Raw genomic sequence first — 57,671 nt, forward strand, 5'->3', positions numbered from 1 at the left:
CGATCTCGGACTGCGCGGCCTGGCGGCGCTCCTCGACCTGCGCGGCGGCGTCCACATCGGCCTTGTGCAGGATCTCGGCGGCCTGGGACTGGACCTCCTTGCGCTTGGCGGCCGCGTACTCGTCGGCCTCCTCGCGCACGGTCTTGGCCTTGCTGATCAGCTCGTCGGCCTCCTTCTTGGCGGCGACGCGGCGTTCCTCGAGGTGATCGAGCAGCGCGTTGACCTTCTTCGTGGCGTCGTCCTGCTGGGCGGCGATGTCGGTGCGAATCTGCTCGACCTCAGCGTTGACCTGGCTCATGGTCTTGGTGCAGTGCACTTCGGCCTCGTCCAGGATGCCCTGCGCCTTCGCGTTGGCGGCGTCGGTGATCTCGGCGGCCTTGCGCTGCGCGTCGGAACGCATCTTGGAAACCTGCTCGCGCACATCGGCGAGCTTCTTGTTCGCCTCAGCCAGCGCGGCTTCGATCTGGTCGTTGTTCTCGGACTTGAGACGGGTGATCTCCTCGCTGGCGGCCTTGCGCTGCGCGGCGATCTGCGCGGTCGCGGTGGCCTTGAGCTCGCTCAGCTCACGCTCCTGCTTGGCCTTCTCGGCGGCCATGCGCTTGGTGTGCTCCTCGCGGGCGTTGTTGATCTCGAGTTCGGTGGTCTGGCGCTGTTCGGAAACGATCTTGGCGGTCTCGCCACGCAGCTGCGCGGCCTCCTCCTGCGCGGTGGTGGTCGTGGTCTGTGCCTGCGTTTCGGCGTCGTGCAGGATGGACTTCGCCTTCGCGTTCGCGTCGTCGACGATGTGCTGCGCGTCCAGGCGCGCGTTGTTGATAAGCGTCTCGGCCTGGGCCTGCGCCGCGTCCTTCGTGGACTGCGCGTCCTGCTTGGCGCGCGAGAGCAGCTCGGCGCTGGTCTGCTCGGCCGAGGCCAGCATCTGCTGCGCGTTCGCGCCGAGCGAGGCGAACGAGTTCTTCTGCGAGGACTTCTTGTTGCGTTCCTCCTGCAGCTGAGACTGCAGGCTCAGAATCTGGCGGTCGTACTGCTGGATCTGCTCACGCAGCGAGACGAGCGTGCTCTGCGCCGTATCGAACGCCTCGTCCACCTTGTCCTTGTCGTACCCGTGCCACACGATCGGGAACCGATCCACCATGCCAACATCCTTTCAACCATCTGTTCAGACACCCCAGCCCCGAACGGGACCATCCACGCCAGAACTTTAGCGCATTTGAGCTGAATACATGCTGGGAGACGCGTATCCTCACAGAAGTCTCATGCTCTGTTCGACCAAAAGTCAGTCAACGGCGTGATTCGCGGCGTTTCGCGACATGTGTATGCTCACCGATCACGCCGTCGGTACGCGAGAGTCACGCGTCTGACGAAGTCCCGCGCAACCGCGCATGCCCCCGTACAACCGCACGCAGCGCTCATGCGATCAGGATGTCGCCGGACGACGGCTCGAGCCGGTAGCGCATCGTCTCGCGGATCACGTCGCCGCAGGCCGCGACCAGACGGTCGATCGGCAGACCGTGACCGTCCGCGACCGCATGATCCTCGGCGGCGCGCGGCAGCGAGACGAATCCACTCAGCGCATGATCGCGTTTCGCCGTCCAGTCCATCAGCCGGTAGAACAGCGAGTTGCACACGAACGTGCCCGCGTCGGAGCTGAGCGACGCGGGGATGCCGTCGCGCGTGAAATCGCGCAGGATCGAGCGCAGCGGCAGACGCGTCCAATACGCGGCCGGACCGTCCGCACGGATCGGACCGGTGGGAGGAACCATGCCGTCCGCGTCCGGCCGACCGTTGCTGATTTGGTTCGTGGCGCATCGCTCGAGCAGTACGCCGCGGGCCGTGTGCTTGAGTCCGGTCGCGATGACGATGTCGGGACGCACCGATTCCAGCGTGTCGTGCAGGGACTCCCATGCGCGCGTATAGCTGACCGGCAGGCTGACCGCGTGCACGGCAAGTTCGATCCCGTCCGGCAGGTCGGCCACACCGCGTTCGGCGAGCGTGCGCGGTACGTCGACGCACGGGTTCACGGCCACGCCGTCGTAATGGTCGAATCCGGAAATCACCACGTTGATCTGCTGCATGATGCTGTCCTCACGGCTCGGTTCTGTTGGGTCTGGCTTGGATCTGCCTGTTCGCGCGGGCTATCGGCGCATGCCGCGCGCGGCCTCGGCGAAGATCGCGTGCATGCGGGCCTTGGCCTCCTCGCGGGTCATCGAGGTGTGTTCGGACGGGCCGAAGGAGGCGGCGTCACCGGACAGATATCCCGTCGAAGCCGGATGGTCGGCCGGCGTGCCAGGAATGTGCGCGGACGGTCCGCTCGCCACGCCGCCGAGTCGTTCGGCCGCGATCCGTTCCGCGGTCGGCATGTCGGCGAGCGTCGTGATCTTGAGGTTCGACTCGCTGCCGTCGACCACGGCGACCGCCGCGTCAGGCAGATAGTCGACGACGACGCGCGTGTCGTCGGTCGGGTGGAACGACGGATCGGCCGACGCGAGTTCGTACGCTCGGCGGATCGTGTCGAAGCGAAACGCCTGCGGGGTCTGCGCGCGGAACGTGTGCGGACGGTCGGGCACCTGACGCACGACCTTACGTCCGTCGCGGAATTCGGTGAGCAGCACGGTGTCGGTGCTGGCGAACGCGACCGTGGCCGCATCGAGTTCGTCGAGCGCGTCGATGCAGCCGTCGATTGAACGCTGTTCGACGAACGGACGCACCGCATCGTGGATGAGGATCTTCGCATCGGCCGGAATGCCGGCGTCGGCGAGCGCGCCCAGCGCGGCCTCGGTGCTGTCGACGCGTTCGGCACCGCCGTTGATGATCATGCGGACCTTCGGATAGCCGGCCTGTTCGATGAGCTCCTCGACAGTGGCGCGCACGGTCGGGTTGACCACGACGATGATGTCGGTGATGCGCGGGTTCGACTCGAACGCCTCGATGCTCCAGCACACGATCGGCTTGCCGCCGACCGAGACGAGCTGCTTGGGATTGGCCGGGTCGAAGCGCGTGCCGAAACCGGCCGCCAGCACGACCGCGACCACGGGTACGTTGGATGCTCTCTTGCTCTGACTCATACGCACCACCGTAACTGCTTGGCAGACAAGTGTGGCGTGTGCCACACCTTCTGCACGGAATATGCGCGGTTGACGAGCCTCCGCCGCGCGACGCTACTGCATCATGACGAGCGCAAGCAGACGGCCCTCACGCGTCTTGCCGGCGAGCGCGGCGCGGCGGTGCGAGTACCACAGCGGGTTTTCGAGCGTGCACATGCTGTGGCTCACGTTCGCGATGCGTTCGGCCAGAGACGTCGGGCCTTCGCCGTCCGACGTGCACAGCGCGGCGAGTTCGGGGTCGGCCTCGAGGTACTGCGTGGCCGCGTGGATGCGCGGCATGGAGTCGACGACCTGGTTCACGCCGGCGAAGGCGAGGTCGATCATCGCGGCTTCGGCGATGTCGATGCCCGTACCACCGAAGCGCGTGGTCGTCTTGGTGAGCGGGAAACGGTTCTGGAATTCGTCGGCGATCTCATCGCCGACCTCGTAGCAGTCGCCGCAGATGCGGGGGCCCAGCGTGGCGACGATGCGGCCGCGTTCGGCGCCCTTGGCGACCATCAGATCGACGGTCTCGCCGATCACGCCCTTGACCAGACCTCGGCGGCCGCAGTGCGCCGCGCCGATCACGCCGGCGACCGGATCGGCGAACAGCACCGGCAGACAATCGGCGGCGAACATGCCGAGCGCGACGCCCTTGCGGCTGGTCACTTGGCCGTCGGCCTCGACCACGGTCGGCTCGTCGGTACCGTCGGCGGCCAGGCCAGGCGTGCCGGACACGTCGAATCCGAACGGCGTGTTGAGATGCCACGATTCGTCCACGTCGACCGCCGTCGCGGAATGCACCTGGCTGACCAGCGACAGGCCGCAGCCGAGCTGCTTGGCGAGCGCCACGCGGTTCGCCTCGATCGCAGCCGGATCGTCGCCGGACTTGCCGCCGAGGTTGCAGTCGCCGAAGTCGCCGGCGCTCACGCCACCCAGTCGCGTCGTGTACACGACCGTCACGCCGGGCGCGAGCGCGATCGGGATCGTCACCGGAATCGGATTGCCGGTCTCATCGGTCGGGCTGATCGCATTGCTGTCAAGAATCTCGTCGTCATACTGCTGCTCATTGCTCATGGTTCCCATCCTAGCGGGGCCACGGGGCCAGCCCAACGGCACCCCGTCTCATAATCGTCCCGTTCATCCATCATCCGAACCGACGCCGCACCGGCATCGGCCGCTTTCCACCCAAGGTCATCCACGCCGAATGTGGATAACTCCGACCGTTCGACCACATACCCCGGTTTTCATTGCGTGCAGCGCAGACCTCACCTTACCTTCGTCGTATCGGATACCACGCGACGAAAGGATCACCATGCCTCGGATAACCGTCCACCCCTGCCCAACGACAACCAAGGTTGCGACATGAACTATACTGATGACCAACCGATCATTCTCAATAGTGCGCGCAAATCGCATCTGATCAGGGGAGTCATCGTTTCTCCTGTTCCGGATGACGTCATACTGCATGCGTACGCGCACGGTGAGGATGTGGGAGCGAACACCGATCGAGACCCGCCGACCTACCTGGTGGTCGACCCCGATCCGCAAGGCAACCGACTCTACGAGATCGGCTACTTCGAGGCTCCATACGGGGCCGATACCGGCAGAATCATGATCTGTCATGCCATGCCGGCCCGTTACAGTTACCAAATACGGTATTGGCACGCGACTCGGAGGTGACCATGGAGACACAGACGCACGCCGACGAACACCATAACGGAGTACGATTCGACCGGTCATATTATGAGCGGCTCGGCGAACGAATCAGCACGGATATGGAGACGACGGAGTATCCCGAACCAGCCGACATCTCCGACGATCCGAATCCCGGGGCGCGACTCAAGCGGCTCGTCTATCAGAAGAAGGTCTTCGAGCAGGAAAACAGGCGGCAGACCCGCATCATCGTGGATGAGCTGCGTCGTCGCGGCGCATCGTGGAACGTGATCGGCAAACTCATGAACATCAGCGGCGAGGCCGTACGCAAGCAATACAGCCGCTGATAGTCGGCAACAAAAAGGGTGTGATCGGGAAATACTATTTCCCGATCACACCCTTCATCAGATATCACAGCATAGGAGAACGATCAGTCCTCGAACGCTGAGCCGTTAAGCGGGAAGCCCAGTGGGCTTCCCGTAGGCGAGAAGTGAGCGGCGTGCCGCGAAGGATCCTTTTGAAGACGATCAGTCTTCAAAAGGATCAAAGTCGCGACGCACGCGGCGGCGCGGGCGCTCGGTGCGCTCCACGCGGTCGGCGCGGTACTCGCCGTAGTTCTCGTCGGTGGCGTAGCGCGGGTTGCGGTCGTCGCGACGCGAGGAACGGCGCGGACGATCATCGCGGTCATCACGGGACGAACGACGGTCGTCACGACGATCATCACGATCGTCGTAGTCGCGATCGGAACGACGAGAGCGACGCGGACGATCATCGTAATCGCGATCGTCGCGGTCATCGCGAGCCGCACGGCGGTCGTCACGACGATCATCACGATCGTAATCGTCGCGATCGGAACGACGACGACGCGGACGATCATCGTAATCGTCATCGTGATCGTCGCGGCGTGAGCGGCGCGGACGGTCGTCGTAGTCGCGATCGGAACGACGGTCGTCACGGTCGCGGCGCGGCGCACGACGACGGTCGTCACGATCACCGCCGCGGTCGCCGCGGCCACCACGGCCGGCGCCGGATTCCTGATCCTCGAAGCCCGGGATCGCAAGGCTGATCTTGCCACGGTCATCCACGCCCTGCACGACGACCTCGACGGTGTCGCCTTCCTTGAGCACGTCCTCGACCGCGTCGATGCGCTCGCCGTTGGCGAGGTTGCGGATCTGCGAGATGTGCAGCAGGCCGTCGGTGCCCGGGGTCAGGTTGACGAACGCGCCGAACGACGTGGTCTTGACGACCTTGCCGTTGTACGTCTCGCCGGCCTGCGGCACGTGCGGGTTGGCGATCTGGTCGATGATGGCCTTGGCCTTCTCGGCCGCCTCGCCGCCCTCAGAGGAGATGAACACGGTACCGTCATCCTCGATGGCGATCTCCGCGCCGGTGTCCTCCTGGATCTGGTTGATGTTCTTGCCCTTCGGACCGATGATCTCGCCGATCTTGTCGACCGGGACGGTGGTGGTGATGATGCGCGGGGCGAACTCGCTCATCTCAGCCGGGCCGTCGATGCACTCGTTGATGAGGTCGAGGATTGTGGCGCGGGCCTCGTGCGCCTGCTGGAGGGCGCCGGCGAGGATGTCGGCCGGGATGCCGTCGAGCTTGGTGTCGAGCTGCAGCGCGGTGATGAACTCGGAGGTGCCGGCGACCTTGAAGTCCATGTCGCCGAACGCGTCCTCGGCACCCAGGATGTCGGTCAGGGTCTTGTAGATGTGCTGGCCGTCCACGTCGCCGGAGACGAGGCCCATCGCGATGCCCGCGACCGGGGCCTTCAGCGGGACGCCCGCGGCGAGCAGCGACAGGGTGGAGGCGCACACGGAGCCCATCGAGGTGGAGCCGTTGGAACCGATGGCCTCAGAGACCTGACGGATCGCGTACGGGAACTCCTCGCGGCTCGGCAGCACCGGCACGAGGGCCTTCTCAGCGAGGGCGCCGTGGCCGATCTCGCGGCGCTTCGGGGAACCGACGCGGCCGGTCTCGCCGGTGGAGTACGGCGGCATCTCGTAGTTGTGCATGTAGCGCTTGGTCTGCGGGCCGGAGAGCGCGTCGATCTGCTGCTCCATCTTGAGCATGTTCAGCGTGGTGACGCCCAGGATCTGGGTCTCGCCGCGCTGGAACAGGGCGGAGCCGTGGACACGCGGCACGATGTCGACCTCGGCCGACAGGGTACGGATGTCCTTGAGGCCGCGGCCGTCGATGCGGTAGTCCTCAGTGAGGATGCGGCGACGCACGATCTGGCGCTGCAGCTCCTTGAACGCGTTGCCGAGTTCCTTCTCCTTCTCGGCGTCGTCCATGTCGGTGAACTCGTTGGCGAGGATCTCGCGCACGTGCTCCTTGATCTCGTGGATGCGGTCCTGGCGCGGCAGCTTCTCCGCGATGGACAGCGCCTCGTTGAGGTCCTCGTGCGCGATCTCGTCGATGCGCTTGTACAGTTCGTCGGTGTACTCCGGGAACAGCGGGAACTCGCGGGTCTCCTTCGCGGCCTTGGCCTTGAGCTCGTTCTGTGCCTCGCAGATGACCTTGATGAACGGCTTGGCGGCCTCGAGACCACCGGCCACGACGGTCTCGTCCGGCTTGGTCTGGCCCTCGTCGTAGATGAGGTGCCAAGCGTTCTTGCCGGCGCCGGCCTCGATCATGGCGATCGCGACGTCACCGTTCTCGATCACGCGGCCAGCGACCACGATCTCGAACACGGCGCGCTCGCGCTCGCTCCAGCGAGGGAACGCGACCCACTGGCCGTCAATGAGAGCCAGACGGACACCGGACACCGGGCCGGAGAACGGCAGACCGGAGATCATGGTGGACGCGGAGGCCGCGTTCAGCGCGATGACATCGTACGCATCGTCCGGGTTGATGGCGAGCACGGTCTCGACGACCTGCACCTCGTTGCGCAGCGTGTGCGGGAACAGCGGACGCAGCGGACGGTCGATGATGCGGCAGGCGAGAATCGCCTCGCTCGACGGACGGCCTTCGCGGCGGAAGAACGAGCCCGGGATCTTGCCCGCGGCGTACATCTTCTCTTCCACATCGACGGTCAGCGGGAAGAAGTCGTAGTTCTCCTTCGGGCTGGAACCGGCGGTGGTGGTGGACAGGATCATCGAATCGTCGTCGAGGTAGGCGGCCACCGCGCCGTCCGCCTGCTGCGCGAGACGACCGGTCTCGAAGCGCAGCGTGCGCTTGCCGAACGATCCATTGTCGATAACGGCCTCAACGGCCTTGATTTCGGGACCCTCCATAGGGTTCCTCCTTTTGTCTTCTGTTATTTTCCTACTGCTGTGCCGAACCTGCTGCCATGGCTGTCATGCCATCCGTTCGGCCAAGCCATTCCTCTGCCATGCGTGCGTACTTGCGTACGCTGTCTGCCGATCGTGGACGGTCCGTCGCGCGTCTCTTCCTCCCGACGTCTGCCGTCCGTCCTCATTCGTGTTCGGTGCGCGGGACTCCCCCGCGCCGTTCCTCTGTCAGATTCCAGACTTAGTTATATGTTGCGTTTCACCCTCGGACAACCGCACCCGGCCACTCGGCCGTATCGTGCCTTGCAATACCACGCAAAAGCGCCCGAGCACAAGTGCCCGGGCGCAAAAGTTGTTATCGGCGCAGACCCAGCTTCTCGATCAGGGCGCGGTAACGGTTGATGTCGACGCGCTTGAGGTAGTCAAGCAGACGACGACGGTCACCGACCATGAGCAGCAGACCACGACGGGAGTGGTGATCGTGCTTGTGCTCCTTGAGGTGCTCGGTCAGGTCGGCGATGCGCTTGCTCAGCAGCGCGACCTGAACCTCCGGCGAACCCGTGTCACCTTCGTGGGTAGCGAACTTGGCGATGATTTCCTGCTTTTCTTCCGTCGTAAGTGCCACGGAATCCTCCTTATGTTGCTGCGCGGTGCACCCGGCCTTCTGCCGGTGCGCTCTCAATCCGCGGGCGAAACACGCCAAGGGGATAGTGTACGTGGCGGTGCGGACTTGGCGAAAGACCCCGCGGCCCGAGCCGTCACACCGCGGTGAGCAGTCCGCCGAACATCACGACGAGCAGCGATGCCGCCTCGATCACGAAGAACAGGATGAACGACGCCCAGCTGCGCGTGAGCACGTTGAGCGGAGACTCCTTGCGGATCGCGATCAGCAGGCCGACCCACACCACCGCGTAGGCGGCCATGCCGAACCCGGCCGCGATGATGCCGAGGTTCGTTGCGTTCGCCAACGGCGCCGCCTCGCCGTACACCACGTACGTCGAATACCAGAAGTTGATCTTGAGCAAACTCAGTCCGGCGACGAACTGCTCGGCGGCCAGTCCGATCACGAACACGATGCGCCACAGCCACGTACGCGACTCGACGATCGCCATGCCAAGACCGGTCAGCGCAACCAGCGTGACCGTCCACGAGAGGAACGCGAGTCCGCGCGGGTCGAACGCGCTCATGTGCGCAACCAGCCAGTCGGTATGCCGGGCAGCGAGCATGCGACCCAGCCAGTACGGCGCGATGATCGCGGCCATGACGGCCACGACGTACGCGGCCCACTGCGCGGGATGCGAGCGGCGGCGTTCGATGTCGGCCAGCGACAGGTCGGACTCGGGAATGGACGGCGTGGGATGGCGCGAGACGCTGACCTCCTCGACCTTGCCGTCGACGATTTCGGTCGCCTCGTTCGACTCGTTCGGCTCGGTTGCGGAGGCCGGCGCAGCTGACTTGGCCGTGGCGATCTCACTCTGTTCGGCATCCGTCACGTTCGTCGATCTCGTCAACCCTGCCATGCGACCGCCTTTGCCTTGAATGTCCTGCTGCGTCCTGCGTGACCACTGTACGCGGCACGCGCAACAAAAAGGTCGGGAATCCTTGCCACGCTTGGATTCCCGACCTTCTCGACCGGAGCGGATGACGGGAATCGAACCCGCGTAATCAGTTTGGAAGACTGAGGCTCTACCATTGAGCTACATCCGCGTGCCGCTTTCGGCGACTTGTGCCATTATACACACATCGGCGAAAGCGGCAACTCGACCCGACGAAATCGTCTATCGCACGACGATCTTCGCCTCGTACGGCTCGAGATCGGCGTCCATCGCATTCATGATGCCCTGCGAACCGTTGAGGTGCACATGCTGCGGATATCCGGAGAAGTTGAACAAGCCGACGATCACGCGCTCACCCTCACCGGTCTTCTCGTCACCGTCCACCTTGCGCACGACTGCGAGCACCGCGTCGTTAAACGTATCCCAAGTCGACACCCACGCATCCGGCGCGAAGCACGGATCGTCGCGCATCTCGCGCAGGCTCTCCATGCCCTCCCACAGCTCGTTCTGGAGCGTGCCGGGCGTGTTGCGCAGCGCGGCCTTGTCCCAATCGAACTTGCTGCGGTGCAGGTTGCGGCTGTCCTCGATGCGGTCCGGATCGTCCTTGTAATCCCAACCGTTGAGCTGCGCGATCTCGTCGCCGCAGTTGAGCATCGGGAAGCCGCGCAGGAACGCCATCGCGCGGTGCATGAGCAGGTCGCGCTCCACGCCGCGCTCCAGCGACGGCTTGTCGTGCGTGATGATCGCCTTCTCGATGCCGGTGAGGCTCGCGGTGGTGCCGCAGCTGCGGGCGTCGCGGGTCGCCTCGTCGTAGTTGTACAGTTCGCCCATCGACCAGCTGCCCGGCACCGCGCCCTCGTAGAAGTGGTACAGGAACTCCTTGTGCTTAAGCGGGTCGATGCCGAGCTCCTTCTCCACGTCCTCGTCGAGGCCCCAGCCGATGTCGTCGTGGCAGCGCAGGTAGTTGACGAACCAGCAGTTCTCCGGCAGGGCGTTGAGCTTGTCGATCTGCGCCTTGAGCAGACGCGTGTCCTGGCTGGCGAGCGCGCTCCACAGGTTCACCATGATCGACACGTTGTACAGCATGTGGCACTCGGGGGCCTCGGGCGTGCCGAAGTACGCGGCGAGCTCCTTCGGGGCCATGACGACCTCGCCCTTGAGCACCACGGCCGGGCACACGCATTCGAGGATGATGCGCAGGATGCGCACGATGGTGTGCACGGTGGGGAGGTTCCGGCAGTTGGTGCCGAACTCCTTCCAGATGTAGGGCACCGCGTCGATGCGGAACACTTCGACGCCGAGGTTGGCGAGGTGCATCACGCTGCTCATCATCGCGACGAGCACCTTCGGGTTGCGGTAGTTGAGGTCCCACTGGAACGGATAGAACTGGGTCATGACCCACTTGTGCATCTGCTCGTTCCACGTGAAGTTGCCGGGCGCGGAGCCAGGAAAGACCTGTGGCACGACGGCGTCGTACTGGTCGGGGATGGTGCGGTCGTCGTAGCAGAAGTAGTAGTCCTGATACTCCGGGTCGCCGGCCTGCGCGGCCTTGGCCCAGCGGTGCGTGGACGCGGTGTGGTTCATCACGAAGTCGAGGCACAGGCTGATGCCGGCCTTGCGCAGCTTCTTGGTGAGGTTCGCGAGATCCTCGTTGGTGCCGAGGGCCGGGTCGACGTTGTCGAAGTCCTCGACCGCGTAACCGCCGTCGTTGTTCGGGTGTGGCATCTGCAGCAGCGGCATGAGATGCAGGTAGGTGAGCTTCTGTTCCTTGAGATAGTCGATCTTGTTCGCGAGCTTCTTGAGGTCGCCGGCGAACAGGTCGGTGTACATGGTCATGCCGAACATGTCGCCGCGCTTGTACCATTCGGGGTCTTCCTCGCGCCTGACGTCCAGCTCGCGCAGGTCCTTCGGGCGGGCGGCGGCCGCGTCGGTCATGGCGGTGACGAGTTCGTTGAAGGCGTCGGCGTCGTGGTACAGGCTCATGAAGAGGCGCTCGAGTTCGTCGCGGTGACGATCGAAACGGACCTGGAAGATGGCATCCGGGGTGGCGTGCTTCGCGGTTGCGGTCATGGTGAAACTCCCTCGTTCCTAACGGTGGACCGGCTTCGCGATCAGGTGCGCCAGTCCTGTGCTGTGCTCGCAGTCGATTATGTCAAACCGGTTCGACATCGAACCGATTCGACACGCGTCTTGCTCGAATCCTGTTCATCTTGATTCAGGCATTCCGCAAGACGGTCGCGGAATCAGTCAAGGATCGTGACGGCGGATGCGACGGGGCCATCGTGGGACAGGGAGATATGCCAGTGGGCGGCGGACTGATGATGCGTATCATCGGCGGGCAGCGATGTGAGGAACGCCGATGTGACCGTGCCGGAGAGCACCACGTGCGGGACGCCGCGCGAGTCGTCAAGGATCTCGATCTCGCGCCACGGGAGGTCGTCCAGCGTGAACGGGTAGGGGCGCTCCCCCAGCGCCTCGCACCACGCCTTGAGAACCGACTCCTTGCCGGCCCATTTGGCGGCCAGATGCACCGCCTCCCCGTCGTGCTTGGCTTGGGCACGGGCCGCGGCCTGGCGCAGCTCGCGGGCGGAGAACAGGCCGCGCATCCGCGAGCCCGGTTCGGCCAGCTGCGCCGCGAAAGCGGCTACATCCACCACGTCGTGCCCCAATCCCAGCATTCGGCAACCTCCCGCGTCTCGCACCGCATGGCACGGTGCACTCCTACTATCAAATAGATGGTATGCACCGTTGAGATGCACCTGAGCGGCGCATACCGTCTATGAAGAAGATATGCGCCGCTCAGCGAGCTAGGAGGTGCATATCGTCTAGTCACCGGATGGTGAGGACCACCAAGGTGCTCCTCAGCGGAGCATCTCAACTACCGACCAGCCGATAGGCACTTCCCAGAGACCCGTCACGCGGTGAGTCAGGCTTCGAAGAAGCCGGACTTGCCGAGGCGGGCGTCATTATCCAGCAGCATGGCCTTTTCGACCTCGTGGGCGTCGTAGCGCGTGCCGTCGGGCAGACGCGTGCCGTCCTTGCGGAAGCGACGCTCCTCGATCGGCTCATAGAGCGCGGCGTGGCCCATCATGCCTTCCTCGAGGCGACGCTGACCGGCGGCCAGTCGCGCGTTCGCGCGATCACGCCACGCATCCAGCGCGTCCTCGCCGTCCACATGCGCGACGGCAGCCTCGAACGCGCCCGGGTTCACGATCGCCACGAATCCGGACACATGCCCGAAGCCGAGCGATGTCGCCAGACCGGCCTTGATCGTACGTCCAACGGCAGCCGAACCAGTCGCGGCCGAACCAGCACCGGCACCGATCCGCAGCGGCGTGCGCAGCCATACCATGTGGTCGTCGCGCGCCAGCTTCGGATCCACGCAGTCGAGCGCCGCGTTCGCCGGAATCACGCCGGTGCGGAACAGCTGCGTGAGCCCGTTGATCTGGAACACGCACGCGCCGCCCTTCGCATGGCCGGTGAGCGACTTCTGCGAGATGACGAACAGCGGGTTGCCGTCGGTGCGGCCGATCGCGTGCGCCAGTGTGTTGTGCAGTTCGGATTCGTTCGGATCGTTCGCGTTGGTGGACGTGTCGTGCTTGGAGACCACGGCGATGTCGTCCGGCGTGACGCCGAGCGCCGCCAGGTCGCGCACGAGCTGCGAGTCGCGACCGCCGCGACCGGCCGCGAGCGCGCCGAGTCCGGGGGCCGGGATCGACGTGTGCGCGCCGTCCGCGAACGAGTGCACGTAGCCGACGACGCCCGCGACCGGCAGTCCGAGCCGCGCCGCGATGTCGCCGCGCGTGAGCAGGATCGTGCCGCCGCCCTGGGACTCGACGAAGCCGCCGCGGCGACGGTCGTTCGCGCGGGAGAAGAACCGCGCGTCGATGCCCTTGCCGTACATTTCGGCGGAGTTCGCGGTGGCGTTCATGTTGCCGAAGCCGATCACGGATTCCACGCCGATGTCGTCGATCGCACCGGTGACCACGAAGTCGGCCTTGCCGAGCTTGATCTTGTCGAAGCCCTCCTCAAGCGAGACCGCGGCGGTGGCGCAGGCGGAGACGGGCTGGACCATGCTGCCGTAGCCGCCGATGTACGACTGCATGACGTGCGCGGCGACGACGTTCGGCAGCGCCTCCTGCAGGATGTCGGTCGGGATCTCGTGGTTGAGGAAGCGGTCGAGGTACAGCTTGCGCATCGACATCATGCCACCAAAGCTGGTGCCCTGCGTGCTCGCCACCATCGACGGGTGGATGGCCTGCAGGATCTCGACCGGCGTGAATCCGGCGGACAGGTACGCGTCCACGGTGGTGACGATGTTCCATAGCGCGATCTTGTCGACGTCGCCGACCATCGAGGCGGGGATGCCCCACTTGACCGGGTCGAATCCGGTCGGGAACTGGCCGCCGACCGTGCGGGTCATGGTGGCGCGGCGCGGCACGCGGATCATCGAGCCGGCCGTACGGGTCACGTTCCACTCGCCGGATTCGCTGTCACGGGCGATGGTGGTGTGGTCCGGGTCGAGCGCGACGTATTCGCGGGCGGCATCCTCGGTCGGCACCGAGAAGGTGACGTCGTGGTCGAGGTAGACCTCGGCCTCCTCCTCGTCGTTACCGTGGCGGCCGCCGTCGGACGAACGGTAGTCGTCGCCCATGCCGTCCTCGAACGGGCGGATGCCGGAGCGCGCCACGACCTCGTCGTGATAGCGGTCGTGGATGTCCTCCTCGGGCACGAGGTTGCCGTCGGTGTCGTACCAGCCGGGCTTCGGGCTGTCCTGCCAGGTGAGCAGTCCCATGTTCCACGCGAGTTCGAGGACCGCGCCGGCGGACAGGTCGACGGTGCCGTCGGAGTGGATGCCGAGTTCGGCTTCGGCGCGGGTGCGGCCGGAGCCCCACGGGCCGAGTTCGCCGATGGAGACGATCACGACCTCGTCTTCCGGACGCGCGGTGACGGTCGACCAATCGGCCAGGTCGACGGCCGGCTGAGCGGGCACGTTCGGCGTAGGCAATGCTTTGAGCGTCATTCCGGCAGGATTCTCGGCTCCCTCGGCTGAGGGAGCTGTCTGCGCAGCAGACTGAGGGAGCGTAGAAACTGAAACGCTCGACGAAGCTGCGACAGCGGAAGAGGATCGACCTTCGGTCGCGTTGTTGTTGGCGGCTGCCGCCACAGACGCTCCCTCAGTCACGCTTCGCGTGCCAGCGTCCCGCAATTGCGGTCGGCCTACGGCCGCGTCCAGTCGGCTCGCTGTCGCTCGCACCTCGCCTACAAACGCCGCCGGCGTTTGCTTCACGGTTCGGCCCTCAGCCGAGGGAGCCAAGGCTACCGCCTGCCGCTGAACCGCATCCGCCTCCGCTTCCGCGCGCAACGCGCGGATGTCGAGCGGCTGATCACCGAGTCCGCCGGTCAGATCGACGTCGAGCGGCGCGACTGCCGCGGCCGCGCGCGATTCCGCGGTGCACAGATCGAGCAGTCTATCCGCGATTTCCGCGGTCGAGTACGTACGGATGCCGTGCTTTTCGACGACGGCGACGAGCGGATCGTTGCCGCCCATGAGTCCGGTGCCGCGCACCCAGCCGATCTTCGGATGGGCGAACGTCACGCGATCGGACCACACGCGTTCGGCATGTGCACGACGCACGATCGCGTCGAACGCGGACTTGACCTCGCCGTACGCGCCGTCGCCGCCGAACACGCCGCGGTTGGGCGAGCCGGGCAGCACGACGTGCATCCTGTGCTGCACGTCGGTGTCCGCGCCGATCTTCGCGAGTCCGGCGATCGCGCGTTCGACGCCCCACAGCATGAGGCGCGCCTGCGATTCGAACAGTTCGCCGGAGTCGGCCATCGTGCCGCGCACCGGCGGTGCGGCGAACGGGAAGAACAGGGTCGGCTCGTACGCGGGCTTCAAGACCGTGGTGGTCGCACCGCTCGTCTTCTTCTGTTCGTTGCCGATCCAGTCGACGAGAGCGTCGACGTCGCGGTAGCTGGACAGGTTCGCGGGGACGAGCCAGAGCTTCGCGTCACCAGTTGCATGAGTGCGGTACGTGAGCTTCGCCCACGCCTTGACGGACGGCTTGAAGCTGTGCGACGTGGCGATGACGGTCGCGCCGCCGGCGAGCAGACCTGCGACGACCTGCGCGGCGATCGAGTTGGGAGCGACGCCGGTGACCACGGCGATGTCGCCCGCGAAGCGGGATGCGGCCGGGTCGTCAGACGCGGGTTCGAGCGCTTCCGTCGCGATGCGCTCGAACGCGGTCTTCAAAGCGAAAGCGGTTTCTTGGACGGATCGAGTGTACGCTCCCTCAGTCAGCCTTCGGCTGCCAGCTCCCTCAGCCGAGGGAGCCGAGGCATCCTGGCTCCCTCGGCTGAGGGAGCTGGCAGCCCGCAGGGCTGACTGAGGGAGCGTAGAAGCCACCGCATCAACACGCTCTGCGAACCAGCGGGCTTCGTCGGCGACGGGCTTGCCGAGGCCGCGGAAGCTGCCGGCGAGCAGCGCCGGGTTGTTGTCGTAGAACGCGCGGGCGAGGTCCTCGCGGGCGGACGCCCAGCGGTCGTCGAACAGGATCGCCTTGTTCGCGTCGAAGCGCGGGCTCACCTGTTGCGGCCAGTCGGAGCCGAGTTCGGCGGTGACGGTCGCGACCACGGCCGCGTTGCGTGCGGCTTCGTCGGCATCGAAGTCGACGGCCGGTGCGCTGATACCGAGTTGGTTGAGCACTGTACGAGCGGCGGTGGCGAGCACGCCGTTCTCGCCGGTCACCTTCGCGGCGAACGCGTCGAGTGCGGCGGAATCGACCACCGCACCGCCCGCGGCACCGCCGGCGGACGGCTTGGAGACGGCCACGCCCTTGGTCTGGCCGACCAATGCGACCGCGTCATCGATGAGCTGATCGGCGGCGGCCGCGTTCGCGACGGCACCGGTCGGCAGCTTCGCGAGATCGCCGCCGCGCGAGCTGACGCCCTCGCGGGTGTCGAGCAGCAACGCCGCGGTGGTCGCGGCCACCCAGCCTTCACCGAGCTGCCACGCGCCGGTCACGCGGTCGCGGATATGCGACGGCTTGACGCCGGCCGCGCCGAACAGAGAGCGCAGACGGTCTCGGATGATGTCGGAGAGCACCGCGCCGAACGGCTTGTAGTTCGGGGCGGCCTTGTTGACGATCTGCGCAAGCTGCGTGAGCGTCGCCTCGGCCGCGCCGTCGACGCTGGCCACGCCGAGTTCGGAGCTGATGTCCATGAGCAGCTGGTTACGGCGGGAGGAGACGCCATTGGTGAGCGTGTCGGTGGTGTCGGATGCGCCGATCTGGTCGAGACGCACCTTGGCGGAGTACGCCATGAGCACGCCGATCGCGTCGGATGCCTTGAAGGGGAGGTCGCTGACAGGGCCGCTCGGTGCGGAGCCAAGCTCGCTCACGGCACTGGAGGATTCCTTGGCTCCCTCGGCTGAGGGAGCTGTCTGCGCAGCAGACTGAGGGAGCGTAGAAGCTGAAACGCTCGACGAAGCTGCGACGGCGGAAGAGGGACGGCCTTCGGTCGCGTTGTTGTTGGCGGCTTGCGCCGTGGACGCTCCCTCAGTCACGCTTCGCGTGCCAGCTCCCTCAGCCGAGGGAGCCGAGGCTACCGCCTGCTCTTGAACGTCATCAACCTCCGGCGCGAGCGAATCGGTGTCGGTCATGTACACGCGTCCCTCGTCGCGGCCGACGTTGTACACGGCCACGGCACGGTCGGCGAACTGCGGCAGGCGCAGCGTCTTCGTGCCGAGGTTGGCGAGCGTCGGCGCGTTGCCAAGGCCGACCTCGACGTACTCCTCCACGCCGAGTCCGCCGGCCGCACGGTCACCGAACATCAGCGCCTGCGTTTCGATCCAGCGTACCGGCGAGGCGAACTGCCAGCTGAGCAGCTCGGTGAGCAGCAGTCGGCCGAGCTTCTGGTCGTCAGCGGCATAGGAATCCCACACGGCCGGATCGTCGAGCGCGGCCTTGATGCGCTCGGACGGCACGACTTCGAGGATCGTCGCCGCGAATGCGCGGGTCATTTCGAACGGCACGGCCACGAGGTTCGGAATGTAGCGGCCGACCAGGCGTCCGCGGTAGTCGATGTAGGCGGGCAGCAGCGCGTCGAGCTTGTCGCGGAACTCCGGCACGCCCTTGCGAAGCAGCGTGGAGTGGAACGGCACGTCGATGCCGGGCACGAGCATGAACGGCGGCTTGCCGCCGTATTCCTTCGCGCGGCGGCTGGCGTCGGCCTGCAGCGCCTTGAGTCCGGCGATAGTGCCGGCGATCGCGTACTGCTGGCCGGCGAGGTTGTAGTTGACGATCTCGAGGAATTCGCCGCTCGCCTTGGCGACCGACTCGACGTACTCGCGCACGCCGTCGTCGCCCACGCCGAACTGGTTCGGACGCAGCGCGCCCATGCGGTAGTTCGAGCGGCCCTGCGCGTCGCGGTCGATCAGGTGGTGCATGGTCGAGCCGCGGTGGAACACGAGTTCAAGCACGGTCTCGAGCGGGATGACGCCGGCGAACGAGCTCAGCGCGTTGTATTCGCCGAGCGAGTGGCCGGCGAAGTACGACGGCCAGATGTCCGCGCCGGCCTCGCGCAGACGCGCGGTCTGGGCGAACGCGACGGTCGCGAGCGCGACCTGCGTGAACTGCGTGAGGTTGAGCAGCCCGTCGGGGTGACGGTAGGTGACGCCGTTGGCGGTGAGTTCCTTCGGGTTATCGCGCACGAGGCCCAGGATCGAGAAGCCGAGCTTGGACCGGGTAAGCCTGTCGGCACGCTCCCACACGTCGCGGGCGGCGGCGGACTTGGCACGCTCGTCGAGCACCATGCCCTGCTTCTGGATGCCCTGGCCGGGGTAGACGAACGCGCTGATCGGCGCACGGGTCACGGCTGTTCCACGTGAAACAAGCGCACCGTCGATCTTGCAGGTGACCTCGAGCGCGAGGCCGCCGTGACGCACTTTGCCGACGCGTTCGACGGCGATTTCGACGCGGTCACCCAGCTGGACCATGCCGTACATGTTGTACGTCCAGCCGGCGATCTCGTAGTGCGCGCCCTTGATATCGGTCGCCTGTGCGACGTGCTGGGCGACTGCGGACAGCCACATGCCGTGCACGAGCGGGGCCTTGAGACCGGAGATGCGCGCGCCGCGCACGGAGGTGTGGATCGGGTTGAAGTCGCCGGAGGTGCGGGCGAACGCCGTCATGTCGCTCGGCGCGGTGACGGTGACGCGGCGAAGCACCCTGCGAGACGTCGGCGCGATCTCGAAGCGATCCGCATCGGCAATGCCACCGTTGTCAGCCGTGCCAGCGTGTGCATTACTTGCAGTCGTACGAATCGCCGGCCAATCGCCGTTGTCGGGCGCCGGCGCCGGCAGCGCGTCGGAGTACGCACGGCCGCGGATCGCGAACCGCTCGGTCTCGTGCGCGAGCGCTGTGCCGTCGGCGGCGGTGTGGATGACGTGGATGGTCACGACGCGACCCGAGGCCGATTCGGCGTACGGTTCGGCCCACGACGTGAGGCTGATCGTTTCGCCGACGTGCCCCAGCAGTTCGGATTCGGTGACGTCGAGTTCGATGAGATGGTCGAGATGGACGGCGTTGAGCAGTCCCTCGATGATCGGGAAGCCGTCGACCATGACCGAGCCGAGCGCCGCGTAGATCGCTGGCCATGCCGGGCCGACGAGCGCGTCGGGCGCGATGCGGGAGGAGACGAGATCCTGCGGCAGCTGGCCCGCGGTCGCAGCCTCATGGTCGAAGCCGAGGTTGGCCGAAAGGGTGTAGTGCGCATGCGCTTCGCCGAATGGCGCTCGAGATGCGTCGTCAGGTGCGACGCTCCCCCAGTCAGCTTCGCCGACAGCCCCCTCAGCCGAGGGGGCCAAGGACACTTCAGCAGGCGCCTGGATGGAGGGCATCGCATCGAGCCGGTCGCCGGTGATGGCGGTGTTGCCGATGCCGGCGGTGGCGGCGAGCATCGCGTAGACGTGTTGGGGCAAACGTTCGCGGTCGACGACCGGCAGCAGACCGGATTCGGCCGGGCGCACGTTGAGCGGAATCACGATGTCGCGCACGGCGTGCTTGGACAGACCGCCGTCCGGATCGTGATCCCAGTACGTGTCGAGGTGGATGTCGAGATCGAGCAGAGTCGCGCCGTCGCGCTCCCCAACCTTGGTGATCTCGTAGTCACGGTCGCCGACCGCGGTGCCGTATGCGGGGTTGGTCATGAGATGGCCGACCCACGAGATGTTCGGGGCCTTGCGAACGTATGCCTCGGCGCTGTCCGCGCTTCCCAGCTGTGCGAACGCTGTCACCGCGCGATCGGCATCGTCGCGACCGTCATCGGCCGCCGACTCGCCGGCCACGCGGTCGACCATCGCGGATTCGAACCGGCCGAGGATGTCGGCGATCGGCTCGTTCACGCTCGTGATGCCTGCCACGGAGATCGGCCCCGGGATCACACGTACCGAATCGGCGGAATACCGGGCGTCTTCGGACTGCCACAGCTGATCCTGGCCCCACCAGCGCAGCAGGTCGTGGTCGATCACCGGCACGAACGGCATCGGCTTCGGATACTCGCGCACGAGCACCGGGAACCACGCGGCGTCGGCTGGCACGACGGTCAGCGTGCGCGCCTGCGGATACGCGGCGGCGAGCTTCGCGATCGCGGCGGCCGGGTCGGATTCGACGTCGGCCCGGGATGCGAACAGCGACGTGATCTCGCCGTGGTCAACGTCGCTCACGCGCGCCTCGATGCGCTGCAGCAGGTGCAGGAAACGGTCGGCGTACGTCGGGTCGACCCACGGGAACGCGAGCTCGGCGAACCGCTGCGCCCACTCGAGGTAGGTCATGGTTTCGAGATCGCCGAAGTACGGCTTGGCGGTCTTGTCAAGCGCGGCGATGATCTCGCTGCGGCGCGACTCAAGCTCCTCGGGGTGCTTCATGACGCGCACGAGCAGACGGCCGCACGCAGCGGACGAGTTCTCGACCTCGTAGATGTCGGCGTGCAGGTGGCTCAGACCCGAGGTCATGCCGCCGACGTCCTTGCCGCTGGGGACCCAGCGTTCGCCGAGCGGGGCGAACGGGTCGGCGTCGGCCGCGGCGTCCGCCGTGATGCCGGGCGTAGCGACGAGCATGCGCTTGACTTGCGGGCTGGTGTGCGCCTCCTTGGCGGTCATGGCGGCGGTGCCGACGAGCACGCCGTCCACCGGCATCTTCGGCCGGCCGTACGCGAGCGCCCAGTCGCCACAGATGTAGTCGGCGCCGCGTTCCGGTGTGCCGATGCCGCCGCCCGCGACGAGCACGAGGTTGCTCTGTTCGCGCACCTGTGCATACGTGGTCAGCAGCAGGTCGTCGAGCGACTCCCAGCTGTGGTGGCCGCCGGCGAGTCCGCCTTCGACCTCCATGATGATCTTGGCCGGGGCGACGGCCTTGGCGATGCGGATCACCTGGCGGATCTGGTCGACGGTGCCGGGCTTGAAGCACACGTACGGGAAGCCGTCGGCGTTGAGGTCGTGGATGAGCGAGACGGCCTCGTCGAGTTCGGGGATGCCGGCGGAGACGACCACGCCGTCGATCGGTGCGCCGGACGCGCGCTTCTTCGGCACGATGCGCGTGCCGCCGAATTGCAGGTTCCACAGGTAGCGGTCCATGAACATCGCGTTGAATTCGACCGTGCGGCCTTCCTCGAGCAGTTCCTCGAGCTTGGCGACGTGACGGTCGAACACGTCGGCGGTCACCTGGCCGCCGCCCGCGAGTTCGGCCCAGTATCCGGCGTTGGCCGCGGCCGCGACGATCTCGGGGTCGACGGTGGTCGGGGTCATGCCGGCGAGCAGCACCGGAGCCTTGCCGGTGAGTTCAGAAAACCTGGTGCGAACCTTGTCACCGGCCGGCGTGTGCAGCACCACGGGTGCAAACGTTCGCCAGTCCTGCGTGCGGGCCGGCTCGCTCTCCAGCGTGGAGAGCGCGGTGCGGTCGGCGGCGGTGCCGGCTTCGACCACGCCCACGCCGGTGCCCTGCGCGACGGTGGTGATGAGCTTGCCCACGGTCGTGCCGGGGCCGAAGTCGACGATCCACAACCGCGCCGGATCGGTGGCCTCAAGCGCTTCACGAACACGCGCGGCCCAGTCCACATGGTTGAGCAGCACTTCGGCGGCGAGTTCACGCGCGTGATCGGCGTTCAGGCCGCACGCGGACGCCCACGCGACGGTCTGTTCGACCGCGTCGGCCATGAGCGGGCTGTGGAACGGCAGCGTCACGTCGAGGTATTCGAGCGTCGGGTCGAACACGCGGCCGCCGCGCACCTTGTCGGCACGCAGCTTGGCCTGCTTCTTGTGTTCCTTCTCGGCAGCGAGCGCGAACGCGGCGAGGTCCTGCGGGTAGCCGGACAGCACGACATGGTTCGCGGAGTTGGTGACGGCCACGGCGATCGGGCCGCGCACGGCCGGGTTCTGTTCGACGCGGGCGATGAGCGCGTCGACCTGCGCGCGCGTCGCGTCCTTGACCGACAGCATCGGCGTGGCCGGGCCGGAGTCGGAAGCCGCACCGGCCGATGCGAGACGCGGCACGAGCGCGAGTTCGCGGGCGCGGCGCGTGCCGGCGATGCCGATGAGCTTGGCGATGGCGAGGATCTCGTCGATGTCGGCCGCGGCCGCGTCGATCGAACCGGCTTCGCGGATCGCGCGCACCATGTGCACGGCGAGGATGCCCTGCGAGTGGCCGAGCACGGCGAGCGGCTTGGCGGTGGCGACGTCGTAGCCGAGCGCGGCCGCGTCGATCAACGCGCCGAGCTGGCTGAGCGCGATGCCGGGCACGGAGACGGACGCGTCGGCCGCGGCACCGAGCTTGGCCGAATTCGCGTTCGCCGCGGCGACGGCGAACACGTCGAGCGACTGGCCGGTGGTGGCGAGCAGATCGGCGGCGACCAGCGCGAGCATCGCGTCGGCGACGGCCGCGTGGTCGTGCAGCGAGGCGTTCAGCGTCGGATCGACGGTCTGTTCGTTCAGCGCGGCCGTCCACGGCGCGGACTGACCGGCGAACGCGAGCGCATGCGGCTCGCCCGCCAGCTTGTTCAGAAAGAATGTGGTCATGAAAGTTCCTTTACATAGGTTGATTGGTCGTGTTCAGAAAGTCTGCGAAATCAGAGCGGTTGGTTGCCGTGGTGCTTGCTTGTGGCGCGCGTCCGTCGTTTGCCGGCGAGCAGTCGCAGCGATTCGGCGATCGCCTGCCGCGTCTGTTCGGGGTCGATCATCGCGTCGATCTGCCCGGTTTCGAGCGACAGGTTCGCGTTGACGGTCGTCCGCTGGTAGTCGGCGACGAGCTGCGCTCGCAACGCGTCCACGTCGCGCCCGGACTCCTTCGCCTTTTGCAGATCCTTGCGGTGGATGATGTTGACCGCGCCGGTGGCTCCGAGCACCGCGATCTGCGAGCTCGGCCACGCGAAGTTCATGTCCGCGCCGATCGCCTTGGATCCCATCACGATGTACGCGCCGCCGAACGCCTTGCGCAGCACGACCGTGACCATCGGCACCTGTGCGTTGCCGTACGCGTAGATCACCTTCGCGCCGCGCCGGATGATGCCCGCGTGCTCCTGTTCGGCGCCCGGCTTGTATCCCGGCGTGTCCACGAGCGTGATGACCGGCAGGTTGAACGCGTCGCACAGCCGCACGAACCGCGCGACCTTCTCCGACGAGTCGACGTCGAGGATGCCCGCGTTCACGTTCGGCTGGCTCGCGACCACGCCGACCGGATGCCCTTCGATGCATGCGAATCCGACGATCGCGGAACCGGCGAACAGTTCCTGCACCTGCACGAACTCGCCGTAGTCGACGATGCAGCGGATCACGTCGAGCATGTCGTACGGCTGCCGGTCGTTGTCGGGCACGATCGTCGCGAGCCGTTGCGCGGTATCACGTTCGGCCCGGGTGACGGCGTACGCGTACGTCGGCGGCTGGCTGTCGGAACTCGACGGCAGATAGGCGAGCACGGTGCGCGCGTAATCGATCGCGTCCGCCTCATCCTCGCCCAGATAGTGCGCGACGCCGGAGACGCGGTTGTGCACGAGGCCGCCGCCGAGATCGTCCATGCTGATGACCTCGCCGGTCGCGGCCTTGACCACGTCCGGTCCGGTCACGAACATGTTCGAATGTTCGCGGGTCATGATGATCAGGTCCGTCAGGGCCGGACAGTAGACCGCGCCGCCCGCGCAGGGCCCCAAGATGATGGAGATCTGCGGCACGAAGCCGCTCGCCTTGCAGGTGCGGCGGAAGATGTGCCCGTATTCGGTCAGGGCCGCGACGCCTTCCTGGATGCGCGCACCGCCGGAGTCGATGAGCGCGACGATCGGCACCTTCAGTTCGAGCGCCTTGTCCATGAGCCGGCAGATCTTCTCGCCTTCCGCGCGGCCCAGCGTGCCGCCGCGCACCGAGAAGTCCTGCGCGTAGACGGCGATCTTGCGGCCGTACACGTCGCCGAATCCGGTGATGACGGCCGCGCCGGCCTTGCCGCCGTTGATGTCGCCGCCGGCGAACCGGCCGATCTCCTCGAAACTGCCGGTGTCGAGCAGCAGATCGAGCCGTTCGCGGGCCGTGTTTTTGCCCTTGACGTGCTGGCGTTCGCGGGCGTGCGCCTCGGCGTCGCGCGCGAGTTCGGCGGCGCGGGCGACGGCCGCGCGGATCGGCTGATGGTCTACGACGGGCACACTCGCCGAGCTGCCGGTACCGTTCGTCGCGACACCGGCGATCGCACTGCCAACGTGCGCATCCGCGCCATCGTTCGCAGTCGTTGCAGCAGACTGTTTCATGTACTGTTTCACGGCCGGCGACTGCATGATGTCGGTCATTGCGCGTCCCCCTTCCGTTGCGTATCGGACTTCACTTCGGCACCGTCGTCGGACTTGCCGTCAGTCTTCGGCTTGCCCGCCGCACCGTCCACGTCCAGCGTGACGAGCGTCTCCCCCGCCTCAACGCCGGTCGCCGGTCCGACGAAGATCTTCGTGACCGTGCCGGCCGCCGGCGCGTACACGTAGTTCTCCATCTTCATCGACTCGAGCACGACCAACAGATCACCCTTGGCGACATGCTGGCCTTCGGCCACGTTGATGCGCGTGACGACCGCCTGCATCGGCGCGGAGATCACGCCCGGCCGGTCGGCGGTCTTCTGCTGCGCGGATTCCGTCCGGTGCAGTCCGGCACCGCGCAACGGCTGCGTCGGCCGCTGCGCGCCGCGGGCGCGCGCCGAACCGGTGATGTTCTCGACGATGTCGAGCGGCACGGTCAGTTTCACGCGCTTGTCGTTCATCTCGATCACGAACGTTTCGGTCGGCGTCGGCTTCGCTTCGTTCTGCGCGGCCGCACCAGCTGCACCAGCCGCGCCAGCCGAACCTGCGGTCGCCGCGCTCAGCGAGGCCGGCTGACCGGCCTTCGCCGCACTCGCCTCGCGGTTGAGATACTTGCGTTCCAGCCACTTCGTGCTCACGTCGAACGCGTGCCCGTGTTCGGCCGTGAACTCGTCGTCGCGGAACACCTGCTCGAACAGGCTGACCGGCGTCGGCACGCCCTCGATTCGCAACTCCCCCAACGAGCGACGAACTCGAGCGACGGCCGACGCGCGATCCTGCGCGGTGACGACCAGCTTGCCCATCATCGAATCGAACTTCGGCGAGATCGTGTCGCCTTCCACCACGCCCGAATCGATGCGGATGCCGGGGCCGGACGGCCAGTGCAACTCGGTGAGCGTGCCCGAGCTCGGCGTGAGGTTCTTCGCCGGATCCTCGCAGGTGATGCGCAGTTCGAAACTGTGCCCGCGCAGCGCGGGAGGTTCGGTGAGCGAACCTCCGTCCGCGATTGTGATCTGCTCGCGCACCAGGTCCAGCCCGCACACCTGCTCGCTGACGGTGTGTTCGACCTGCAGGCGCGGGTTGACCTCGAGGAAGTACACCTTGCCGGTGTCGGTGAGCATAAACTCGCAGGTGCCGAGTCCGACGTAGCCGACCGCCTCGAACAGGCGGCGCGAGTAGGTTTCGAGCTGTTCGTGCACGCCCCGGGGCAGGAACGGCGCGGGGGCCTCCTCGATGAGCTTCTGGTTGCGGCGCTGCACGCTGCAGTCGCGCGTCGAGTAGACGGCGAAGTCGCCGTGGCAGTCGCGGCCGCACTGCGTTTCGACATGGCGGCCCTTGTCGATGAACCGTTCGACGAAGTATTCGTCGAGATCGCCGCCCTGCATCGCGTCGTGGTTCAGGTAAAAGCCGCGCAGTTCGTCGTCGCTGCGCACGATGGTGATGCCGCGTCCGCCGCCGCCGTCCGTGCGCTTCATCATGATCGGATAGCCGTGCGTGTGTGCGAAGTCGTACAGCGCGCGGATGTCGGACACCGATTCGTTGAGTCCGGGGACGGGCGGGACCTTGGCTCGCGTGGCGACGCGGCGGGCGGTGATCTTGTCGCCGAGGTCGGTGAGCGCCTCCGGGGCCGGGCCGACCCAGATCGCGCCGACCTGGATGACCTTGGCGGCGAACGAGGCGACTTCGGAGAGGAATCCATAGCCGGGATGCACCGCGTTCGCGCCGGAGCGGTGGAGCACGTCGATGAGCAGGTCCTCGTTGAGATACGTGTCCTTGTACGTGTCGCCGGGCAGCAGGTACGCCTCGTCGGCCATGTCGACGTACGGGGCCTCGCGGTCCTGCTCCGCGTACACGGCGACCGTGGCGATGCCCATTTCGCGTGCGGTGCGCACGACGCGCAGGGCGATCTCACCTCGGTTCGCGATCAGTAATTTTTTGACAGTTCCAGTCATAGCGTCAAAAGATAGACCTGTGACCTGTATTGACGGCACCGACGATCCGACAAAAATACGACGACTGTTTTGTATGCCTACACAAACGTAACCATCAGATCACGGCGTACGATACCGAATCAATGTTGACGAGAACGCGTTTTTCGTCAGCGTTTCACCTGTTTCTTTGGGGATCTCGACCGCGAATGCGGTCACGTTCACGAAGGGGAATGCACATGACCGATCTCACCGAAACCACATCATCCGCCGCGGCATCCGTCGCCGCCACACCGGCCGCCGCCAACCGACGCACACTGATCGGCGCCGTCGCCAAACCGATCGTGTTCGCCGTGCTGCTCGCGCTGGCGACGATGGCCGGACGCATCCCGATTCCGGGCACGCCGGTGCCGATCACGCTGCAGACCTTCGTGGTGATGGTCGCGGCGCTCACGATGAGCTGGTGTCAGGCCGGCGCGGCGATCGCGCTGTATCTGGCCGCGGGAGCGGCCGGTCTGCCGGTGTTCGCGGGCGGCGCGTCCACCGCGGCGCTGGTCGGTCCGAGCGCCGGATTCCTGATCGAATTCCTGCCGGCCGCGATCGTGACCGCGCTGCTCAAGGGTTCGGTGCGGCATGCGGCGTCGAGCGCCGATCTGCTCGGCGCGGCGCACGTGTCCGGGCTGGTCGGCAACGGTGACGGCACCTCCGCATCCCGCTTCGCGCGCACCGCACTGACCGTGGCACGCTACTTCGCGGCCGCCGTGATCGGCTGCATCGTGCTGGATTATCTGTTCGGCTTCACGGTCCAGTCCGCGATCACCGGCATGCCGTTCGGCACGGTCGCACTCGCGTCGATGGGCTTCGTGGCGGGCGACCTCGTCAAGGCCGCCGTCGCCTCGCTCGTCATCGCCGGCGTCGCCCGCTTCAAGCGCTGAATCGCAGCTTTCCGGTGTTGCGTTTAGCTGAAGTCACCGTCATTCCAACCAAACGCAACACCACGTCACTGTCATTTCGACCGAACGAAGCGAGCGGAGAAATCTCCACACCCCGCATATCATTCACGCCAGTACGCCCACATCGGCCGTGTGCACGATGTGGGCGTTGCCGTCTGCGTCGCGAATCGTGAGCGATGCGTCGGGATTCAGCGCAAGTGCGGCCCCGCGCAACGTCGAGCCGTCCGTGAAATGCGCCTCGACCTGCCTGCCGAGCGTCCAGCAGCAGTCCCGCGTCTCCTCGAGCAACGTCGCCGCGCTGCCGTTCGGATCATCAGCAAACGTGCGCAGCCGCGATTGCAGCGACGATGCAATGCGCGCGGCGATCGCGTCGCGCAGTCCGTCCGTATCATCGTCGATTCGATAATGCAGCTGCAGCGACGTGGCCTGCTCCGTCGGCAGCCGATCAGCCGGCACCGCAAGGTTCAGTCCGACGCCGAACACGACGCCCACGGACTGCGGATCGTCCGGCAATATCACCATCTCCGCGAGGATGCCGCCCAGTTTTCTGCCATCGCAGAAGATGTCGTTCGGCCATTTGAGTTGGAAGTCGAACAGGCCGCCCGACCGCGACGCGCCGACATCGGACCACCCGGCAGCCTCCGTGCCGTATTCGTCAGCGCGGCCGGCGGTCTCAGACGCGTTATCGCAACCCGCGCCACATCCGGCCGCGCGATCGGCGTCGACCATGCGTCCGTCATCGGTCACGGCAATCGGCTCGCAGCTGCGCACGACTTCACGCAGCGCGTCGCGTGCGCTCAGTCCTGCGATCATTTGCAGCCATCCGTTGATCTGCGCGTTCGTTGCAATCGTTCGCGGCACGCGCGTCACGAACGACACCGTGAACGACTCCCCCGCCTTGCTGACCCACGTATGATCGAGCCGCCCGCGGCCGGCAGTCTGCGTATCCGTCGCGACCGCCGCGATCACTCCGACGGCTTGCCTGCCATCAGTCGCGCCGTCATCCGCCCTGTCACATCCAGCCGTCAGACGCCCGTCGGCAAGCGCCTCGCGTGCGAACGTATTCGTCGATCCGATCTCATCGAACAGCAGCACCGCGCCGGGCGCAACCGCCGCGACCGTACGCGGCATCCGCACGGTCGCCCGGACCACGGCCGATCTCACCGCACCATCAATCTCAGTCACGTACCCAGCATACGTCCGCCGCGGCTTCAACAACACACACATCGCGGCAGCGCGGGCGTATCATGCGTCCCGCCGTGCGCACACCGGACGTTCCGGGACGGGCGTTCCGAACTGCCGGACGTTTCGAACCGATTCGCGCGGGTTTCGCGCAGGGCAGCCGTTCAGTCGAGGAGGCTGACTTCGCTGGACAACAGGGCGCGGACGTCACCGTCGGTGGTACGGATGCTCAGCGACGCGTCGTCGTTGAGCGCGAGCACCTCGCCGCGCACCGCCGTGCCGTCGATGAGCTGCGCATGCACCGTGCGACCCATCATCCAGCACACGTGGCGCATCTCCGAACGCAGGCGGCTCGCCTGGATGAGCGGCATGGCCACGAACGTCGTCAGCCGCGAACGCAGCGATTCGACCAGCCGCGCGGCGATCATGTCGCGCAGTTGCATCACGGGAGGCAGCGGGCCGACGTGCATCTGCAGCGATGTGGCCTGCGCGGTGGGCAGGCTGGCGGCCGGCATATCCAGATTGAGGCCGACGCTGAAGACGACGGCCATCCGCGGTTCGGCGATGACTGCGGCGTCATCAGATGCGGCATTGCCGGGCGCAGCGCCTCCACCGATCGATGCGGCACCATCATCGGGCGCGCCCCCATCAGACGCACTTCTATCGGACGTGCCGTCAGCCGAGGCACTCCCCACGGCCGGCGCGGGTGCCGGCAGCGGCAGTACTTCGGTCGCGGTGGCGCCGATCTTCAGCCCGTGGCAATAGATGTCGTTCGGCCATTTGATCTGGAATCCGCAGTCGGGATTGAACGGGCGCGCGCCGGCGTCGTCGATCGCGCCTTCGAGCGCGTCGAGCGCCGCAAGCCCTGCAATCATTTGCAGCCAGCCGTTGACCACCTCGTCATCGGCCACCGACTCGGGAATCACCGTCACGAACGTCATCGTGAACGAGCGGCCGGGCTGATTCACCCACGGTCTGCCGAACCGCACCAACGCACTGGACAGCCGATCGGCGGCGATCACGGTGATCGGAATGCCGTTCGGCGATTCGAGGGCGATCTTGCCCCGCTCGACCATGCGGCGCGCCAACGCATGCGTCGACTCCATCTGGGCTTCGGCAACGACCTCGTCGGCCACCTGTTCGGTCTGCGGGAGCCGCGGCGCTGCGGCTTTCGTCATGGAAATCATGGGAATCACCCTACGCCGCAACCGTTCGCACGTCAAAACGCGGAAATCGCGCCAGCTCGAGATATGGACGAACACCGTCGATCCGTCAACACCTCCGGGCATACCGGAACATACGGCAGCCCCTTCCCGGGCATACGGCCGGTACCGGCCCCTCAAACGGCAGTAAGCCCAGGAACAACACCCACCGGCCCATCCCCTCCCGGGCATACGGCCGTTCCTGACGCCCAAAACGGCAGTATGCCCGGGAAGCCGGCGCCCAAAGACCGAGGAACGCGGCACCCAGCCCAGCCACTCTCCCGGGCTTACGGCCGGTTCCGCCCTCTCAAACGGGCGCAAGCCCGGGAAGGAAGCCCCCAAACGGAAACAACCACCTAAACCAGCCACTCTCCCGGGCTTACGGCCGGTTTCACCCCGCCAACCGGGCGTAAGCCCGGGAAGGAAACCCCCGAAAAAACGAAAACAACCACTCAGCCCAGCCACTCTCCCGGGCATACGGCCGGTACTGGCCTCCCAAACGGCAGTAAGCCCGGGAACGGGCACCTTTCCTCCCGGGCTTACTGCCGTTCCCGAAGCCCGAAACGGCAGTATGCCCGGGAAGAGAGGCAGTATGCCCTGGAGGAGAGACCGTCACGGCACCTCGCCTCATAGAATGGCATGTTATGAGCTCACCCCAGTCAGCAGCCACCCCGGGCACGCCGCACATCGGCGGCTCCGGCATCACCGGGCGCACCGCCGCCGGGCATGTCACCGACACCACAGGGCGCGCCAGCGAAACCGCCGACAATGCCGCCACCGGGCGTGCCGATGTTGCCGCCGGGCACACGGAGGCCGTCGCCAGGTATGCCAATACCGACACCGAACATACCGGCGACACCGGCAACCGTATTCACGGCGACACTCTCGCCCACACGCAACCGCCACGCCCCGCCGCCGCGCTCGCCCGCATCGGCGCGGCCGCCCGCATCGGCGCGGCCGCCCGCTGGACGCTGGCCGTGCTCGCACGCCTGTGGATAGCCCTGTGCGTGGGCGTCGGCCCGCTGTACTGGGAGGACGGTTCGATCGCCGACTGGACGGGCACGAACACCACGTACAGCATCCTCACGTTCGCAGTAACGTTCGCAATCATCTGGGCGCTCGCCCGCCGCGGCACCGGCCGCCGCATCCTGCCCGACTCCTGGCACCTGCCGATGGAATGGCGCGCATGGGGCCGCAAGGTGCGAGCCGGCCACGTCGCCACCGGACTGCGCGTCTCATTCGCCGCCATCGGCCGCGCGATCACCCGCGCCACCGACCGCGGCTGGAAGATCACGCTCATCCTCGCCGCCGGCTGGCTGTGGGTGCCGCTCACGCTCATGAGCGCGTTCGGCGCGGACGTGCGCTCGCAGGCCCGCGAGTTCAGCTGGGCGTGGAACCAGTGGACCGGCATGAAGCAGCCGTACATCGGCTTCTTCTCGTTCGTGCCGATGGACATCTACCCGACCGCGCACTACATGTGGCCGAGCGAGCCCACGTATCTGACCGACCAGCACAACATCGTGCTCACCGTCGTATACGGCTCGGCCGCGTCGGTCTCGCGCTACCTGACCGGTTCGAACGACGCCGGCTTCGTCGTGCTGTCCTTCCTGCAATGGCTGTTCGCCGTCTTCTGCGTCGCCTCGTGCGCGCACCGGTTCCTGAACCTGCCGTGGCTGCGGCCGGCGTACGCGATCGACGATCCGGACTACATGCATCCCGAACGACCGCAGTACGTGCGGCCGGTCGAATTCGCCCGCCCCGAGCGCGGCGTGACGGGATCGCTGACGATCACCCGGCTGCGACCGCAACCGTATCCGAACCGTGCGGCCGGCGGGTTCGCGCGGTTCGTGATCCTGCTGTTCTTCCTGACCTGCCCGCTGGCACTGTTCTCGACGATCTCGCTGACGAAGTCGCCGCTGTTCGCGTTCGCGTTCGTCTGGTGGTTCGGCGTGTGGTATGAGCTGCACATGACGTGGCGACGCGGCAACCGCGACGGCACGCGTCCGCTCGACCGGATCGTCCCGTTGCGCAAACGTTCGCTAATCGCGTTCGCCGCGGCCTCCTGCGTGATGCTGATCTCCGCGAAGTACGCGTGGTATATCATCGCCGCGCAGATCGTGCTCGCGTTGATCGCCGACCGCAAACGTTGGCGCACGTATGTCGTCGCGCTGCTGCTGCCGACGCTGGTGATCCACGGCGGCATCTCGCTGATGGTCTCGAGCGGCATGATCATCAACGGAGACCCGATCGAAAGCCGCGGCGTGCAGCTGCAGATGATCGCCCGCGTCGCCAAGCTCAATCCGAACGGCATTCCGGCCGACGCGCGCAGGAAGCTCGAACCGATCTTCAACCTCGACCAGATGGCCGAGGCGTATTTCCGGCAGGACGCCGACCCGGTCAAATCGTCGGGCATCCAGTCGAAGAAGGTGAGCTACAAGTGGCGCACCGTCACGCCCGCAGACATGCGCAACTTCAATGCGGCATGGCTCGAGATCGTCAAGGCGAACCCGGTGATCGCGCTCGACGCGCTGCTGGCGGAATGTTTCGGCTACTTCGATCCGACCGACCTGCCGTACGTGTCGATGGACTATTACGTGACCAGCGACTACGTGCAGAAGACCAGCACGTGGCTCAAACTCGTGAACCATGACTGGCGCGAATCCGTGGCGAAGTTCGCCCGGCATTGGGGCAAAATCCCGCTGCTCGGATGGCTCACGCACGGCAATTTCTACGTGACGCTGACGCTGCTGATCGGCGCGGCCGAGGTGATCGCGCGACGTTGGCGAACGCTGCTCACGCATTTCCCGCTGCTGCTACTCATGGGCGTGATGGCGACCGCTCCGGCGAACAATTTCGAACGGCATATGCTGCCGGTCGCGTTCGTGTTCGGCTTCGTGTGCCTGACGTTCTGGCGCGAGTCGCGGGCCAAACGCACGTCGCGCACTGCGCTTACGGTATGAGACGAACCCGCGGGAACATGCCGCGTGTGGCACTATGGGGAACGTTGCAGGATTGATGAAGAGGGGTGGAGCATGGCGGGTTTGCTGAGCGCGATGGAAGGTTTCTGCGTCATCGGCATCGTGATTTTGGCGGGGTACATCGCCGCGCGTATGCAGATCGGCGGTTCGACCGCCCAGATGGTGCTCAACCGGTTCAGTTTCTTCGTGTCGAGCCCATGCCTGATGTTCGCGATCCTGTCGAAGGAGCCGATTTTCGACATCTTCCACTCGTCGATCATCGTGGCGTTCTTCTCCGCGATGCTGGTCGGCGTGGTCTTCCTGATCCTGAACCGCATGTTCTTCCACATGAGCGCGCCCGACGCGATCATCGGCTCGCTCAACTCGCTGTACTTGAACTCGAACAACATCGGTCTGCCGATTGCCACGTACATCCTCGGCAACGGAGCGCTCGTCGCGCCGATCCTGGTCATGCAGCAGGCCCTGTTCACGCCGATCGGCCTGACCGCGCTCGACGTGACCACCAAGGGCAAGGTCTCGGCCAAAGCGATCCTCACGCAGCCACTGCATCAGCCGCTGCTCATCGGCTCGCTGCTGGGCATCGCCCTGTCGGCCATCAACGCGAAAACCGGCTGGTTCATTCCGAACTACCTGTACGACCCGATCAACATGATCGGCGAATCCGCGGTGCCGATGATCCTGATGGCGTTCGGCATGTCGCTGCACGGCACGAAGCCGTTGCAGCAGAAGGGCGACGTGCCGGCAATCTTCACGGTCGCGGTGCTCAAGAACATCGTGATGCCGATCATCGCGTTCCTGCTCGCGTACTTCGTGATGGGCTTCCGCGGCAACGTGCTGTATGCGTGCGTGGTGCTCGCCGCGCTGCCGACCGGCCAGAACGTGTACAACTATGCGGCACGTTACAACGTGGGTCTCACATTCGCACGCGACGGCATCCTGATCTCGACGCTGACCAGTCCGGTGTTTATCGCGATCATCGCCGCGCTGCTGAGCTGACGGCGTTTCCCGCCACGGCAGGCCATCTCACACGCTGTTGTAGAGGCGTTTGGGGAACGCGGCACGGTACTGGCCCGGCGTCAGACCGGTGCGGCGTTTGAACACGCGCATGAAGTATTTGGGATCGGCGTAGCCGACCTCACGGGCGATGTCCGCGACCGGCGACGTGGTGGAGCTGAGCAGTTCGCGGGCGCGGTCGATGCGGTATTCGGCGATCTGTTCAACCACGCCGACACCGAACACGCGCTTGTACATGGCGGTCAGATAGCTGGGCGAGTAGTGGAACCGGGCCGCGATGCCGGCGACCGTGAGATCGTCGGTTGCGTTCGCCATGATCCACGCACGTACGGCGAGCATAGGGGCGAGCCCGGCCTGCCGATTGCCGTATGGCACGGGTTGCGCATTGCCGACGCCGGTTCCGAGCAAGGCACGATCGTCGCGGCCGGCGAGCATGGCAAGGCGGATTGGATTCGACAGATCCTCGGACACCCCGCCGTGCCAGCGCCCGGCGACGGCGACATCGGACGCGAGGATCGGTCGACCGTCCGTGCGGATGCCAACGATGCCGGTCTGCGGCGCATCCTGTGCCGGCACCGCTATCACTGAGCGCATCTGCGCGCTGATCTCCAGCAGTAGGGTCGTCGCGAAGTAGTCGCAGTACACGTTGCGGTGTGGGCCGAACCGCGCGTACAGATCAATCATCTGCCCGCACAGAACCGCCACACGATCGGGATCCGGGATACGGCTCCGATCAGGAATGATCAGTATCCGGTCATCCTGCGGGATGTCTGATTCGCTGACCGCGCGTGTGGCCGGCAGCCGCACGTGCATCCAGTAGAACTCGAGATCGTCGGTGATGATGTCGATGCCCGCGTGTTCGACACCGGCCGGCAGCAGGATGATCTCGCCGGCGCCCACGTGCATTTCACGTGCCCCCACGCGGATCGGCAGTTCGCCGCGGCGCACGAACATGAGCTCGAACGAGTCGATCGTGCGGCGCGCATGCCGCCATCCCGGGCCGGATACAAACCGCCCGATCGACACGAATTCCACCGGTCCGTCCAGCCGGCACGTCGTCACGTCCATACCCGCCAGCCTAACCAGGCCGCACGAACACACGCGCCCCTTGCGACCCATGCCCGGCGACGAGCACACCGATAACGTCAGAACACCAGCATGGCCTGCGCCGAACGCGGCGCGTCATAGCGGATCATCAGATCGAAGTCCTCCGGGCGAACCGGCAGCTGCCATGCGTCCACGCCGGTCTCGCCGTACTCGGCATCCGTCCACGGGTCGTCGATCAGCAGCGCCCCGCTGGCCGGATCGCGACCAGTGACGGTCACCCAGTGCGGGCACGCTTCGCCGTGCATGTGCAACTCGTCGATGAGCACGACCGCCACATGGCCGGCATCCACGAGCGCCGCGATGTCCGAAGCATCGAACGGCGCGACCTGCACGTCGATGCCCTGCTCTCGAGCCTGCCGTTCGAATGCGATCTGCGTATCGCGCGCCATCGCCGGGTCGAGGATACCGAGACGGCTGTCCGGATGCAGCACCGGGCCCGCGGCGGACACGCGGATTGACGGATGCGCCCCGCGGCGAGTGGCGGCAAGAGCGAGACCGTACGGCTCGCACGCCACGGCAATCGTCGCATCGCGCCACATCTGCAGTTCCTCCGCCCGCGTGGGCCGTGGTGCGAGCCCCAGTCGGTACATGGCGGTCAGCACCGCGACCGGCCCGCAGGTGAATTCGGTCGTCTGCCGGTAGTGCGCGGCCGCGCCGGCGGTTCGCGGCAGATCGGCCGGGGTCTGAGGTTCCGGGGCGGATTCCGCGCCGGGAGTCAGACCGGATCCGCTTGCGGTACGGCCGTCGGCACCGCTGTTCACATCGTCTGTTCCATTGCCGGCCGCATCGATCGCATCCGATCGGACGAGATCGTATTTGATCACGGCGATGTCGGGATCGCGCAGCGTCTCCTGCTCGGCGAACGCGACCAGTCCACGCCACAGCCGGCGCTCGCCGCCGATCGCGGTGAGTTTCTGCTGCACCGTGTGCGGCCGATGGTAACCCAGCAACGCCGCGACGGCCGGGGCATTGTCCGCCCCGCGTTCATCGCGACGTTCGTCCGAACCGGCATCGCCACGGCCGTCATCAACCGCCAGGTACACCGTGCGCACGAGCACGCCGCCGGCCTTGGCGAGCGCTGCCACCGTCGATTCGGGGATGGCGACGCCGTCGATCTCACGCGGCGCATGCCCCTGCACGACGGCACGGGCAAAGTATCTGGTCATGATTCACACTCCTTATCATGTGCATGCATGTGCACTCACACGCGGTCATATCCGATCAGTCCAGCGACGGCGGCATGGCGGCGATGAGCCCGCGCACGTAGTCGTGCCGCGGATGGTTCATCACCTGGTCGGTGGTGCCGGTCTCGACGATGCGGCCGTGACGCATCACGGCGATGCGGTCGGCGATGCGGCGCACCGTGTCGAGATCGTGCGAAATGAACAGGATCGCCAGCCCGAGCCGCGAGCGCAGTTCCAGCAGCGTTTCAAGCACATGGGTCTGGATGTTCGCGTCGAGTGCGGTCACGGCCTCGTCGGCGACCAGCAGTTTCGGTTCGGGCGCGAGCGCGCGGGCGATGGCGACGCGCTGGCATTGCCCGCCCGACAATGTGCCGGGCTTGCGGTCGATGTATTCGGCTTCCAGCCCGACCTTGGCGACGAGCGCGCGCACGGCCGCATCGTCGGCCGGTTTGCCGGACACGCGCAGCGCCTCGGCGAGCGTCTGGCGCACGGTCATGGTCGGGTTGAGCGACCCGTACGGATTCTGAAAGACGAGCTGTGCCTCGCCGCGCGACCATCCGGTCGGCTTGCCGTCGTCGCCCGTGTAGGCGACACTGCCGGAATCCGGTGTTTCCAGACCGACGATGCAGCGCGCGACGGTCGATTTGCCGGAGCCGGATTCGCCGACGAGGCCGAGGATCTCGCCGGCGCGCACATCGAGCGACACGTCGTCGACGGCCGGCAAGGACGCTCCCGGATAGGTTTTCACCAGATGCTTCGCCGTGACGACGGTGCCGCCGGTTTCGGCCGGCGCTTCGACGTGCAGTTTGGCGTGCGCTTCAAGCAGCTCGCGCGTGTACGGCGAGCGCGGATGGTGCACGACCTGGTCGCGGCCGCCCTCTTCGACGACCTCGCCGCCGTGGAAGACGACGAGATGATTGGCCCGTTCGACGGCCAGCGCGAGGTCGTGCGTGATGAGCAGCAGCGTCATGTGCCGCGACGTGCGTAACGATTCGAGCAGGTCGAGCACGGTTTCCTGCGTGGATGCGTCGAGCGCGGTGGTCGGCTCGTCGGCGATGAGGATGTGCGGGGCGGGCGCGAGCGCGGCCGCGATGGCGACGCGCTGCCTCATGCCGCCGGACAGTTCGTGCGGATACGCGTCGGCCACGGCCGGCGGCAGTCCGACGTCGGTGAGCAGCCGTTCGACGGCGGCGCGACGTTGTGCCCTGCCCGGCTTGCCGCGATCGGTCGTCTGCGAACCGTCACCCGCGTGTCCGGGCCGACCGGCCGCGAGCAGACCGTCCTCGATCTGCCGGCCGCATGTGCGCAGCGGGTCGAGTGACGAAAACGGATCCTGCGGCAGCCACACGATCATGCCGCCGCGCAGCCTGCGCCACGCGCGCTCGCCCGATTCGAGATCGACCGGCTCGCCGAACAGCCGGTAGTCGCCGGTCGCCCGCGATCGTTCGGGCAGCAGTCCGGACAACGCCTTCGCGGTGACGGACTTGCCGGAGCCGGATTCGCCGACCACGGCGACGGTCGCGTTCGCGGGGATCGTCAGGTCGACGCCGCGGATGATGGGCTTGCCGGCGATCGTCACGTGCAGTCCGCGCACCTGCATGGCGGGGACGGCTGCGGCGAGCCCCGGTTCGGCGGATGCCGCGGATGATGTGGATGACGCTGAGACCATGACGTTCACCGTTCCTCCCGTTCGCTGATTTCGGTGATCCAGTCGCCGACGATGTTGAGCGCGATCGACGTGACGATGATGGCCACGCCGGGCGCGATCGCGGCGAACGGGTTGTCGAACAGCAGGTTGCGCGCGTCCGACAGCTGACGCCCCCAGTCGGCCGCCTGCGGGGAGACGCCGAGACCAAGGAACGACAACGACGACAACGACACGAGCGCGTTGCTCATGTCGAGGAACAGGGCGGCGCCCACCAGCGGCCGGATGACCGGGAACAGGTGGAATGCCAGCGTGCGCAGCGGCCCGAGCTGAAGCAGCCGCGCCGCGTCGAGGAACGGGTCGTTGATGTGCGCGAGCGCGCCCGAACGCACGAGCCGCACCTCGTATGGCGCGTAGAGGATCACGAACACGAGCACGTTCGTCCAGTAGCCGCCGCCGATCACGCCGGCGATGACGATGGCGAGCAGCAGCGTGGGCAGCGAGAGCATAAGTTCGACCACGCGCGAGATGATCCAGTCGACCCATCCGCCGACGTATGCCGCGGTCAGGCCGAAGACCAGTCCGACGGTCATCGCGCCTGCCGCAATGACAACCGGTCCGGTGACCGCGGTGCGCGCGCCGGCCAGCGTGAGCTTGAGCACGTCGCGGCCGAGCGCGTCGGTGCCGAGCGGATGATCGGCGTCCGGCGGCGCGGTGGACAGCAGGATGTTCTGGTCGAGCGCACCGGCGCTCAGGGCCGGCACGACGCTGAGCACGATCACGGCCGCCAGCACGATCACAGCAAGAATCTGCGGCAATCGGTGCCAGATCTTCACGATCATCGCGTCACCTCCACCGTTTGTTCACCAGCATGATCATTGCTCACGCCATCTTCACCGGAACGCGTATCCGGACGGTCACGGTCGTCACGTCCCGCAGCGGCGACCGGCCTCCGCACGCGCAGCCGCGGGTCGATCAGCGCGGCCAACGCGTCGACGATCGCGGTCGCCACGCAGATGATCGTCGCCATGATCATCGTGATCGCCTGCACGGTCGGAATGTCCTTGAACGTCACGGACGTCTGCAGCAGCGTGCCCAGACCACCGATCGAGAACGTCGTCTCCACGATCACCGTGCCGGACACCAGCGTGGCGATGAGCAGTCCCGACGACGTGACGATCGGCAGCGATGCGTTGCGCAGTTGGGCGAGCAGGATCGTGCGCCGGCTCACGCCGCGCGACCGGGCGAACAGCGTGTAGTCGGTATCGATCTGTTTGATCAGCGAGGCGCGCGAGATCTTCACCACCGAGGCGACCAATCCGATCGCCAACGTGATCGCCGGCAATGTCAGATGCCAGATCGCGTCAACGAATCCGCCGTCTCCCAGGCCGTAGATCGGGAACCAGCCAAGCTGCACCGACAGTCCGTACAGCAACAGCAGGCCGACCGCGAAACTCGGCGCGCTCAGTCCGGCCACGGCAAGCGCAGTGACGAGCCGGTCCTGCCAGCGGCTGTTGCGCCGTGCAGCGAGCACTCCCAGCGGCAGTCCGACGACCAGCGCGATCGCCAACGCCATCACCGCCAGCGCGAGCGTGATCCACGCGCGCTGGCCGATCATCTGCGCGACGGGCAGCTGCGTGCGGATGGACACGCCGAAGTCGCCGTGCAGCAGGTTGCCGGCCCAGCGCAGGTACTGCCGCCACAGCGGTTCGTCGAGATGGTACTGCGCGCGGATCGCGGCCAGTTGCGCGGCACTCACCTTCTTGGCGCCGGCAAGCGTGCGCGCCGGGTCGCTGTTGGTCAGATACAGCAGGCTGAACGTGACCACGGACAGCACGAACAGCAGCAACAGCAGGTTGCCCAGCCGTTTGCCGAGAAAAGTCAGCGCACGCACCGTTGCCCTCCAGACATGGTTGAGGCTCCCCTTGGCGGGGAGCCGGATGGATCGAATCGGAACCGCTTGGCGACGGCCTACTGCTGCTGCACGAAGTCGGCGGCCCAGTTGGTGCCGAGCCAGAACGTGTCGATGTTCTTCAGGCCGACGCCCTTGCGCGTGGCGACGGCGGCCTTGCCCCAGTAGACCGGCGAGTAGATGTCCTGCTCAAGTGCGGTCTTCGTGGTGTCGAGCACGATGTCGAGCTTCTTGGACGTGTCGGTGAGCGTGCCGATCGAATCGGTCTTCGCGGCCACGTCGTCGTCCTTCCAGTTGGCCGGGTTCGCGCCCGTGCCGCCCGCGGCGAGCAGCCACGAGGTGACCTCGTTCGGCTGCGGGGTGGTCGGGTTGTAGATCATCCACGCCACGCCCTGCTTGCCGTTGCCGACCTCGCTGAGCCACTGCTCGAGCGGGATCTCCTTGACGTCGAGCGTGATGCCGAGCGGCTTGAGCGATTCGGCGAGCGCGAGCGACGCCTTGCCGACGGCCGGGTAGCCGGTCGGATACGTGAGCGTGGTCTTGAATCCGCCCGCCTGCGAGGACTGCTTAAGTTCGTCCTTGGCCTTGTCGATGTCGTAGCTGAGCGCGCCGAGATCCTTGACCTTCGCGGCGGCCTTATCCTTGTCGTTGTCGGTCCAGCCGGCGAGCTGCTCGGGCGAGTCGATGCCGGTGGCGACCTCGCCGTAGCCCTTGAGCACGCCCTTGACAATGCTGTCCTTATCGAGCGCGTAGGAGAACGCCTTGCGCACGTGGATGTCGTCGAACGGCTTGACGCCCTGGTCGAAGGTCAGGCCGTAGTAGGAGCGGTCGGAGTACGCGGTGACCTTGGCGTCATCCTTGGTCCACTGCGCGACGCTGGTGACGGGCACGTTGAACGAGGCGTCGACCTTGCCGTCCTGGAAGGCGAGCAGGCGCGTGGCGTCCTCGGTGATGAAGTCGACGCGCACCGTGTCGGGGCCGTCGTTCTCGCCCCAGTAGTCCTTGAACTTCTTGAGCGTCACGTGGCTGGACGGGTCGAATTCGGTGACCTGGTACGGGCCGGTGCCGTCGATGAGCTTCTTGGCCGAGCCGTAGTCGGAGCCGGCTTCCTCGCGGAACTTCTTGGAGGTGACGAACAGGCCGGCCACGTTCGAGACCTGCGTCGGGAATTCGGTCTGCGGGGTCTTGAGCGTAATGGTGATCTGGTTGTCGCCGGTCTTCTCGACCTTGTCGACGTAGTCCGGCCAGTAGACCGACAGGCCCGGCGAGAGCTTGGCGTCGCGGGCGGTGTTGATCGAGTCCAGGATGTCGTCGGCGGTGAGCGTGCTGCCGTCGTGCAGCTTCACGTTCTTGCGCAGGTCGAACACCCATGTCTTGTTGTCGCTGCTGCTCCACTTTTCGGCGAGCGCGGGCACGACCTTGCCGGTGGCGTCGACCCCGGTGAGTCCTTCCTGGTACAGCGCGGCGAGCTGGTAGTTGGCGCTGCCGGCCTCCTGGTTGACGCTGAGCGTGCTGACCGCGGAGGCGCTGGCGATCTTGAGATCCTTGAGCGGCGTGCCGGTGGTGGTCTTCGCGCCGGTCTCGCTGGGCTGCACGGAGTCGCCGCCGTTCGCCGACGTGGCCGAGCCGCAGCCGGCGAGTGCCAGCGAGAACGACAGGGCGAGCGCGATGGGCGCGATCACCTTCTTCACGATGGTGCGTTGCGTTGACTGAGTCATGATGCTTCTTCCCTCTTGTGATGGTATTGGTCGGCACTCCAGCCCCCACAGCCTCTGTGTGCGCCATTGCCTCCCACGCTACCCGATGCGCGTTTCGAGGGGAAATACGATAGCGGGCGTGAAATCGTTGGAATTTCAACGATTTCACGCCCGCTATAGGTTATTGGTATTACGGAAACGGCCGCGATCAGTCGTGCAGGAAGACGGTCATCTCGTTCTCGCCGCGGTTGGCCCACGCGAAGTACGGGATCAGCGTCGCGGTGACCGGCTCACGTTTGGCGGGCCGGTACTCGGCGTACAGCGGCGCGAACGCCGGCGACTCCGCGGACGCGCCGGCCGGCACCGGCTCACGCCACGCGGGCACCTCAAGCTTGACCATGTCGCGGGTCACCTCGTCGACCTCGCCCTGGCCGTCCGCGTCGATGCCGGCCGCACCTGCATGGAACTCGAACGGCACGACCTTCACCGACGACGGGTCCGCCAGGATCGCCGCGACGTCCGCGTGCAGCAGGTGCAGGTTCGCGCCGTTGTCCCGCTCCTCGGCGCAGAACGTGATCGGGCCGCGCACGAACGCGACGCGACCCGCGTCCTCGCGCACCATCGGATTCGCCTTCATCATGCGCACCGGCATCGGGAAGTCGAACGTCACCTCGTCACCGTCACGCCACTGGCCGGTGAAGTACACGTAACCGTCACGCACCGCACGCACGACACGGCCGTCGGCCTCACCGGACGCCGAGATCGCACCCGCCGCGGCGTCCGTGGAACCGGCCCAACCCGGCAGACGGAACGCCAACGTGAACGTCGCCGCGGAGGCCACGTCGGCAGACTCCTCGGAACCGAGCCGCACGGTCGCCGCGCCGTCGCCCTTCCACGGCAGTTCGGCCGCCACGTCCAGCGTCACGTCCGCGCCGCCGAGCGTCGCCCGCGCCACGCCGCCCATGTACAGGTGCGTGAACAGGGTGGACGTATCGTCGCTGACCGTGTACGCGTACTCCTGCACCGACTCGACGATGCGCGCGATGTTCGGCGGGCAGCACGCGCAGCCGAACCACTTCTGACGCACCGGCTTGACATGGCCGACACGGTTGTCCTTGTGGCAGGCGTACGGGTTGACCTCGAGCGGGTTGACGTAGAAGAAGCTCTTGCCGTCGAGCGCCATGCCCGCCAGCGTCGTGTTATACAGCGCCTGTTCCATCACGTCAGCGTATTCGGCCTTCGGCGCGATCTCAAGCATGCGGCGCGCGAAGAACGCGAGCGAGATCGCCGCGCACGACTCGGAATACGCGGCGTCGTTCGGCAGATCGTAGTCGTACGAGAACGCCTCGCCGTTCACCGTGCCGCCGATGCCGCCGGTGATGTACAGCTTCTTGTCGACGATGTTGCGCCACAGGTTCTCGCACGCTTCGACCAGCGAGGCGTCGTCGGTGAGCTTGGCAACCGCGGCCATGCCCGAGTACAGGTAGCCGGCGCGCACCGCATGGCCGACCGCCTCTTTCTGCTCGCGCACCGGCTTGTCGGCCTGCGTGTACTCGCAGTCGAACGTCCAGTTGGTGTCGGAGTAGCCGTCGCGCTTGTCGCGCTCGCCTTCGTAGATGAAGTAGTTCGGTTCGGTGCCGCGTTCGTCGATGAAGAACTTGGCGAGGTCGAGGTACTTCTTTTCGCCGGTCAGGTCGGCCAGACGCGCGAGCGCCATCTCGGCGATCTCATGGCCCGGGTAGCCCTTGCACTGGCCTTCCTTCGGACCGAAGTACTCGCCCACGTAGTCGGCGAAACGCTCGGCGGCCTTGAGCAGCTTGTCCTTGCCGGTGCCCTCATAATACGCGATCGCGCCCTCGATCAGGTGGCCAAGGCAGTACAGTTCGTGGTGCCAGCGCAGGTTGTGGAACGCGCGGTCCATGCCGTTGAGGATGTAATAGGTGTCGAGGTAGCCGTTGTCGAGCTGCGCCGCGCACACGATGTCGATCGCGCCGTCCGCGGTGGCCTCGAGTTCGGCGTCCGGATGCTGGGTCAGGCTGTAGCCGACCGCCTCGATCCACTTCGAGAAATCCGTGTCCTGGAACACGAAGCCGTAGAACTTGTCCGGATCGGGGTGCTTGGGGTCCTCGGGCTTGGATTCGAAGCCGCGGTAGGTGTAGGCCGGCGGGACGAACTTCTTGCCTTCGGTGTTCTTGCGCTGGTTCTGCGCGGCGGCGGCCTTGAAGTTGTGCATGCAGTAGCTGGGGGCGGCGCCGGGAACGTTGTCGTTGAGCGCGTTCCACTGGAACGGGATGACGGCGGTGCGCACGAGTTCCTGCTCGGTGTGCCAGAACGGGTCGGTGACGATGACGTTGCGCAACGCGAGCGGCTTGCTGTGCTGCGCGGTCGGGTTGGGCTGCGCGGATGCGGTAGACATATCGGCTCCTTTGACTTATGCCGGTGACCGGCCGATTGCCGGTTATCGTTGACGAACGATGCCTACCGTACGCCGTCCGCCACGCACCGATAGGTGGACAAATCGTTGACCAAGTGGACTCGATGACGGATTTGTGCCGAGTGCCGCACATTGCTGTTATACTGTTAAAAATGTAAGTTAACGCATTTTTAACATGTTAAAAATGTATATTTTTGCATTTTTAACAACGGAAGGTACGTCATGCGCAGAACGATTGACTCGCAACTCGCCCAGTGGAAGGATTCCGCGCATCGCAAGCCGCTGGTACTGTTCGGGGCACGGCAGGTCGGCAAGACGTATGCGATCACCCATTTCGCCGACCGCGCGTTCGATAACATCGCGTACGTCGATTTCTCCCGCGACGAACGGGCCGCGGCGATTTTCGGCCAATCGATCGCGCCGACGGACATCATCCACGGGCTGGAAAGCCTGCTGCGCATGGACATCAGCCCCGAGCATACGCTGATCGTTCTGGATGAGATCCAGCTGTGCGAACGGGCGCTGACCAGTCTCAAATACTTCTGCGACGATGCACCGCAGTATCACGTCATCGCCGCCGGCAGCCTGCTCGGCGTCAAGGTGAACCGCAGCAAATATTCATTCCCCGTCGGCAAGGTCGACATGCTCACGCTGCATCCGATGAACTTCGAGGAATACCTGTGGGCAAAAGGCGAGGACCGGCTCGCCGACGACATCCGCGAGGCATACGACAGCCCGACCCGGCCATTCATGCTTCACGACAAGGCGATGGAGCTGGTTCGCGAATACACGCTGGTCGGCGGCATGCCCGAACCGACCAAGGCATACATCGAATCCGGCGGCTCGTTGCAGACCGCCCGCACCCTGCAACGCAACATCACCACGGCCTATACGGCGGACATGGCCAAGTATTCGTCCGCACGCGAGACCCAGCGCATCCTCGAGGCCTGGAACAGCATCCCCCGCCAGCTTGCGAAGGAAAACCACAAGTTCCAGTACAAGACGATCCGTTCCGGAGGTCGCGCCAACGCGTATCAAGGCGCGCTGTCGTGGCTGGTCTCGGCGGGCATCATCACCCGATTGACGCAGGTGAGCGAACCGACCGCGCCGCTCAGGGCATTCGAAGATCCCTCGACGTTCAAGGTGTACATGGCCGATACAGGACTGCTGTCGTGCGATTACGACGTGACGCTTACGGATCTGATGCCGGCGGACGACAAGGCGTCCGCATTCCGCGGCGCGCTGAACGAGAACTACGTGCTGCAACAGCTCACGGCGGCCGAAATCCCCGCATACTACTGGGGTAACCTGAATCGCGGCGAAGTGGAGTTCATCGTACGCGACCGCGACGGCAACGTGGTGCCGATCGAGGTCAAGTCGGGCGGCAATGTGACAGCGCGCAGCCTCGTCGCATATCGCGCGAAGTACCGGCCGGCCTATGCGGTGCGACTGAGCGCGAAGAACTTCGGCGTGGAGGGTGATCTCAGGAGCATTCCCCTTTACGCTGCATGGGTGCTGGCCGAGCGCATCCGCTAACGCCCCGATTGCCAATGGAGTCGTCCGGAAATAGTTGCACTGACGATATCCCAGTGCGACTGTTTCCGGACGACGGGGCTGATTTCCGAGAATAGTTGTGCTGGGACAGAATGGGGCGCGGCGACCGGAACCGGGCAGCGCGAACGATCATCCGTCTCAGCCGATGGTGCCGTCGGCGGCCTTGATGCGGTCGTATTCGGCGTGGGTGAGGGACATCACGCCGCCATGTTTGGTGTGCGGGGCCATATAGAAATCGTTGGAGCGCAGGTAGTCGAATCCGCGATCGGGATCGGCCGACACCATCGGACGGTAGCCGATGGACGGAATCACGTCCACATACAGATACACGCGATCATCCGAGTGCGAAGCGAACAGTGCCGGGCCTTCCACACCGCCGGCATGATGGTCGGGCGTCCAGTCGACGCCGATGTTCTTCTGGATGACGTGCCACTCGGTTCCCGGCTCCCACCAGCGCTTCGCATCGGTCGAGTCGAGCCAGATGTTGGAGGTCTGCGGGCCGTTGTCCTTGGTCGCGCGATACGTGCGGATCGTGCCGTCCGGCAGCACGCGCTGGATCATCGTCGTGTCGATCGTGTCGCGGCCGAGGTCGATGAACAGGCCGCCGTACTCGTACGTCTCGTTCGTGAAATCGCTTGTCGCGCCCCACAGCACACGGTCGTACACGGCATCGTCCTTATGCTCGACGTTGTCGTCGGCGAACAGCTTGCTCGACCAGTACAGCACGAACGCGCCGCGCGAGCCGCCGTGTTCGGCCTCGGAACCAGCCGGATAGTAGTCCGGCACCCACAGTGCCTCCGGAGCCCATGCCATGCCGAGCTGGGCATGCGTGCCGTCGGGGCGACGGGACACGTCGAGCGTATGCGGCTCGCTCCAGTGGATCAGATCGTCGGAGTACCAGATGACCAGGTTCGTGCTGCCGTGATGCGAGAACGCATACCAGTCGCTGCCGCCGTCGGACCCGCTGCCGCCAGCGAAGACCTGCAGGTCGGTGGCGATGATGTAGACGCGGCCGGTTTCGGGATTGCGCACGAGGTACGGGTCGCGCACACCCTTGGTGCCGAGCGTGGACGTGAGAATCGGATTGCCGCCGTTGAGCGGGTGCCAGCGTTCGGGATTGTCGCCTTCGGACAGGTCGAGGTAGATGCGTTCGGTGTAGTGCTCGGGGTCTTCGATGAAGTGGACGAGCAGGTAACCGTACGGATCGGTCAGATCGATGGGGGTTTTCATGATGATGCCTTTCGGGAAAGTGTCAGTCGAGGTCGACGGGGCCGCCGAGGGTGATGACGTTGAGGGTGCCGGCGGTGTCGCGTGTGGCTTCGGCGTAGAGCCGCAGGTCGCCGGCCGACTCCTCGGGGACGAGGAACAGGTCGCCGTGGCCGCCGCCGAACATCGTGCCCGGCAATCCTCCGAGCACGACGCGTCCCAGGCACAGGTCGTCGGTGAACGCGGTCAATTGCAGCCCGTCGCCGTCGAACCGCACGACCGTGTTCATCGAGCACACGGCATCGGCGAGCGCCGCACGCGGCACGCGCAGCCACACGCCTTCGCCGGGCGCGACGCTCAGCGGCAGCTTCACGGAACGCACATCATCACACGCACTATCCGCCGCGGCGCGCAGTTCGGGCAGGCCTTGTGCGGCCATCGTCCAGCCGGTGATTTCACGGCCCGCGAGCAGCGTCATGCGCCCGGCGTTCTCGCCCCATGCGCGCCAAACGACGACAGTGAGTTCGTCGCCGTCGTGCACTTCGCCGAGCCACAGGGTCGGCTGCAGCGGGGTGATCGAACCGACCGTGCGACCGTTGAGTCGCACGTCGAGCCGAGCCTCGCCGCGGCGCACGTGTAGTGCGGCGACGGTCGCATCGCCCACGTGCAGCACGCGCGTGTAGGCGAGCTTGTGCGGCCAGACATCGGTGGTGCGTCCGCCGAGTCCGCCGCGCGGTTCCGGATCGGCGCCGAGCACGAGTCCGGCGTGCTGGAGACGCTGCTCCTCGGCCGGATCGTCGGGATCGTAGACGGTGAGCCAGCCGGAGCCGAGATCGATGGTCTGGTTGACGGCGAGCGCGCCGGTGATGCCGCGTTTGGCGGTCAGTCGCAGCGATGGCAGACGTGCGTCGTCGAAGTTGGAGTGACCCCAGATGCGCGCGGTGACGGACAGTTCGTGCGATGCGGCCGCGGTCGGATCGTAGCCGGATTCAACCACACTATCCGCGACGACGTCGCCCAGATGAGCGCGGAAACGATCAGGAACGAACGGCACATAGAGAGCCCCGCCGCCGTTGGCCTGCCACGGCGTGAAGATTTCGCGGCCACGATGATCGATGATGTCGGAATCGTGAATGTTAAGACCGTCGATGTCGGAATCGTGAATGCTGAGATCATCAGTGTCAGCACCGAGAAGATCACGGTTCCCGTACCGCACGCTGATCGTATCGGCCGCATCACGCAGCACGACACCGGTCACAGTGCCGTAATCCGCAGCGTCGAGCGCAGCCGAGTACCGCATGGCCCCGGCATACCGACCGACATCCTCCATTGGCAATGCACGACCGTCGTTCGCCGACGGATCGATCCTCGACCATGCCGGCTGCGTGTCGTCCGTCTCGACTTCGGTGACCGTCGTGACCGACGCACTGGTCGGCGCGTACTGTTTGACCGGTTGGGAGACGACGATCCGGTACGCGCGTGCACCGCCGCAGATGGTGAATGCGACCGATCCTTCGGTGCCGGAGACGAACAGCGCATCGTGTTCGATGTGCGTCTCCACGTCACCGCACTGACTGCTCACAGCGATCGCGGAATCCTCACCGGGCGCGAACGCCGCCCACACCTGCCCCGCATACATGGTCGGCGCCGACAGTTCGATCACGGTGCGTTCACATGCCGCGTCGTTCTGCACATCGTCTTCACTCGAACCGGCAACGTTCGTCGAATCTTCACCCAAATGATCATTCTGCACGGTATCGGTATGCAGACCGATCAGTTCTCCATTGGTCGCACACAACGTCAGCCGGTCATCCACCGGAAGATCACGGACGATCATCATGCCGGCACCGGTCGGCACCGTCACGTCCGGCAGCGACAGTTCACGATCGCGGGCCGCGACTGACACGGTCGGCACCGCCAGATCGTGCTTGGAAACATTGGTGAGCGTGAGCAGCTGGCCGCCGCCCGCCAGATCGAGGATGCCGGTGCCGAGTTCGGTGTTGACCGCGGCGACTGCTCGATTGGACGCATCGACGTCAGCAAGATGTCTCGACTCCGCTTCGCTCCGCTCGACATGACACTCACCTTGCCCGGCGTGGCAGGACCGGACGCCCGCCGCACGGAACGCGACCGACTGTGATTCGGCCGGTTCTGCGGCCGCCAGCCGCTCCCCCAGCGCCGCGATGATCGCGCTCAGCCGGCGCGCGTCGTCCGCGTCCTCGCGTTCCTGACCGGCCGGGTCGATCACGCCGCCGAAATCGTAGTCATGGGTCATATATGACTCAAGATGACCCCAATTGTTCACGGATGTGGAGAAATCGTAATCCCATCCCGACACCTGCAGGAACGGGCCGACGAACCGCGCACCCGCGCCGACCATGCGGCGCAGCGTGCGATGCCAACGGTTCGTTTCGGTCACGATCAGCGGCACGTCGTACCGGTCGGCGGCCGCACGGTAGTAGCGGATGTGCGCGTCCATGTCGACGCCGTTGTCGTCGGCGTACAGGTTGACGGCCGGGGTCACGCCGTCCGCACCGCCGAACGCGCGCTCGATGTCGCCCTGTCCGGCGCATGCGACGATCGGCACGTCGATGCCGGCCGCGCGCATCATGTCGGCGAGCGCGCCGATGTAGCCGCGCGGGTCACGGCAGGAGTAGAAGTCGAGTTCGTTGTCGGCCTGCACGGCGATGACCGGGCCGCCGTGGCCGTACTGCTGGCGGGCGATGATCGGCAGGATATGGCCGTACCATTCGCGTACGGCGTTAAGGAAGCGCAGGTTGTTCTGGCGCAGCGCGGTGCGTCCGCCGCCACGCTCCGGATCGGTGGCCACCCATGCGGGGATCGCGCCGCCGTCCCATTCGGAGCAGATGTAGGGGCCGGGTCGCACCATCGCGTAAAGACCGGCCGAGTGGGTCATGCGCAGGAATTCCTCGATGTCGTGGTTGCCGGCGAAGTTCCACACGCCGGGCGCGGTTTCGTGGAAGTTCCACGGGATGTACACGTCGATGGCGTGGTAGCCGAGTCGTTTGACGGCGTCGAGCCGCTGTTGCCACTGGCCGCGCGGCACGCGGAACGGGAACAGCGACGCGCACAGCAGCACGCGCGGCTTGCCGTCGATGACGATGCGGTTGTGATCGCAGGTGACTGAAGATGTGAATGCTGTCATGATGATCGCTTCGGTGTGAGGAATGGAATCGTGCTGCGCGCGATGCCGTCGAACAGCATCGGCCGCGGGCCGATTCCGATATGAAAGAGGCCCGTGCGGGGCGAAAGGAGAGAAAACCCGCACGGGCCGGAATGGAACAGAAGAGGAGACGGACGGGATTCTTCTTGACGCGTCGCCTGCGGCGCTGCAATTACGGACTCGCCTACGGCGAGACTTGTTTGCTGCCTTCGCTCGGCTACCGCCTCGCTCAGGCTGATCCTACGGACAGTCCACTGGACTGTCCGCTTAACGGCTCAGCCTTTAACCGCTCCGATCATGACGCCCTTGTTGAAGTACTTCTGCAGGAACGGGTAGAGAATCAGCAGCGGCAAAGTGGACACGATGATCACGCCGTACTTGATCTGGTCGGCGATCTGCTGCTGGGCGACGGCGCTCACGCCGGAACCGGTCGAGCCGGTGGCGGCGGTCTGCGCGCCGAGCAGGATCGACTGCAGCACGTTCTGCAACGGGTACTTCTCTTCCTTGTTCACGTAGATCAAGCCGGTGAAGTAGTCGTTCCAGTGGCCGACGAAGTAGTACAGCGCCAGCACGGCGATGATCGCGGAGGACAGCGGCAGGACGATCTTCATGAAGTAGCCGAAGTAGCCGATGCCGTCGATCTGCGCGGCGTTATGCAGATCCTCAGGAATCGAGGTGTCGAAGAACGAACGCGCGATGATCAGGTTCCACACGGAAACCGCGCCCGGCAGGATGAACACCCACATGGAGTTGAGCAAGCCGAGGTCCTTGTACAGCAGGTAGTTCGGGATCATGCCGCCCGCGAAGTACATGGTGAACGTGAACAGGAACATGATCACGCGGCGTCCCCACAGGTCCTTGCGGCTCAGGGCGAACGCGGCCGGGATGGTCACGATCAGGTTGACCGCGGTGCCGACCACGGAGTAGATGATCGTGTTCAGATAGCCCTGCCAGATACGGTCGTCGGCGAAGACTCGCTCGTAGCCCTTGAACGTGACGCCCTTCGGCAAAAGCGTCACCTCGCCGTCGCTGACCATCTGCGGGTTCGAGAACGATGCGATGACGATGAACCACAGCGGGTAGATGACCGCGACAATGACGGCCGCAATGATGACCCACATGATGATGTCGACGACCCAGTCGGATACGCCCTTGGTCTGCATCTTGTGCTTGTTCCACGGGATCTGTCCGCCGTCAAGCTTGGCAGGCATTGCTGTTGTTGCGCTCATAATGGTTTCCTCCCTGCCTTAGAAGATGCTCGTTTCGCTGACGCGCTTCGAGATGAAGTTCGCGGCGACGACGAAGATGAAGTTGACGATGGTGTTGAACAGGCCGATTGCGGTACCGTAGCTGAACTGGAAGCCGATGATGCCGATGCGGTAGGTGAAGGTCGAGATGACCTCGGAGACCGGCAGGTTCATGGCGTTCTGCATCAGCCAGACCTTTTCGAAGCCGACGGCAAGCACGGAGCCCATGTTCATGATGAGCAGGACGATGCAGGTCGGCATGATGGTCGGGATGTCGACGTACTTGATGAGCTGGAGTCGGCCGGCGCCGTCCATCTTGGCGGCCTCGTACAGCGAGGTGTCAACCGCGGAGAGGGCCGCGAGGTAGATGATGGCGTTCCATCCGCAGTGCTGCCAGACTTCGGTCAGCCAGTAGATCGGGGCGAATGCCTTGGTGGATTCCATAAGGATCTGGCCGTGGAACATCTTGCCGATCATGCCGGTGTTCGGGTCGAGGAAGATGTTGATGAGCGAGACCATGACGACCGTCGAGATGAAGTGCGGCATGTAGGTGATGGTCTGCACGAAGCCCTTGACGCCCTTGGAGCCGATCTGGTTGATGAGCAGGGCGAGGATGATCGGGGCGATGAAGCCGAGGATCAGCGTTCCGAGTGCGATCACGACGGTGTTGCGCATGATGTCCCAGAACTGCGGGGTTTCGAAGAACTGCTGGAAGTATTTGAGTCCGACGAACTTGCCGCCGGTCAAGCCGGCCGTCGGGTCGAAGTCGCGGAATGCGAGCTGCAGGCCGTACATCGGCACGTAGGCGAACAGGCCGACAAAGAACACTGCGGGCAGCAGCATGAGGTAGAGCACCCAGTTGCGCTGCATCTGGCGCTTGAATTTCGCGCCGAACGTGGCGTTGTTTTCCTGGACGGTTCCGGCGGGCTTCTTCGCCGCGACCGAGGCGGTCTTGCCGCCGGTCACCGGAGCCTCTTTCGTTGCGGATGACACATTTTCTCCTTTTTTGTGACCGAATCGTGCGCACCTATGTGTCGTTGTGCTGATTCGGTGAAGTCAAACAGACCGTAAGACATGGAAAGCGCGTTGCGAAACACAAGTCATCTCGGCTCCCCTTGCTGGGGGAGCTGTCAGTCGAAGACTGACTGAGGGGTAGTCCGACGTTTTGGAACGCCTGGCTTTGACGCTCCCCCAGTCAGCTTCGCTGACAGCCCCCCTCAGCTGAGGGGGCCGAGAATGCGAGAGACTCGCAACGCGCTGTATTGTTCAGTCGATCAGTATTGATCAGATTCGTTCAGTTCGAATCCGGATCAGTACTTCTGCTCCTGGTACTTGTCGTACCACTTCTGCCACAGCTCGATGTTCTGCGTCATGCCGAGCTTGTTGACCTTCTCGACGAACGCGTTCCACGAATCGTCGGTGATCTTGTCGGTGCCCTTCATCCACTTGGCGATCTGCGGGTTCGCGTAGTTGAGGATGTTGGTGTTGTTGTTGGAGATGGTCACCTGGTCGGTCTGATCGGGCTTGACCCAGATCGGCATCGCGTCGGAGTTCTTGTCGTAGTTGGCGTAGTCGGCCTCGTACGGCTTCTCGGCCTCGGCGATGGCGTCGGCGTTCACGTCGCCCTTGATGGTGACGTCCTTCGGGAACCAGCCGGCGAAGCACTGGCCGAAGCTGTACTGCACGGTGGTGTCGGCGTAGAGCTTGTCGGACAGGGTGTAGGTGTTGTTGCCGTCATCGGTGACCAGATCCGGGATGTCGCCGTAGTACTGCTGGATGGAGTACTTGGTGGAGTACAGCAGGTTGACGAGCTTCAGGACGGTGTCCATGTTCGGGGCGTCCTTCTTGATCGTCAGGTGGTAGTTCTCGTACTTGCCGTAGTCGCCGGAAGCATCCCAGACCACGTCCTTGTCGGACATGTCAGCGGTAGCCTTCGGGGTCGGCATGGAGACGTACTGGTCCTTCCAGGAGCCGAACGCGGCCTTCTGGTAGGTGAACGCGAGGCCGACGGTCGGGGCGGACTCGGTGCCCGGCAGCTCGTCGACGTCGTTGGTCAGCGCGTCGGACGGGATCAGGCCCTCGCCGAACAGCTTGGAGTACCATTCGATGACCTGGCGCAGGTTGTCGGAGGTCATCCAGGAACCGACCTTGCCGTCCTTGATGGTGATGCCGTTCTGCCACGGGCCGCCCTGGGCCTGCGTGACGGAACCGGTCGAGTTCAGGGCCAGCATCGGGGTCCACCAGCCGTAGCCGCCGGTGCCGATGGCGTTGAGGTTGAACGGGATCTCGTCGGCCTTGCCGTTGCCGTTCGGGTCCTGCGTCTTGAACGCGATGAGGACCTTCTCCAGCTCGTCCCAGGTCTTCGGCATCTGCAGGCCGAGCTTGTCGAGCCAGGTCTTGTTGATCATCCAGTGCTGGGAGTTGGCGCCCATCGGGAAGCCGGCGGAGATGACGGAGAACTTGCCGTCGAGGTCGGCGACCATACGGCGGGCCTCCGGGTTCTCCTTGAAGAACGCCTGCACGTTCGGCAGCTTGTCGAGGTGCTGGGAGATCTCCTCGAAGTACGGGTACTTCAGCGTGTCGTCCGGGCCGAAGGCGCGGATGGCGACCTGCGGGACCTCGCCGGAGGCCAGCATGCCGGCCTTCTGCTGCGCCCAGGCGTCCTGCTGGACGACGGTCCACTTGATGGTGCAGCCGCAGTCCTTCTCAAGATCCTTGATCCACGGGTTGGTGTCGACCTTCTTGCGGCCGGTGCCGTCGTACTGGACGAGGACGTTGATGATCGGATTGCCGTTGGCGTCGACTTCACCGGAGGCATCGGACTTGCCGCAGCCGGCGAGGGCCATCGACATCGCGCCGACCAGCGCGAACGCGGTGCATGCCTTCTTCATCGTTGAATTCATGGGAACCTACCTTTGGAACCTTCCTTTTTTGCTCCGTCAAAGCTGATACGCACGGCGACATCGCTCCTCGGCTTGGCGCGTCGCCGCGCCTCGCTTAGCCGTTCGGTGATCGACCTCCCAGTCGTTCACTGATACGTATCAGTTGATGACAAGAAACAATATAGCGCCCGTTCTTATTCGTGTCAAATTAACGATATCGGTAATTTGAAAATATCCGGTGATTGGTATAAGTTACCTAATCAGAACGGCTTATTCGTTTCAGTATTTTCAAGCCTTCATCAACGAGGAGTGGTTATGGTTACCATGCGCGACGTAGCGGCCAAGGTCGGCGTGTCGCAGGCGACAGTATCGTACGCCCTGCGCGGTGACCCCAGCATCTCCGAGAAAACCCGCCGCAAGGTCCTCGACGCGGCCCGCGAACTCAACTATTCGACCAACCTGTCGGCACGCAGCCTCAAATCAGGCCGCAGCGGCGCGATCGGACTCGTCCTGCAGGATCTCGGCAACCCGTACTCGGTGTGTGTGGCCGACTCGTTCTCCAAATACGCGCTCAAACACGACATGCAGATCGTCATCCAGCAGACGCTGTACAGCCAGGAAAACGAGACGTCGATCCTCGAACACGTCACGAGCGCGTTCTGCGACGCGGTCATCTTCAGCCCGACCATCATCTCCAGCTCGCGCATCAAACAGCAGCTCGCCGGCAAACCGGCCGTGCTGCTCTCCCCGTCCGACGCCGCCCCCGAACTCGACGCGATCGTCACGCCCTGCCAGGAAGGCGCGTTCACGGCTGCATCATACCTGCTGTCGACCGGCTGCCGGCGACTGCTGTTCCTCGGCAAATCGTTCGAACCGTATGAGGTGACCTCGGTCAGTCCGAACACCGGCGTGCAGCGCATGGCCGGATTCCAGCAGGCGCTGCTGCGCAACGGGCTGCCGCTGGAACCGGAACGGTTCGTCGACAGCAAGTGGAATTCGTACGACGGACGATGGGCGATCGAGAACGCGATCGAACGCGGGATCGAATTCGACGGGATCGTGTGCGCGAACGATGCGCTCGCGCTCGGCGCGCTGCGCGGCGTGCAGGACCACGGACTGCGTATCCCCGACGACGTGTCGGTGATCGGATTCGACGGCGTGGTCGAGGCGACGACCAGCAATCCGTCGCTGAGCACGATCGCGTTCGACTTCGACGACATGGCCAAGCAGGCGATCGACACGATCCTCGCGCAGCTCAACGACGACGATGCGGACGGCGACGGACAGACCGTCAGTCCGTCCGCGAGCGCGGCCGACAACGCGCGCGCCGGCGGTTCATCCGCCGCGTCGGCCGCCATGCCCAAGCGGCTCATCGCCAAATACCGCCTCGTCGTGCGCGAGTCCACACGGTAACTGCGTTTTTCGGCTTCCTCGTCGCCCCGATCAGAAGCGAGTGCACGTCCTACCTATCATTTCGACCGGAGGCGAAGCCGACCACCCCCTGTCATTTCGACCGGAGGCGAAGCCGGAGCGGAGAAATCTTCCCATCCCATCACGCAGGATTTCTCCGCTCGCTACGCTCGGTCGAAATGACAAAGTCATGATTCGCAACGACTCGCGGTAAGCACGCCCACTCACTACACTTGATACACAGCGCAATCCCAACGAAAGGAGCCCGGTCATGGTCACCATGCGCGACATCGCCGCCAAGGCCGGCGTCTCCCAGGCCACCGTCTCGTACGCGCTGCACGCAGACCCCAGCATCTCCCCCGCCACGCGCGACAAGGTCCTCAAGGTCGCCGAGGAACTCCACTACACGGTCAACATCTCGGCCCGCATGCTGCGATCCGGCAAGTCGAACGCCATCGCGCTCGTGTTGCAGGAGCTGCACAACCCGTACTCGATGCACATCTCCGACGCGATCTCGCAGTACGCGCTCTCGCGCGGCTACCAGACGCTCATCCAGCAGACCATGTACGCCACAGAAAACGAGGTATCCGTCCTGCGGCACATATCCAGCGAAATCTGCGACGGCGTGATCTTCAGCCCAACCAAGCTCAGTCTTGCCGAGGTGCGCACTCGGCTGGGCGGCAAGCCGACGGTCATGCTCAACCCGCTCGAGCAGCACGCCGGCTACGACATGATGAACGTCGCCTGCGAACAGGGCGCGTTCACGGCGACCTCGTATCTGCTGTCGCGCGGATGCAAGCGGCTGCTGTTCTCGTGCGCCAACTTCCGCGAATACGACGACATCAAGAACGCGTGGGATTCCGGCTGGCAGCGCGTGGCCGGGTTCCAGCGGGCGCTGTGGCGCAACGGGATCGAGCCGCAGCCGTGGAACTTCGTGCCCAACCATTCGTGGAGCCGCGAGGCGTCGCGCGATGCGATCGTCGATGTCGTGCGATCGGGGCTGGACTTCGACGGGGTCGTGTGCGTGAACGACGAGTCGGCGATCGGCGTGATGCGCGGGCTGCTCGACTGCGGCGTGCGCATTCCCGAGGACGTGTCGGTGACCGGGCTTGACGGCATCGAGGAGGGCGAGTTCTACACGCCCTCGCTCACCACCATCGCGATGGATTTCGACGATTTCGCCAAGCAGTGCGTCGACACGCTCATCGACCGCATCAACGGGGCCGACGACCCGCCGCGCGAGATGACCGCCGTCTCCCGCCTCGTCGTGCGCGAGTCCACGCGGTGATCATTGTGCGACTTATACGGCAACGGCCATAACCGAGCCCTCATCCGGGAACGGGGACTCAGTCACGGCCGTTGTAGACCAGCCGGGGCAGGCGTCTGCCAATCAGCGCGGATCAGGTTGCGCTGACCGGTCTCACGCGCGGTCGAGCAAGTCGAGCAAGTAGATGCGCGAGGCGAAGTCCGGACCGAGGTCGGTGTCGTCGATGCCGATGTGCATGAGCTCGCCGCCGGAACGCACCGCGTCGAACCGGCTGTCCGTGGAGACGACATGGTAACGCACCGTCTCGTCCAGACCGCGCAGCCGCAGCCGCGACTTTGGCTTGTTCGGCACGCCGAGGATCACGTAATCGCCGACGATCGCGTGCGCACGGTCCGCGGCCACGCTCATCCACGCCATGCGACGGTGGTCGTACGGGGCGACGAGCCGGTACAGGTCGCCGTTATGCAGTAGCGGCGCGTGCTCCTTGAAGAACGCGACCTGCCCGGCGATCTCGTCCAAGTCCTCAGCCGAAGTCGAGGTCAGGTCCATCTCGTAGCCGAACGTGCCGAACATGGCAACGTTCGCACGGGTCGACAGCGGTTCGTTGCGGCCGGTCTGGTGGTTCGGCGTGATCGAGACGTGCGCGCCCATCGTGGCGACCGGGAAGAAGAAGCTCGTGCCGTACTGGATCGACATGCGCTCGACCGCATCGGTGTCGTCGCTCGTCCACGCCTGCGGCGAATACGCGAGAATGCCGTAATCGAAACGGCTGCCGCCCGACGCGCAGCCCTCGATGATGAGATCGGGGAACGCGGAGAACAGGCGCTCGTACAGCGCGTACACGCCGAGGATGTAGCGGTGCATGAGCTCGCCCTGCCGCTCGGCGCCGCGCGTCGCGTCGAACGCCTCGGTGATGAAGCGGTTCATGTCCCACTTGATGTAGGCAACGTTTGCAGTCGACAGGATCGCGTGCATCTGCCCGTAGATGTTGTCGACCACGGCCGGGTTGGCGAAGTCGAGCACGTACTGGTGGCGGTACACGGACTGGCTGCGGCCGGGCGTGGCGATGACCCAGTCGGGGTGGGCGCGATACAGGTCGGAGTCCTTGTTGACCATTTCCGGCTCGAACCACAGGCCGAACTGCATGCCGAGATCGTTGATCTTGCGCGCGATGCCGGCGATGCCCTCGGGCAGGCGGTCGGGGTTGGCGGTCCAGTCGCCCAGGCCGGAGCGGTCGGAGGTGCGGGCGCCGAACCAGCCGTCGTCGAGCACAAACAGTTCGATGCCGGCCTGCTTGGCGAGCCGCGCGAGGTCGAGCAGCTTGGCTTCGGTGA

At 65.5% G+C, this 57,671-nt stretch carries 35 protein-coding genes and 1 tRNA gene (2 of these 36 cut by a window edge); 8 read left to right on the forward strand and 28 right to left on the reverse strand.

All coding sequences use genetic code 11. The features are described from left to right. From JS541_RS01575 to JS541_RS01590, 4 genes are all read right to left on the reverse strand, one after another. Positions 1-1,132, reverse strand: partial view of a DivIVA domain-containing protein gene (locus JS541_RS01575; protein WP_214372571.1) — the 5' portion only. The gene continues 227 nt to the left of window position 1, outside the view; the window shows 1,132 of its 1,359 coding nt (coding positions 1-1,132); it begins with the start codon at positions 1,130-1,132; its stop codon lies off the left edge, out of view. Positions 1,133-1,406: 274 nt separating this feature from the next. Next, on the reverse strand, positions 1,407-2,072 hold the full coding sequence (locus JS541_RS01580; RefSeq protein WP_214372572.1) for a pyroglutamyl-peptidase I: 666 nt from the start codon (positions 2,070-2,072) through the stop codon (positions 1,407-1,409). Between the two features lie 60 nt (positions 2,073-2,132). Then, on the reverse strand, positions 2,133-3,062 hold the full coding sequence (locus JS541_RS01585) for an IspD/TarI family cytidylyltransferase (RefSeq protein WP_214372574.1): 930 nt from the start codon (positions 3,060-3,062) through the stop codon (positions 2,133-2,135). Between the two features lie 93 nt (positions 3,063-3,155). Continuing rightward, on the reverse strand, positions 3,156-4,157 hold the full coding sequence (locus tag JS541_RS01590; protein ID WP_214372576.1) for a polyphenol oxidase family protein: 1,002 nt from the start codon (positions 4,155-4,157) through the stop codon (positions 3,156-3,158). Positions 4,158-4,445: 288 nt separating this feature from the next. Between JS541_RS01590 and JS541_RS01595 the strand changes: the two genes are divergently transcribed. After that, positions 4,446-4,763, forward strand: a complete 318-nt coding sequence (locus JS541_RS01595; RefSeq protein WP_214372577.1) for a hypothetical protein — start codon at positions 4,446-4,448, stop codon at positions 4,761-4,763. Positions 4,764-4,765: 2 nt separating this feature from the next. After that, entirely contained in the window at positions 4,766-5,083 is a 318-nt protein-coding gene (locus tag JS541_RS01600; protein WP_214372578.1) for a hypothetical protein, read from the forward strand. Between the two features lie 180 nt (positions 5,084-5,263). Here JS541_RS01600 and JS541_RS01605 read toward each other — a convergent pair whose 3' ends face one another. The 9 genes from JS541_RS01605 to JS541_RS01645 all read right to left on the reverse strand — a co-directional run bounded on the left by JS541_RS01605 (position 5,264) and on the right by JS541_RS01645 (position 26,303). After that, entirely contained in the window at positions 5,264-7,975 is a 2,712-nt protein-coding gene (locus JS541_RS01605) for a polyribonucleotide nucleotidyltransferase (protein ID WP_214372579.1), read from the reverse strand. Between the two features lie 352 nt (positions 7,976-8,327). After that, positions 8,328-8,597, reverse strand: coding sequence for a 30S ribosomal protein S15 (rpsO, locus tag JS541_RS01610; RefSeq protein ID WP_214372580.1), 270 nt, complete (start codon positions 8,595-8,597; stop codon positions 8,328-8,330). Between the two features lie 133 nt (positions 8,598-8,730). Next, the gene (locus JS541_RS01615; protein ID WP_217625303.1) at positions 8,731-9,492 is read right to left on the reverse strand and encodes a hypothetical protein; all 762 of its coding nucleotides are present in this window, start codon (positions 9,490-9,492) and stop codon (positions 8,731-8,733) included. 116 nt (positions 9,493-9,608) lie between these two features. Then, positions 9,609-9,679 (reverse strand) — tRNA-Gly (locus JS541_RS01620). 71 nt (positions 9,680-9,750) lie between these two features. Further along, complete coding sequence (locus tag JS541_RS01625) at positions 9,751-11,598, reverse strand: alpha-amylase family protein (RefSeq protein WP_214372581.1); 1,848 nt, start codon at positions 11,596-11,598, stop codon at positions 9,751-9,753. A 173-nt stretch (positions 11,599-11,771) separates the two neighbouring features. After that, positions 11,772-12,206, reverse strand: coding sequence for a holo-ACP synthase (locus tag JS541_RS01630; RefSeq protein WP_214372582.1), 435 nt, complete (start codon positions 12,204-12,206; stop codon positions 11,772-11,774). A gap of 248 nt (positions 12,207-12,454) precedes the next feature. Beyond that, positions 12,455-22,603: a type I polyketide synthase gene (locus tag JS541_RS01635; protein WP_214372583.1), complete on the reverse strand. Its 10,149-nt coding sequence runs from the start codon at positions 22,601-22,603 to the stop codon at positions 12,455-12,457. Between the two features lie 50 nt (positions 22,604-22,653). Further along, on the reverse strand, positions 22,654-24,354 hold the full coding sequence (locus JS541_RS01640) for an acyl-CoA carboxylase subunit beta (protein ID WP_214372585.1): 1,701 nt from the start codon (positions 24,352-24,354) through the stop codon (positions 22,654-22,656). Further along, positions 24,351-26,303, reverse strand: coding sequence for a biotin carboxylase N-terminal domain-containing protein (locus JS541_RS01645; protein ID WP_214372586.1), 1,953 nt, complete (start codon positions 26,301-26,303; stop codon positions 24,351-24,353). Before JS541_RS01645 ends, JS541_RS01640 begins: the two co-directional genes overlap by 4 nt. Before the next feature lie 215 nt (positions 26,304-26,518). Here JS541_RS01645 and JS541_RS01650 point away from each other — a divergent pair, with 215 nt between their 5' ends. After that, positions 26,519-27,214, forward strand: a complete 696-nt coding sequence (locus JS541_RS01650; RefSeq protein ID WP_214372588.1) for a biotin transporter BioY — start codon at positions 26,519-26,521, stop codon at positions 27,212-27,214. Positions 27,215-27,337: 123 nt separating this feature from the next. Here the strand turns inward: JS541_RS01650 and JS541_RS01655 are convergent, their stop codons facing one another. Continuing rightward, positions 27,338-28,417 (reverse strand): biotin--[acetyl-CoA-carboxylase] ligase, encoded by a 1,080-nt coding sequence (locus tag JS541_RS01655; RefSeq protein ID WP_214372590.1) that lies wholly within the window; start codon positions 28,415-28,417, stop codon positions 27,338-27,340. A gap of 161 nt (positions 28,418-28,578) precedes the next feature. Continuing rightward, positions 28,579-29,601, reverse strand: a complete 1,023-nt coding sequence (locus JS541_RS01660; protein ID WP_214372592.1) for a biotin--acetyl-CoA-carboxylase ligase — start codon at positions 29,599-29,601, stop codon at positions 28,579-28,581. 659 nt (positions 29,602-30,260) lie between these two features. On the opposite strand from JS541_RS01660, the gene JS541_RS01665 reads away from it, so the two are divergent. Both JS541_RS01665 and JS541_RS01670 read left to right on the forward strand, forming a co-directional pair. Next, a complete protein-coding gene (locus tag JS541_RS01665; RefSeq protein ID WP_221343549.1) occupies positions 30,261-32,576 on the forward strand; it encodes a DUF6020 family protein in 2,316 nt (771 codons plus the stop codon). Positions 32,577-32,648: 72 nt separating this feature from the next. Then, complete coding sequence (locus JS541_RS01670; protein ID WP_214372594.1) at positions 32,649-33,590, forward strand: AEC family transporter; 942 nt, start codon at positions 32,649-32,651, stop codon at positions 33,588-33,590. A gap of 27 nt (positions 33,591-33,617) precedes the next feature. Here JS541_RS01670 and JS541_RS14705 read toward each other — a convergent pair whose 3' ends face one another. The 7 genes from JS541_RS14705 to JS541_RS01710 all read right to left on the reverse strand — a co-directional run bounded on the left by JS541_RS14705 (position 33,618) and on the right by JS541_RS01710 (position 43,569). Further along, complete coding sequence (locus JS541_RS14705) at positions 33,618-34,676, reverse strand: AraC family transcriptional regulator (protein WP_240539194.1); 1,059 nt, start codon at positions 34,674-34,676, stop codon at positions 33,618-33,620. A gap of 77 nt (positions 34,677-34,753) precedes the next feature. Continuing rightward, on the reverse strand, positions 34,754-35,881 hold the full coding sequence (locus JS541_RS01685; RefSeq protein ID WP_214372595.1) for a peptidase C39 family protein: 1,128 nt from the start codon (positions 35,879-35,881) through the stop codon (positions 34,754-34,756). Positions 35,882-35,936: 55 nt separating this feature from the next. Continuing rightward, positions 35,937-37,568, reverse strand: coding sequence for an ABC transporter ATP-binding protein (locus JS541_RS01690; RefSeq protein WP_214372596.1), 1,632 nt, complete (start codon positions 37,566-37,568; stop codon positions 35,937-35,939). Positions 37,569-37,573: 5 nt separating this feature from the next. Next, positions 37,574-38,386, reverse strand: a complete 813-nt coding sequence (locus JS541_RS01695; protein WP_214372597.1) for an ABC transporter permease — start codon at positions 38,384-38,386, stop codon at positions 37,574-37,576. Next, a complete protein-coding gene (locus JS541_RS01700; protein ID WP_214372598.1) occupies positions 38,383-39,438 on the reverse strand; it encodes an ABC transporter permease in 1,056 nt (351 codons plus the stop codon). The genes JS541_RS01695 and JS541_RS01700 overlap by 4 nt, the downstream gene beginning before the upstream one ends. A 77-nt stretch (positions 39,439-39,515) precedes the next feature. Continuing rightward, positions 39,516-41,174: an ABC transporter substrate-binding protein gene (locus JS541_RS01705; RefSeq protein WP_214372599.1), complete on the reverse strand. Its 1,659-nt coding sequence runs from the start codon at positions 41,172-41,174 to the stop codon at positions 39,516-39,518. A 187-nt stretch (positions 41,175-41,361) separates the two neighbouring features. After that, entirely contained in the window at positions 41,362-43,569 is a 2,208-nt protein-coding gene (locus tag JS541_RS01710; RefSeq protein WP_214372600.1) for a glycoside hydrolase family 127 protein, read from the reverse strand. Positions 43,570-43,809: 240 nt separating this feature from the next. On the opposite strand from JS541_RS01710, the gene JS541_RS01715 reads away from it, so the two are divergent. After that, positions 43,810-45,123 carry an ATP-binding protein gene (locus JS541_RS01715; RefSeq protein ID WP_214372601.1) on the forward strand — a complete coding sequence of 438 codons (1,314 nt, stop codon included), beginning with the start codon at positions 43,810-43,812 and terminating at the stop codon, positions 45,121-45,123. 156 nt (positions 45,124-45,279) lie between these two features. Here the strand turns inward: JS541_RS01715 and JS541_RS01720 are convergent, their stop codons facing one another. The 5 genes from JS541_RS01720 to JS541_RS01740 form a co-directional block, all read right to left on the reverse strand. Continuing rightward, positions 45,280-46,371 carry a glycoside hydrolase family 43 protein gene (locus tag JS541_RS01720; protein WP_214372602.1) on the reverse strand — a complete coding sequence of 364 codons (1,092 nt, stop codon included), beginning with the start codon at positions 46,369-46,371 and terminating at the stop codon, positions 45,280-45,282. A gap of 22 nt (positions 46,372-46,393) precedes the next feature. Beyond that, positions 46,394-49,513 carry a beta-galactosidase gene (locus JS541_RS01725; protein ID WP_214372604.1) on the reverse strand — a complete coding sequence of 1,040 codons (3,120 nt, stop codon included), beginning with the start codon at positions 49,511-49,513 and terminating at the stop codon, positions 46,394-46,396. Positions 49,514-49,806: 293 nt separating this feature from the next. Further along, positions 49,807-50,760: a carbohydrate ABC transporter permease gene (locus JS541_RS01730; protein ID WP_214372606.1), complete on the reverse strand. Its 954-nt coding sequence runs from the start codon at positions 50,758-50,760 to the stop codon at positions 49,807-49,809. Between the two features lie 18 nt (positions 50,761-50,778). Next, entirely contained in the window at positions 50,779-51,771 is a 993-nt protein-coding gene (locus JS541_RS01735) for an ABC transporter permease subunit (RefSeq protein ID WP_346428269.1), read from the reverse strand. Between the two features lie 317 nt (positions 51,772-52,088). Then, positions 52,089-53,681: an extracellular solute-binding protein gene (locus tag JS541_RS01740; protein ID WP_214372608.1), complete on the reverse strand. Its 1,593-nt coding sequence runs from the start codon at positions 53,679-53,681 to the stop codon at positions 52,089-52,091. Between the two features lie 294 nt (positions 53,682-53,975). Here JS541_RS01740 and JS541_RS01745 point away from each other — a divergent pair, with 294 nt between their 5' ends. Both JS541_RS01745 and JS541_RS01750 read left to right on the forward strand, forming a co-directional pair. Then, positions 53,976-55,073: a LacI family DNA-binding transcriptional regulator gene (locus tag JS541_RS01745; protein WP_214372610.1), complete on the forward strand. Its 1,098-nt coding sequence runs from the start codon at positions 53,976-53,978 to the stop codon at positions 55,071-55,073. A gap of 268 nt (positions 55,074-55,341) precedes the next feature. Then, positions 55,342-56,358, forward strand: a complete 1,017-nt coding sequence (locus JS541_RS01750) for a LacI family DNA-binding transcriptional regulator (protein ID WP_214372612.1) — start codon at positions 55,342-55,344, stop codon at positions 56,356-56,358. A gap of 132 nt (positions 56,359-56,490) precedes the next feature. Here JS541_RS01750 and JS541_RS01755 read toward each other — a convergent pair whose 3' ends face one another. Beyond that, positions 56,491-57,671, reverse strand: partial view of an alpha-galactosidase gene (locus JS541_RS01755; RefSeq protein ID WP_214372614.1) — the 3' portion only. It continues 1,111 nt past the right edge of the window; the window shows 1,181 of its 2,292 coding nt (coding positions 1,112-2,292); its start codon lies beyond the right edge, outside the window — the gene reads right to left on this strand; its stop codon occupies positions 56,491-56,493.

Source organism: Bifidobacterium sp. SO1 (genome assembly GCF_018555335.1).
Taxonomy (GTDB): Bacteria; Actinomycetota; Actinomycetes; order Actinomycetales; family Bifidobacteriaceae; genus Bifidobacterium; species Bifidobacterium simiiventris.

What these genes read in the sequence shown, in the direction of transcription:
- JS541_RS01615 (WP_217625303.1), bottom strand. Translation starts at nt 9,492, where the DNA reads ATGGCAGGGTTGACGAGATCGACGAACGTGACGGATGCCGAACAGAGT.
- JS541_RS01645 (WP_214372586.1), bottom strand. Translation starts at nt 26,303, where the DNA reads ATGACTGGAACTGTCAAAAAATTACTGATCGCGAACCGAGGTGAGATC.
- JS541_RS01745 (WP_214372610.1), top strand. Translation starts at nt 53,976, where the DNA reads ATGGTTACCATGCGCGACGTAGCGGCCAAGGTCGGCGTGTCGCAGGCG.
- JS541_RS01630 (WP_214372582.1), bottom strand. Translation starts at nt 12,206, where the DNA reads ATGCTGGGATTGGGGCACGACGTGGTGGATGTAGCCGCTTTCGCGGCG.
- JS541_RS01600 (WP_214372578.1), top strand. Translation starts at nt 4,766, where the DNA reads ATGGAGACACAGACGCACGCCGACGAACACCATAACGGAGTACGATTC.
- JS541_RS01725 (WP_214372604.1), bottom strand. Translation starts at nt 49,513, where the DNA reads ATGACAGCATTCACATCTTCAGTCACCTGCGATCACAACCGCATCGTC.
- JS541_RS01685 (WP_214372595.1), bottom strand. Translation starts at nt 35,881, where the DNA reads ATGACCAGATACTTTGCCCGTGCCGTCGTGCAGGGGCATGCGCCGCGT.
- JS541_RS01580 (WP_214372572.1), bottom strand. Translation starts at nt 2,072, where the DNA reads ATGCAGCAGATCAACGTGGTGATTTCCGGATTCGACCATTACGACGGC.
- JS541_RS01710 (WP_214372600.1), bottom strand. Translation starts at nt 43,569, where the DNA reads ATGTCTACCGCATCCGCGCAGCCCAACCCGACCGCGCAGCACAGCAAG.
- JS541_RS01720 (WP_214372602.1), bottom strand. Translation starts at nt 46,371, where the DNA reads ATGAAAACCCCCATCGATCTGACCGATCCGTACGGTTACCTGCTCGTC.
- JS541_RS01670 (WP_214372594.1), top strand. Translation starts at nt 32,649, where the DNA reads ATGGCGGGTTTGCTGAGCGCGATGGAAGGTTTCTGCGTCATCGGCATC.
- JS541_RS01715 (WP_214372601.1), top strand. Translation starts at nt 43,810, where the DNA reads ATGCGCAGAACGATTGACTCGCAACTCGCCCAGTGGAAGGATTCCGCG.
- JS541_RS01665 (WP_221343549.1), top strand. Translation starts at nt 30,261, where the DNA reads ATGAGCTCACCCCAGTCAGCAGCCACCCCGGGCACGCCGCACATCGGC.
- JS541_RS01625 (WP_214372581.1), bottom strand. Translation starts at nt 11,598, where the DNA reads ATGACCGCAACCGCGAAGCACGCCACCCCGGATGCCATCTTCCAGGTC.
- JS541_RS01640 (WP_214372585.1), bottom strand. Translation starts at nt 24,354, where the DNA reads ATGACCGACATCATGCAGTCGCCGGCCGTGAAACAGTACATGAAACAG.
- JS541_RS01750 (WP_214372612.1), top strand. Translation starts at nt 55,342, where the DNA reads ATGGTCACCATGCGCGACATCGCCGCCAAGGCCGGCGTCTCCCAGGCC.
- JS541_RS01585 (WP_214372574.1), bottom strand. Translation starts at nt 3,062, where the DNA reads ATGAGTCAGAGCAAGAGAGCATCCAACGTACCCGTGGTCGCGGTCGTG.
- JS541_RS01590 (WP_214372576.1), bottom strand. Translation starts at nt 4,157, where the DNA reads ATGAGCAATGAGCAGCAGTATGACGACGAGATTCTTGACAGCAATGCG.
- JS541_RS01730 (WP_214372606.1), bottom strand. Translation starts at nt 50,760, where the DNA reads ATGAGCGCAACAACAGCAATGCCTGCCAAGCTTGACGGCGGACAGATC.
- JS541_RS14705 (WP_240539194.1), bottom strand. Translation starts at nt 34,676, where the DNA reads ATGGACGTGACGACGTGCCGGCTGGACGGACCGGTGGAATTCGTGTCG.
- JS541_RS01690 (WP_214372596.1), bottom strand. Translation starts at nt 37,568, where the DNA reads ATGGTCTCAGCGTCATCCACATCATCCGCGGCATCCGCCGAACCGGGG.
- JS541_RS01705 (WP_214372599.1), bottom strand. Translation starts at nt 41,174, where the DNA reads ATGACTCAGTCAACGCAACGCACCATCGTGAAGAAGGTGATCGCGCCC.
- JS541_RS01660 (WP_214372592.1), bottom strand. Translation starts at nt 29,601, where the DNA reads ATGATTTCCATGACGAAAGCCGCAGCGCCGCGGCTCCCGCAGACCGAA.
- JS541_RS01605 (WP_214372579.1), bottom strand. Translation starts at nt 7,975, where the DNA reads ATGGAGGGTCCCGAAATCAAGGCCGTTGAGGCCGTTATCGACAATGGA.
- JS541_RS01635 (WP_214372583.1), bottom strand. Translation starts at nt 22,603, where the DNA reads ATGACCACATTCTTTCTGAACAAGCTGGCGGGCGAGCCGCATGCGCTC.
- JS541_RS01650 (WP_214372588.1), top strand. Translation starts at nt 26,519, where the DNA reads ATGACCGATCTCACCGAAACCACATCATCCGCCGCGGCATCCGTCGCC.
- JS541_RS01595 (WP_214372577.1), top strand. Translation starts at nt 4,446, where the DNA reads ATGAACTATACTGATGACCAACCGATCATTCTCAATAGTGCGCGCAAA.
- JS541_RS01740 (WP_214372608.1), bottom strand. Translation starts at nt 53,681, where the DNA reads ATGAATTCAACGATGAAGAAGGCATGCACCGCGTTCGCGCTGGTCGGC.
- JS541_RS01695 (WP_214372597.1), bottom strand. Translation starts at nt 38,386, where the DNA reads ATGATCGTGAAGATCTGGCACCGATTGCCGCAGATTCTTGCTGTGATC.